General features: G+C 35.0%; 47 protein-coding genes (2 of these 47 only partly in view). 19 read left to right on the top strand and 28 right to left on the bottom strand.

Features of this window, described 5'->3' with window-relative positions:
• Positions 1 to 380: the 3' portion of a hypothetical protein gene (locus N4T20_RS03160; protein ID WP_260671669.1), read on the top strand. 40 nt of this gene lie to the left of the window's left edge; 380 of the gene's 420 nt are visible here — the last part of the coding sequence; its start codon lies beyond the left edge, outside the window; its stop codon occupies positions 378 to 380.
• A 792-nt stretch (positions 381 to 1,172) separates the two neighbouring features.
• Here N4T20_RS03160 and rpoN read toward each other — a convergent pair.
• The 3 genes from rpoN to N4T20_RS03145 form a co-directional block, all read right to left on the bottom strand.
• Complete coding sequence (gene rpoN, locus N4T20_RS03155) at positions 1,173 to 2,633, bottom strand: RNA polymerase factor sigma-54 (RefSeq protein ID WP_260671668.1); 1,461 nt, start codon at positions 2,631 to 2,633, stop codon at positions 1,173 to 1,175.
• A 148-nt stretch (positions 2,634 to 2,781) separates the two neighbouring features.
• Complete coding sequence (gene asnS / locus N4T20_RS03150) at positions 2,782 to 4,227, bottom strand: asparagine--tRNA ligase (RefSeq protein ID WP_260671667.1); 1,446 nt, start codon at positions 4,225 to 4,227, stop codon at positions 2,782 to 2,784.
• Between the two features lie 200 nt (positions 4,228 to 4,427).
• Positions 4,428 to 6,794 carry an efflux RND transporter permease subunit gene (locus tag N4T20_RS03145; protein ID WP_260671666.1) on the bottom strand — a complete coding sequence of 789 codons (2,367 nt, stop codon included), beginning with the start codon at positions 6,792 to 6,794 and terminating at the stop codon, positions 4,428 to 4,430.
• A gap of 286 nt (positions 6,795 to 7,080) precedes the next feature.
• Here N4T20_RS03145 and N4T20_RS03140 point away from each other — a divergent pair, with 286 nt between their 5' ends.
• The 3 genes from N4T20_RS03140 (at position 7,081) to N4T20_RS03130 (ending at position 10,999) form a co-directional block, all read left to right on the top strand.
• The gene (locus N4T20_RS03140; RefSeq protein ID WP_129746558.1) at positions 7,081 to 7,842 is read left to right on the top strand and encodes a sensor histidine kinase; all 762 of its coding nucleotides are present in this window, start codon (positions 7,081 to 7,083) and stop codon (positions 7,840 to 7,842) included.
• Positions 7,805 to 8,524, top strand: a complete 720-nt coding sequence (locus tag N4T20_RS03135) for a LytTR family DNA-binding domain-containing protein (protein WP_260671665.1) — start codon at positions 7,805 to 7,807, stop codon at positions 8,522 to 8,524. Before N4T20_RS03140 ends, N4T20_RS03135 begins: the two co-directional genes overlap by 38 nt.
• Positions 8,525 to 8,728: 204 nt before the next feature.
• Positions 8,729 to 10,999 carry a cation:proton antiporter gene (locus N4T20_RS03130; RefSeq protein WP_260671664.1) on the top strand — a complete coding sequence of 757 codons (2,271 nt, stop codon included), beginning with the start codon at positions 8,729 to 8,731 and terminating at the stop codon, positions 10,997 to 10,999.
• A 418-nt stretch (positions 11,000 to 11,417) separates the two neighbouring features.
• On the opposite strand, the gene N4T20_RS03125 is transcribed toward N4T20_RS03130, so the two are convergent.
• The 3 genes from N4T20_RS03125 to pyrH form a co-directional block, all read right to left on the bottom strand.
• Positions 11,418 to 13,913, bottom strand: coding sequence for a DUF5686 and carboxypeptidase regulatory-like domain-containing protein (locus N4T20_RS03125; RefSeq protein WP_260671663.1), 2,496 nt, complete (start codon positions 13,911 to 13,913; stop codon positions 11,418 to 11,420).
• A 120-nt stretch (positions 13,914 to 14,033) separates the two neighbouring features.
• Complete coding sequence (gene frr / locus N4T20_RS03120) at positions 14,034 to 14,597, bottom strand: ribosome recycling factor (protein ID WP_111425131.1); 564 nt, start codon at positions 14,595 to 14,597, stop codon at positions 14,034 to 14,036.
• A gap of 182 nt (positions 14,598 to 14,779) precedes the next feature.
• Entirely contained in the window at positions 14,780 to 15,487 is a 708-nt protein-coding gene (gene pyrH / locus N4T20_RS03115) for a UMP kinase (protein ID WP_008465141.1), read from the bottom strand.
• Positions 15,488 to 15,682: 195 nt separating this feature from the next.
• Here pyrH and N4T20_RS03110 point away from each other — a divergent pair, with 195 nt between their 5' ends.
• The gene (locus N4T20_RS03110; RefSeq protein ID WP_260671662.1) at positions 15,683 to 16,300 is read left to right on the top strand and encodes a thioredoxin family protein; all 618 of its coding nucleotides are present in this window, start codon (positions 15,683 to 15,685) and stop codon (positions 16,298 to 16,300) included.
• Positions 16,301 to 16,642: 342 nt separating this feature from the next.
• On the opposite strand, the gene N4T20_RS03105 is transcribed toward N4T20_RS03110, so the two are convergent.
• From N4T20_RS03105 to N4T20_RS03070, 8 genes are all read right to left on the bottom strand, one after another.
• Positions 16,643 to 17,206, bottom strand: a complete 564-nt coding sequence (locus tag N4T20_RS03105) for a hypothetical protein (RefSeq protein ID WP_260671661.1) — start codon at positions 17,204 to 17,206, stop codon at positions 16,643 to 16,645.
• Between the two features lie 8 nt (positions 17,207 to 17,214).
• Entirely contained in the window at positions 17,215 to 17,910 is a 696-nt protein-coding gene (gene truB, locus N4T20_RS03100; RefSeq protein WP_260671660.1) for a tRNA pseudouridine(55) synthase TruB, read from the bottom strand.
• Positions 17,910 to 18,707, bottom strand: a complete 798-nt coding sequence (locus N4T20_RS03095) for an undecaprenyl-diphosphate phosphatase (RefSeq protein ID WP_260671659.1) — start codon at positions 18,705 to 18,707, stop codon at positions 17,910 to 17,912. Before N4T20_RS03095 ends, truB begins: the two co-directional genes overlap by 1 nt.
• A gap of 88 nt (positions 18,708 to 18,795) precedes the next feature.
• Entirely contained in the window at positions 18,796 to 19,053 is a 258-nt protein-coding gene (locus tag N4T20_RS03090) for a DUF3098 domain-containing protein (protein WP_260671658.1), read from the bottom strand.
• An 83-nt stretch (positions 19,054 to 19,136) separates the two neighbouring features.
• Positions 19,137 to 20,012: an ABC transporter permease gene (locus tag N4T20_RS03085; protein ID WP_260671657.1), complete on the bottom strand. Its 876-nt coding sequence runs from the start codon at positions 20,010 to 20,012 to the stop codon at positions 19,137 to 19,139.
• Positions 20,013 to 20,486: 474 nt separating this feature from the next.
• Positions 20,487 to 21,083: a molybdopterin-dependent oxidoreductase gene (locus N4T20_RS03080; RefSeq protein WP_260671656.1), complete on the bottom strand. Its 597-nt coding sequence runs from the start codon at positions 21,081 to 21,083 to the stop codon at positions 20,487 to 20,489.
• Positions 21,084 to 21,088: 5 nt separating this feature from the next.
• Positions 21,089 to 23,644, bottom strand: a complete 2,556-nt coding sequence (locus tag N4T20_RS03075) for a TonB-dependent receptor (protein ID WP_260671655.1) — start codon at positions 23,642 to 23,644, stop codon at positions 21,089 to 21,091.
• A gap of 228 nt (positions 23,645 to 23,872) precedes the next feature.
• Positions 23,873 to 24,220 carry a winged helix-turn-helix domain-containing protein gene (locus N4T20_RS03070; RefSeq protein WP_260671654.1) on the bottom strand — a complete coding sequence of 116 codons (348 nt, stop codon included), beginning with the start codon at positions 24,218 to 24,220 and terminating at the stop codon, positions 23,873 to 23,875.
• 275 nt (positions 24,221 to 24,495) lie between these two features.
• Between N4T20_RS03070 and leuS the strand changes: the two genes are divergently transcribed.
• The 4 genes from leuS to N4T20_RS03050 all read left to right on the top strand — a co-directional run bounded on the left by leuS (position 24,496) and on the right by N4T20_RS03050 (position 30,061).
• Complete coding sequence (gene leuS, locus N4T20_RS03065) at positions 24,496 to 27,411, top strand: leucine--tRNA ligase (RefSeq protein WP_260671653.1); 2,916 nt, start codon at positions 24,496 to 24,498, stop codon at positions 27,409 to 27,411.
• 743 nt (positions 27,412 to 28,154) lie between these two features.
• Positions 28,155 to 29,003: an alpha/beta fold hydrolase gene (locus N4T20_RS03060; protein ID WP_260671652.1), complete on the top strand. Its 849-nt coding sequence runs from the start codon at positions 28,155 to 28,157 to the stop codon at positions 29,001 to 29,003.
• 1 nt (position 29,004) lies between these two features.
• Positions 29,005 to 29,478, top strand: coding sequence for an RNA polymerase sigma factor (locus N4T20_RS03055; protein WP_260671651.1), 474 nt, complete (start codon positions 29,005 to 29,007; stop codon positions 29,476 to 29,478).
• Complete coding sequence (locus N4T20_RS03050) at positions 29,465 to 30,061, top strand: hypothetical protein (RefSeq protein ID WP_260671650.1); 597 nt, start codon at positions 29,465 to 29,467, stop codon at positions 30,059 to 30,061. The genes N4T20_RS03055 and N4T20_RS03050 overlap by 14 nt, the downstream gene beginning before the upstream one ends.
• A gap of 74 nt (positions 30,062 to 30,135) precedes the next feature.
• On the opposite strand, the gene N4T20_RS03045 is transcribed toward N4T20_RS03050, so the two are convergent.
• The gene (locus tag N4T20_RS03045) at positions 30,136 to 30,537 is read right to left on the bottom strand and encodes an MmpS family transport accessory protein (RefSeq protein WP_260671649.1); all 402 of its coding nucleotides are present in this window, start codon (positions 30,535 to 30,537) and stop codon (positions 30,136 to 30,138) included.
• Positions 30,538 to 30,704: 167 nt separating this feature from the next.
• On the opposite strand from N4T20_RS03045, the gene N4T20_RS03040 reads away from it, so the two are divergent.
• The 3 genes from N4T20_RS03040 to N4T20_RS03030 all read left to right on the top strand — a co-directional run bounded on the left by N4T20_RS03040 (position 30,705) and on the right by N4T20_RS03030 (position 34,125).
• A complete protein-coding gene (locus tag N4T20_RS03040) occupies positions 30,705 to 32,717 on the top strand; it encodes a sensor histidine kinase (protein WP_260671648.1) in 2,013 nt (670 codons plus the stop codon).
• Complete coding sequence (locus tag N4T20_RS03035) at positions 32,707 to 33,336, top strand: response regulator (protein ID WP_260671647.1); 630 nt, start codon at positions 32,707 to 32,709, stop codon at positions 33,334 to 33,336. The genes N4T20_RS03040 and N4T20_RS03035 overlap by 11 nt, the downstream gene beginning before the upstream one ends.
• Before the next feature lie 102 nt (positions 33,337 to 33,438).
• Positions 33,439 to 34,125, top strand: a complete 687-nt coding sequence (locus N4T20_RS03030; protein WP_260671646.1) for a zinc metallopeptidase — start codon at positions 33,439 to 33,441, stop codon at positions 34,123 to 34,125.
• 205 nt (positions 34,126 to 34,330) lie between these two features.
• Here N4T20_RS03030 and N4T20_RS03025 read toward each other — a convergent pair whose 3' ends face one another.
• The 3 genes from N4T20_RS03025 to N4T20_RS03015 form a co-directional block, all read right to left on the bottom strand.
• Complete coding sequence (locus N4T20_RS03025) at positions 34,331 to 34,801, bottom strand: Lrp/AsnC family transcriptional regulator (protein WP_008465121.1); 471 nt, start codon at positions 34,799 to 34,801, stop codon at positions 34,331 to 34,333.
• Positions 34,802 to 35,271: 470 nt separating this feature from the next.
• On the bottom strand, positions 35,272 to 36,021 hold the full coding sequence (locus N4T20_RS03020) for a uroporphyrinogen-III synthase (protein ID WP_260671645.1): 750 nt from the start codon (positions 36,019 to 36,021) through the stop codon (positions 35,272 to 35,274).
• A gap of 14 nt (positions 36,022 to 36,035) precedes the next feature.
• Complete coding sequence (locus N4T20_RS03015) at positions 36,036 to 36,704, bottom strand: DUF4271 domain-containing protein (protein ID WP_260671644.1); 669 nt, start codon at positions 36,702 to 36,704, stop codon at positions 36,036 to 36,038.
• A 106-nt stretch (positions 36,705 to 36,810) separates the two neighbouring features.
• On the opposite strand from N4T20_RS03015, the gene N4T20_RS03010 reads away from it, so the two are divergent.
• The 3 genes from N4T20_RS03010 to N4T20_RS03000 are packed head-to-tail and all read left to right on the top strand — an operon-like array spanning position 36,811 to position 39,367.
• Positions 36,811 to 37,536 carry a polyprenol monophosphomannose synthase gene (locus tag N4T20_RS03010; protein WP_066033429.1) on the top strand — a complete coding sequence of 242 codons (726 nt, stop codon included), beginning with the start codon at positions 36,811 to 36,813 and terminating at the stop codon, positions 37,534 to 37,536.
• 10 nt (positions 37,537 to 37,546) lie between these two features.
• The gene (locus N4T20_RS03005; RefSeq protein ID WP_260671643.1) at positions 37,547 to 38,887 is read left to right on the top strand and encodes a dihydroorotase; all 1,341 of its coding nucleotides are present in this window, start codon (positions 37,547 to 37,549) and stop codon (positions 38,885 to 38,887) included.
• Between the two features lie 9 nt (positions 38,888 to 38,896).
• A complete protein-coding gene (locus tag N4T20_RS03000; RefSeq protein WP_260671642.1) occupies positions 38,897 to 39,367 on the top strand; it encodes a DUF4296 domain-containing protein in 471 nt (156 codons plus the stop codon).
• Here N4T20_RS03000 and N4T20_RS02995 read toward each other — a convergent pair whose 3' ends face one another.
• On the bottom strand, positions 39,368 to 40,369 hold the full coding sequence (locus tag N4T20_RS02995; RefSeq protein ID WP_260671641.1) for an NAD-dependent epimerase/dehydratase family protein: 1,002 nt from the start codon (positions 40,367 to 40,369) through the stop codon (positions 39,368 to 39,370). It lies immediately after the preceding gene.
• A gap of 232 nt (positions 40,370 to 40,601) precedes the next feature.
• Here N4T20_RS02995 and tyrS point away from each other — a divergent pair, with 232 nt between their 5' ends.
• Positions 40,602 to 41,897, top strand: coding sequence for a tyrosine--tRNA ligase (tyrS, locus tag N4T20_RS02990; RefSeq protein ID WP_260671640.1), 1,296 nt, complete (start codon positions 40,602 to 40,604; stop codon positions 41,895 to 41,897).
• 114 nt (positions 41,898 to 42,011) lie between these two features.
• On the opposite strand, the gene N4T20_RS02985 is transcribed toward tyrS, so the two are convergent.
• From N4T20_RS02985 to N4T20_RS02960, 6 genes are all read right to left on the bottom strand, one after another.
• Entirely contained in the window at positions 42,012 to 42,935 is a 924-nt protein-coding gene (locus N4T20_RS02985) for an IS3 family transposase (protein WP_260673091.1), read from the bottom strand.
• On the bottom strand, positions 42,845 to 43,378 hold the full coding sequence (locus N4T20_RS02980; RefSeq protein ID WP_260671639.1) for a helix-turn-helix domain-containing protein: 534 nt from the start codon (positions 43,376 to 43,378) through the stop codon (positions 42,845 to 42,847). The genes N4T20_RS02985 and N4T20_RS02980 overlap by 91 nt, the downstream gene beginning before the upstream one ends.
• 196 nt (positions 43,379 to 43,574) lie before the next feature.
• Entirely contained in the window at positions 43,575 to 44,555 is a 981-nt protein-coding gene (locus N4T20_RS02975) for an acyl transferase (RefSeq protein ID WP_260673090.1), read from the bottom strand.
• A 146-nt stretch (positions 44,556 to 44,701) separates the two neighbouring features.
• The gene (locus N4T20_RS02970; RefSeq protein ID WP_260671638.1) at positions 44,702 to 45,040 is read right to left on the bottom strand and encodes a T9SS type A sorting domain-containing protein; all 339 of its coding nucleotides are present in this window, start codon (positions 45,038 to 45,040) and stop codon (positions 44,702 to 44,704) included.
• A 107-nt stretch (positions 45,041 to 45,147) separates the two neighbouring features.
• Positions 45,148 to 46,332 (bottom strand): hypothetical protein, encoded by a 1,185-nt coding sequence (locus tag N4T20_RS02965; RefSeq protein ID WP_260671637.1) that lies wholly within the window; start codon positions 46,330 to 46,332, stop codon positions 45,148 to 45,150.
• Between the two features lie 244 nt (positions 46,333 to 46,576).
• On the bottom strand, positions 46,577 to 49,333 hold the full coding sequence (locus N4T20_RS02960; protein WP_260671636.1) for a TonB-dependent receptor: 2,757 nt from the start codon (positions 49,331 to 49,333) through the stop codon (positions 46,577 to 46,579).
• A gap of 243 nt (positions 49,334 to 49,576) precedes the next feature.
• Between N4T20_RS02960 and N4T20_RS02955 the strand changes: the two genes are divergently transcribed.
• From N4T20_RS02955 to N4T20_RS02945, 3 genes are all read left to right on the top strand, one after another.
• Positions 49,577 to 50,260: a response regulator transcription factor gene (locus N4T20_RS02955; protein WP_008465097.1), complete on the top strand. Its 684-nt coding sequence runs from the start codon at positions 49,577 to 49,579 to the stop codon at positions 50,258 to 50,260.
• A 224-nt stretch (positions 50,261 to 50,484) separates the two neighbouring features.
• Entirely contained in the window at positions 50,485 to 51,564 is a 1,080-nt protein-coding gene (locus tag N4T20_RS02950; RefSeq protein WP_260671635.1) for a sensor histidine kinase, read from the top strand.
• 169 nt (positions 51,565 to 51,733) lie between these two features.
• Positions 51,734 to 53,044 carry an OprO/OprP family phosphate-selective porin gene (locus N4T20_RS02945; protein WP_260671634.1) on the top strand — a complete coding sequence of 437 codons (1,311 nt, stop codon included), beginning with the start codon at positions 51,734 to 51,736 and terminating at the stop codon, positions 53,042 to 53,044.
• 113 nt (positions 53,045 to 53,157) lie between these two features.
• Here the strand turns inward: N4T20_RS02945 and N4T20_RS02940 are convergent, their stop codons facing one another.
• The 3 genes from N4T20_RS02940 to N4T20_RS02930 all read right to left on the bottom strand — a co-directional run.
• A complete protein-coding gene (locus N4T20_RS02940; RefSeq protein WP_260671633.1) occupies positions 53,158 to 54,237 on the bottom strand; it encodes a glycosyltransferase in 1,080 nt (359 codons plus the stop codon).
• A gap of 461 nt (positions 54,238 to 54,698) precedes the next feature.
• On the bottom strand, positions 54,699 to 55,274 hold the full coding sequence (locus N4T20_RS02935; RefSeq protein WP_260671632.1) for a hypothetical protein: 576 nt from the start codon (positions 55,272 to 55,274) through the stop codon (positions 54,699 to 54,701).
• Between the two features lie 63 nt (positions 55,275 to 55,337).
• Positions 55,338 to 57,671, bottom strand: partial view of a hypothetical protein gene (locus N4T20_RS02930; RefSeq protein WP_260671631.1) — the 3' portion only. The gene runs 1,101 nt beyond the window's last position; only the last 2,334 of its 3,435 coding nucleotides appear in the window; the start codon falls outside the window, past its right edge; it ends in the stop codon at positions 55,338 to 55,340.

Genomic DNA, 57,671 nt, shown 5'->3' with positions numbered 1-57,671 from the left:
TTGCTGTTGCTTTTGTAGTTTATTTTCAATTTTACCTAGACAAAAAAGAAGATCAGGTAAATACTGAAGTAGTAGAATTAATCGCAAAATATAATAAGAGTTGTCCTTTAAATATTCAAGAAGGCATTCGTTTAGACAGTGTAAGTCTGCATGAAGAAAGGATGGTTCAGTATAATTTGACTTTATTGAATGTTGCAAAAGAAACTGCTGAGGTAAATGTAATTCAGGAAGAAATTAAGAAAAGTCTTTTAAGCACAGCAAAAGCAAATCCAGGACTTCAAGTTTTTAGAGATAACGATTATACGTTGAATTATAGTTATAGCGATAAAAAGAAAGTTTTCTTGTTCGATGTAAAAATACAGCCAGATCAGTATAAATAAAGGTTTGCTGAAAACAATTGTCAGAGGTGGCTTCGACTTCGCTCAGCCTGACAAAATATAAACTCTCGTAGAATTAAAATAATCATAAACAAAACCCGACAGTGCCGAATTTTCAGTACTGGCGGGTTTGTCTTTTTTGGAAACGATTGTTAGGCTGAGTCGGCTTCGACTTCGCTCAGCTGACAAAATATAAATATCTAGTACGATTAAATAATCATAAACAAAACCCGACAGTGCCGAATTTTCAGTACTGGCGGGTTTGTCTTTTTTGGAAACGACTGTCACGTTGAGTCGGTTTCGACTTCGCTCAGCCTGACAAAATATAAAGATCTGGTACGATTAAATAATCCTAAACAAAACCCGACAATACCGAATTTTCAGTACTGGCGGGGTTGTCTTTTTGGAAACGATTGTCAGGCTGAGTCGGCTTCGACTTCGCTCAGCCTGACAAAATATAAATATCTAGTACGATTAAATAATCCTAAACAAAACCCGACAGTGCCGAATTTTCAGTACTGGCGGGGTTGTCTTTTTGGAAACGATTGTCGCGTTGAGTCGGTTTCGACTTCGCTCAGCCTGACAAAATATAAAGATCTAGTACGATTAAATAATCATAAACAAAACCCGACAGTACCGAATTCTCGGTATAAAACCTGTCGGGTTTTCTTTTGAAAACGATTGTCAGGCTGAGCGGAGTCGAAGCCCATTCACAAAACAAAACCCGATAGTTTTTAGCACTATCGGGTCTATTGTTTTAAATGAACTTATATTTCTTATAGGTTTTTAAAAACCTTAGATTTTCTTTCTCATTCTTGCGACTGGAATATCCAATTGTTCGCGGTATTTGGCAATTGTTCTTCTGGCAATCGGGTAGCCTTTTTCTTTTAAGATTTCTGCCAGCTGATCGTCTGGAAGGGGTTTTCTCTTATCTTCTTCTTCAATTGTGTTTTGAAGGATTTTTTTGATTTCAAGAGTAGAAACATCTTCTCCTTGATCATTTTTCATAGCTTCAGAGAAAAATTCTTTGATCAGTTTTGTGCCGTATGGAGTTTCAACATATTTGCTGTTTGCAACACGCGAAATCGTCGAAATATCTAAACCAACCATGTCTGCAATGTCTTTCAAGATCATTGGTTTTAGTTTGGTTTCATCTCCGTCTAAGAAATATTCTTCCTGATAATGCATAATCGCATTCATAGTCACAAAAAGAGTTTCCTGACGCTGTCTGATCGCATCGATAAACCATTTGGCAGAATCCAGTTTTTGTTTGATAAACTGAACCGCATCTTTCTGCGCAGTCGATTTATCGCGAGATTCCTTGTACGTCTGCATCATTTCCTGATAATCTTTAGAAACGTGCAGAGAAGGGGCATTTCTTCCGTTTAAAGTCAGTTCCAGTTCGCCGTCTACAATTCTGATCGCAAAATCGGGAACAATATTCTCGGTGACTTTATTATTTCCAGCAAAAGAACCGCCCGGTTTTGGATTTAGCCTTTCGATTTCGTGAATTGCTTTTTTCAGCTGTTCATTTGATATGCTATATTTCTGTAAAAGTTTATCGTAATGTTTCTTTGTAAATGCATCAAACTGATTTTCGATAATATCGATTGCTAAATCAACATATTCAGTTGGTGTTTTGTGTTTTAGCTGCAATAATAAGCATTCCTGCAAATCACGTGCGCCAACTCCCGAGGGTTCAAGTTCATGGATTACCGTCAGCATTTTTTCAACCATTGCTTCATCAGTGTAAATTCCCTGAGTAAAAGCCATATCGTCTACAATGTCTGGAATGCTTCTGCGGATGTAACCCATATCATCGATGCTTCCTACTAAGAACTCAGCAATTTCACGTTCTTCATCATTCAGAATAAAAGTATTCAGCTGATTGATTAAATCCTGATGAAAACTGATTGGAGCTGCAAAAGGCGTTTCGCGTTCTTCGTCGTCGCTGTAATTGTTTACCTGAGTTTTGTAATCAGGCGTATCGTCATCGCTTAGATATTCGTCAATGTTAATGTCGTCTGCTTCGATTCTGTCAGATTCTGCATCATCATAATCGTCGTAGTCGTCATTAGCATATTCATCAGCTTCGTATTCGTCTTCTTTCCCAGCTTCAAGAGCCGGATTTTCGTTCATTTCTTCCAATAAACGTTGTTCAAAAGCTTGCGTAGGCAATTGAATTAACTTCATCAGCTGAATTTGCTGTGGAGATAATTTTTGGGATAATTTTAAATTTAAAAATTGCTTTAGCATTTGTTTTTGTTAAAAGTTACAAGTTTCAAGTTTCAGGTTGCAGAACTTGCCGCAACTTGAAACTTGAAACCTGAAACAAATATTATTATTTTAGTTCAAGCTCCAATAACTTGAAACTTGAAACCTGAAACTTTTTAAACTAAATAGATTAAAACTCAGCACTACCCGGAGTTCTTGGGAAAGGAATTACGTCTCTAATGTTTGTCATTCCTGTTACAAACAATACCAAACGTTCAAATCCTAAACCAAAACCTGCGTGTGTTGCAGAACCAAATCTTCTGGTGTCTAAGTACCAGTATAATTCTTCTTTGTCAATTCCAAGTTTTTCCATTTTTTCAACCAAAACATCGTAACGCTCTTCTCTTTCAGAACCGCCAACGATTTCTCCGATTCCTGGGAAAAGAATGTCCATCGCACGAACTGTTTCTCTTCCTGGTTCTGTGTTGTCGTTCAAACGCATATAAAACGCTTTGATGTTTGCTGGGTAATCGTATAAAATTACCGGACATTTGAAATGTTTTTCTACTAAATAACGCTCGTGTTCTGACTGTAAATCAGCTCCCCACTCGTTGATTAAGTATTGGAATTTCTTCTTTTTATTTGGAGTTGAATCTCTTAAAATGTCAATGGCCTCAGTATACGAAACACGTTTGAAGTTGTTGTCTAAAACGAAGTTCAATTTTTCTAATAAAGCCATTTCGCTTCTTTCTGCCTGTGGTTTCGATTTCTCTTCTTCCAAAAGTCTTCCTTCTAAGAATTTCAAATCGTCTTTACAGTTGTCTAAAGCATATTTAATTACATACTGAATAAAATCTTCAGCCAAATCCATGTTGTCGTCCAAGTCGTTGAAAGCAACTTCTGGTTCGATCATCCAGAATTCTGCCAAGTGGCGAGAAGTGTTAGAATTTTCTGCTCTAAATGTTGGTCCAAAAGTATAAATCTGACCCAAAGCCATTGCAAAAGTTTCACCTTCTAACTGTCCAGAAACGGTTAAGTTGGTATGTTTTCCAAAGAAATCTTTTTTGAAATCGATGTTTCCTTCTTCATTTTTAGGAAGATTGTCTAATGGCAATGAAGTAACTTGAAACATTTCTCCCGCACCTTCAGCATCTGCTCCAGTAATAATTGGCGTGTTTACATAAACAAAACCTTTGTCCTGAAAATATTTGTGAACCGCATAAGACAATACCGAACGCACACGCATAATCGCACCAAAAGCATTTGTACGTACGCGCAAGTGAGCGTTTTCACGCAAAAACTCTAAAGAGTGTTTTTTAGGCTGCATTGGGAATTTCTCAGCATCAGAGTCTCCAAGAATTTCAAGTTTGTTTACCTGAATTTCATATTTCTGACCTGCACCTTTACTTTCAACCAAAGTTCCAATTACAGAAACCGCAGCTCCCGTCGTGATTCTTTTTAAAGTCTCTTCTGGTGTATTTTCAAAATCAACAACACATTGAATATTATTAATTGTAGAACCGTCATTTAAAGCGATGAACTGATTATTTCTAAAAGTTCTCACCCAACCTTTTGCATTCACTTCCTGTAACGTCGTCGTACTGTTTAATAAGTCTCTAACTTTTGTGTGTTTCATTTTTATATATAATTGATATTAAATAATATTCGTTTTGAACAACTGCAAATATAATCGATAATAATTAATTTTTGAAGCTGTTTCCTGCTCCTTTTGTTATTCTGGTAATTGTTCGTGTAAATTTATAAGCCACGAATTCACGAATTATTTGTTTTTTATTCGTGAATTCGTGGCGAATACATTTAAGGATATGAAAAAAATTACTTATCCAAATTCTCCAATTCCTCTTTCCTTGTTTTCTTTTTCTCGAAAGTTAAAACCAATGACGGTAAAACTACCAAGTTAGCAAACATTGCAAAAACCAAAGTACAAGAAATTAATCCTCCTAAAGCAATTGTACCGCTGAAGCTTGATAAAGTGAAAGTCGCAAAACCTAAAATCAAAACTACCGAAGTATAGAATGTGCTTACTCCAGTTTCTCTCAAGGCACTGAAAACAGATTTCTTCACTTTTCCTTTGTTTTGCATCAGATCGTGTTTGTATTTTGCCATAAACTGAATCGCATTATCAACCGAGATTCCGAAAGCGATACTAAATACTAGAATCGTTGATGGTTTTAACGGAATGCCGAAATAACCCATTAATCCCGAAGTGATGCAAAGCGGTAAAATATTCGTAATCAAAGAAGCCGCTACCATTTTGAACGAACGGAATAAATATAGCATCAAAATTGCAATAGTCAGAATCGCAAATAATAATGACTCGATTAAGTTGTGCGCCAAATACGTTGTTCCTTTTTGGAAAACCAATGCTTTTCCAGTAATCGTAACTTCGTAACGGTCTTTCGGGAAAATTTCATCAATTTTTTTGCGCAATTTTCCTTCTACTTTCGCCATTTCATCTGTCCCAATATCTTTCATGAAAGTCGTAATTCTGGCATATTGTCCAGTCGAATCAACGTAAGCTTTCATTAAATTTTCTTTGCTGTTTTTGGTTGCATTTTTAGCATAGCCCAAAATAAATGTCTGTTCCTGAGAAGTCGGCAATTGATAATATTCAGGGTTTCCGTTGTAGAAAGCCTGTTTGGCATATTTAACCAAATTTACAACCGAAACAGGTTTTGCCAATTCTGGAATTTCAGAAATGGTGTTCTGCAATTCGTCCATTTTACGGATTGTAGAAGGCTTCATAACACCTTTTTTCTTTTTGGTGTCAATCATGATTTCAAGAGGCATTACACCGTTGAATTCTTTTTCGTAAAATAAAATATCTTTAAAGAAAGAAGCGCTTTTCGGCATTTCGCCAATCAAACTTCCAGACACTTTCATCTGTCTTACTCCGTTTAAACTCACAAGAAATAGAACAGCATAAATGCAATAAACAATTGTCTTTTTGCCTTTAACGATAGTGGTAACTGTATTTAAAAGTGTCGAAATGTACGTTTTGTCTAAGTGGTATAAGTGTTTTGCTTTTGGCAACGGCATGAAACTGTAAATAATCGGCACGATAAAAAGTGTCAAAGTATAAACAGAAAGCACATTGATTGAAGTTACTAATCCGAACTCAAAAAGCAATTCGTTTCCTGTAATCATCAAAGTTGCAAAACCAATCGCAGCTGTTAAATTGGTCATCAAAGTCGAAGAACCGATTTTTGAAATCACACGCTGTAAAGCTTTTGCCTGATTGTTGTGCAGTTTAATTTCCTGCTGGTATTTATTAATCAGGAAAATACAGTTTGTAATTCCGATTACGATAATCAGCGGTGGAATAATTGCTGTTAAAATCGTGATTTTATAGCCAAATAATCCAAGCGTTCCAAATGACCAAGTTACGCCGACAATTAAGATGCAGATCGAAATAAAAGTGGCTCTGAATGAACGGAAGAAGAAAAAGAAAATCAAAGAAACGGTCAATAGAGACGCTCCAATGAAAAGTCCAATCTCACCTTTCATATTATCCGCATTAATCGTACGGATGTATGGCATTCCAGAAACTTTAAGATCGATTCCAGTTGTTTTTTCGAATTTATCGATTTTCGGAACTAAATCATTTAAGATAAAAGTCTTTCTTTCTGCCGTATTTACAAGTGCTTTGTTCATGTAGATGGCAGAACGAACGCTTCCACTTTCTTTGTTAAACAGCAGGCCTTCGTAAAAAGGAAGATTGTGAAATAAATCGTACTGAACGCTTTTTAAATAATTGGCATCGAGTGCTTTACTTTCTTCAATAAATGGCGCTAAAACAAATTTTTGATTTACGGTATCTTTTTCAAGCTTCTTTAAGTCATTCAAAGAAATCACCAAATCAACTTCTTTCGCTTTTTTCAGACCGTTCATTAATTCGGTCCAAGCTGCATAATTTTTTGGCGTAAAAAATTTAGGGTCTTTAAAACCAATGACAATAAGGTTTCCTTCCTCTCCAAATTTGTCTAAGAATTTTTGATAATCTTTATTTGCAATATGATCTTTCGGAAGCAAGTTGGCCTCGGTATAAGTCATAGAAAGATTCTTCCACTGATAACCAAAGAAAATAGTTAAAGCAGAAAGTATAACCAGAATCGTAATTCTGTTTTTAAGTATGATTCGGGCCAATTTTTCCCAAAATCCAACTTGGACAGTGTTTTTCATAAAATCTTTAAAAATGGATGCAAATGTAGTGAAAAGTGCTCGAAATCATAAATATTCCGTTCTATTTTACTTAACGTTAACACAAATTTGAAAGTGCCATTATGCCGATAATTTGCCTGTTTTTACATCTAAACCACAAGGTTTTCTCATATTTGCAAATAATTTTGATTTTAAGAAAATTAAAATGAGGCTGCTCTCTTTATAAAAAAGTCTCACCTCGATTCGATAGATTAGAGCAGATTCAGTAATTTTATTCAGGAGTTTGTCCATTAAATGTAAACAGCCAATGCAGGAAAACAATACAACAACTTTTATCTTTTTGGCAATTCTATTGCTCTTAATCGTGATCATTTGTTTTATGGTGTATCAATTAATGCAAACCAAAAAAGCAAAAGAAGATGCAGAGAAAAGTTTTTATGCCTTAGAATCAAAAGTCAATGATTTGCAATTGGAGAATTTGGAGTCAAAACTGAATCCGCATTTGTTTAAGAACATTCTCAACTCGATTCAGTCGCACGCGTATCAGACGTATTTTGCTCTGGATAAATTAGCAAATGTTTTGGATTACATTCTGTACGAAAGCAAAAAGAAGTTTGTAACGGCCAAAGAAGAAATTGATTTTGCGATGAATCTAATCGAAATCAATAAAATTAAAATCAGTCCGTTATTCGAACTCAAAGTCAAAACCAATATCAATCAGGAAGATAAATTGTATGATCAGCCTTTGCTGGCGCCTTTAATTTCGATTGATTTAATTGAAAATGCTTTTAAACATGCCGATCTGCAAAGTGCCGATGCTTTTATTTCGGTAGTTTTTGAGTTTAAAAACAATGCTTTTTTTATGACAGTTTCCAATAAAATCTCAGATAAAAAAGTATTGAAAAAAGAACGAAGCGGTTTTGGCCATGCTACGCTCGAACATCGTCTTCGCATTATTTATAAGAATAATTTTAAACTCGATAAGTTTATAGAAAATGATGTCTATATTGCGCATCTAAAAATTGATTTACTTGAATACAAAACTGAAATGCTTGCTTCTGGACGATGAAATTCCGGGATTAACCTACCTTAAAATGCTTTGCGAACAAATTCCAGAATTGGAAATCGTAAAAACATTTAATAATCCTGAAAAGCTGCTGTCTGATATTCCTGATTTGGATTTTGATCTACTGATTTCGGATATTGAAATGCCTGGAATTGATGGATTGCATCTGGCAGAAAAACTGCAGGACAAATTGGTTATTTTTTGTACGGCATACAAAGAATATGCTGCCGAAGCGTTTAATATTGATGCGGTAGATTACATTACGAAACCTGTAAAATTGGAACGTCTGCAAAAAGCGATCGCAAAAGCTTTTGAACGTTTTGAAAAATCGAATTCAGATAAAAAATTCATTCAGCTTAATACAGACAAAGGAAAAACGCTGCTGTATTTTAATAAAATCCAATATATAAAAACTGCAGCGAGCGATAGCCGCGACAAAACGGTTCTGCTTGCCGATGGAAGTTTTTTGAATTTGAAAAATGTAAAATTCGATACGCTTTTAAAAGAACTGCCCGATGCCGATTTCTGCCGAATAAACAAAAAAGAAATTGTAGCCGTAAAAGCAATAAAATTCTTTAATCATAATGAAATTGTGCTTCATCATTTGGAAGAAACTAATAAAAATACCGCTTTAATTTTAAGCGAAACCTATCGTTCCGATTTTTTGAAAAAAGTAAAATTATAGTCATTGATTTTCTGTGATCCTGAGCGAAATCGAAGCTCGATGAAGAATGTCTAGCCTTCGATTTCGCTCAGGATGACAATCATTTTTATAACTTATTACAAAGTTTTTCCGACTTGTTACATACATTGAAAATTAGCTGGAAATTTCCTTTTTCACTTAAAACTCAGTTCTGATATTTGCTGCAATAAATCAAAAGCACGAGTTATGAATAACATTAAGAACTCTATATTCTATGTGACAATTATTGGCGGTTTTACGGCGCTGATATATTGGGTAATCTCAAAAGGTGTTGCACTAGAAGCAGGACGAAATATTGTCAAGAAACAAATTGAAAGCAATCACTGGAAAGATTTTCTTCATTCTATGGTCGAAAATCTGCAGCATCCGTTAGCTATTTTATTGGCGCAGATCGTTACCATTATTTTAGTAGCCCGTTTGTTTGGATGGTTTTTTAGAAAAATAGGGCAGCCGTCTGTAATTGGTGAAATGATTGCCGGAATTGTATTGGGGCCTTCTTTGGTCGGAATGTATTTTCCAGAGTTTTCAGCAGCTTTGTTTCCAAAAGAATCTTTGGGCAATTTACAGTTCTTAAGCCAGATTGGTTTAATCCTTTTCATGTTTGTAATCGGGATGGAGCTGGATTTGAAAGTGCTGAAAAATAAAGCGCACGATGCCGTTGTAATTAGCCACGCGAGTATTGTGATTCCGTTTGCTTTAGGTTTGTCGCTAGCTTATTTTATTTACGAAACATACGCTCCAATGGGAGTGGAGTTTTCTTCTTTTGGCTTGTTTATGGGTATTGCCATGAGTATCACAGCTTTTCCTGTTTTGGCCAGAATTGTTCAAGAGCGCGGTATGCAGAAAACTAAGCTTGGAACTATTGCTATTACTTGTGCCGCTGCAGACGATATTACCGCTTGGTGTATTTTGGCAGTTGTTATCGCCATTGTAAAGGCGGGCTCGCTTTCGAGTTCATTGTATGTAATTGGAATGGCAATTTTGTATGTAATTATCATGCTGAAAATTGTTCGTCCGTTCTTAAAAAGAGTAGGAGACTTAAATGCCACACGCGAAAGTTTGAACAAGCCTGTTGTGGCCATTTTCTTCATTACGCTTTTAATATCTTCTTATGCATCAGAATTAATTGGAATTCATGCTTTGTTTGGAGCTTTCTTGGCTGGAGCAATTATGCCAGAAAACAACAAATTCAGAAACATATTTATTGAAAAGGTTGAAGACGTTTCGATTATTGTTTTATTGCCGCTGTTTTTCGTGTTTACAGGTTTGCGCACGCAGATCGGATTATTGAATGATCCAGAATTATGGAAAATTACCGGTTTGATTATTTTGGTTGCCGTAGTTGGTAAATTCTTCGGAAGCGCTTTGGCTGCAAAATTTATGGGCCAAAATTGGAAAGACAGTTTATCCATCGGTGCTTTAATGAACACAAGAGGTTTAATGGAATTGGTGGTTCTGAATATTGGTTACGATCTTGGAGTATTATCAGCAGAGATTTTTACCATGATGGTAATTATGGCTTTGATCACGACTTTTATGACTGGGCCTGCATTAGATTTTATTGGGTTTGTTTTTAAAGATAAAGCTACAGCTGTTCCAGAAGAAATTGGAACCAAAAGCAAGTATAAAATTCTGCTTTCGTTCTCTACTCCAGAAAAAGGTAAAAAGCTACTGCAAATGGCGAACAGTTTAGTTAAAAAACAAGGAGATAATTCTATTGTAACAGCAATGCATTTGTCTTTAAGCACAGAAGTGCATTCTTTTGACATTAAAGAACACGAACGCAAAATGCTAGTTCCTGTAATTGAGGAATCACAGCGTTTGAATCAGAATGTGGTGAGTTTGTTTAAAGTTTCGAATGATATTGATTCGGATATTATTGATACTGCCAACCAAGGAGAATATGATCTGCTGCTGATTGGTTTAGGGCAATCTATTTTTGACGGAACGCTGCTTGGAAAAATTCTTGGTTTTACGACCAGAATTGTAAATCCAGATCGTTTGATCGATAAGTTTACAGGAAAAGAAGGCCTATTTGAAAATTCTCCATTTGATGAAAGAACTCGACATATTATTGCTAAAGCAAAAATGCCAGTTGGAATTTTCATCGAAAAAAATCTAGAAGAAGTCAATCAAGTTTTTATACCTGTTTTTAGCAAAGAAGATGCTTTTTTAATTGATTATGCTAAAAAGCTAATTAATAACAACGGTTCTCAAATTACAGTTTTAGATGCTGGTGGAGAAGTGAAAAATACGAGAGAAATTCAAGAAACCATTCGTTCTATTGAGCAGATTGCCCCAAATCACATCATGATTATGAACGACAGAATATTGAAGAAAGAGTTTTTAGAAAGCCAAGATTTGATGATTATCAGTCTGGATAGCTGGAAAAAACTTATAGAATCTCAAAGTATTTGGTTAAATAATTCTCCATCAGTTTTGATTCTTAAACCATAAAAATTTGAAATTTTAAGATTTTAATCCCAAATTCCAATAATCAATTGGAGTTTGGGATTTTTTATTTCGTTCCAATATTCTGTAGAGACGCACCGCAGTGCGTCTAACCCATGATGATATTCGTTGCGTAGACGCACTGCGGTGCGTCTCTACAGATATACGTTGTGTTAATTTTGCGTTCAAATTGGAATTTGGTCCTGAAGCTTTGGGATTAAATTCCAATTTTACTTATTGGGGTTTGTTTTTTTTAGCCACGAATTCACGAATTTTAATGATTTTTTTACGCAGTACTTGTCCAACAAATTGCACAAATTTACCAAGATTAACCTAGCGACAATTCGTGAAATTCATCGATAAAGTTTTCGCAAGTGTAAGTAGATAAATTTGTGAATTCGTGGCGAAAAAATGAATTTTAAAGTTATAGCCCCAAATCAAGAACATAAGAAATCTTAACCGCGATATTGTCTTCAAATCTCAATAATTGGTTTGGACCATATCTATAAAATCCGCCTAAACCAAAACCTTTAAAGATTTTGTTCAATTCTATTCCCGATTCAAAATACCCTTTATCAAGCGTTTTGTATGCTGGGCCAACGTGCTGTTCGGGATTTTCCATGCTTCCCCATGCCATTCTGGTAACTAAAACCAATGATGGACGAACTTTTTTCATGATTGTAATTCGGTCAAAACCATGTTTAATTTGAAACATCAGATATTGGCTAGAGAAGAACTCGTTAAAATACATCGTTTCAAAAGCATTTCTTCCCGCAAAAGTGATACGCTGTACAACAGTTTCTTTAGTTAAGTTATTCGGAGCTGTATTGTACAAATGCGTAATAGGAACATCTCCCATTGCCAAGCCTCCCTGCAACAGTAAACTTGTTTTCTGGCGGTTTAGGTACTGTTTTTCGTATTCGGCTTTAAAATCTATTTTGCTAAAGGTAAAATCATTTTCAAGAACACTTGGCAGAGATTGTGTGTACTGGAAAGTAAATCTCGGAAATTTTTTATCGCTTTCGGTTCTTCCCGTCGGAGTCTGCATATAATTGCTGAAAGGCGCCCAAACAATAGAAAGCATTGCTGTTGTCATGATATAATTGGAGTACAATTTTCCGTTGAGATTAAAAAGATAATCAAATTTTGGCTCGATGTAATTTCTCGAAAATTCTAAAACAGCTTCGGTTTTCGGAATAAATTTGGTTTGGACATTGGCGCGCCATCCAATATATTCATAAAAAGTGCTGATGTTTATCGGGCGCGGATCGTAAATTTTAAAAACGCGTTTGTCAACAGAAAAAACAGTACTCGCAATTTCTCGCACATCGTCGGTGTAATAGCCATTAAACCAAGTGTTGGTGTGTTTGTCTAATAAAACGCCGCCACCGATGCTGTATTTAAAAACACCGTCTTTTGTTCCATAAGCGCCATAGCCTTCCACACGGAAAAATTTGGACAAACGGTCATTTGTAATGCCGCCTATGCCAAGACGAAAACCTTCATAGTTGTTGTAGCTTATAATCTTTTTTAAATCCAAATCGACTGGGCCAATAGGATAAAAGCCATTAATGATCTTTCGGCCAATTCCTAAGCGTTTTTCAATCCTGTTTCGAACAGATAGGCTGTCGAGCAGCAAATATGTTTTTTGGCTTTTTAGATCAAGATTTTCTTTTCGGTAAGCTTCCCAGAAACTTTCTGGTTTTTTGGCCGCATCGTCTTTAATTTCGATATAAAGCGAAGGGTTTTTTATTGGCGCGTCGGTGTTCACGCGAACATCAAAACTATTGCTTTCTGAAAGCAGATATGTAAAATCTGAAGCCGCTTTTTTTCTGCGTTCTGAATTCTCTTCAACATCTCCGTCAAATTGAATTGTACCGCCTAAAATGCGAATATCGTCGTCATTTTTTCCTTTTACGATTTTAAAAGTGGTATTGCTCTGAAACCAGATTTTCTCTTTCGGAATATATTCAAACTCATGAATGCCGCTGATGTCCAGTACGCCTTTAATTCGCATTACCGCTTTCGCGACAGCATAATTTTCTTTATCGATGTATAAAACCCCTTCGAGTCCAGAAGCTCTGTGTTTTGATTTGTTTTTAAAATAAATCATATACGTATCGCGGCCTCTTATGCTGACTGTGTCTAACAGTTTATAGTTATAGCTTGAAGGAGCGTTTTTAGAAATCGGATTTTCGTACTTGGTTTCGAATAATTCGTAATTAGAATCGTAAATAGAAATAGATTGAAGATTAAAAGCCAGAACTTCATAAATAGGCTGTTTAAAACCAGCGATTTTGGTGCCCAGAACAGTTTCTTTTAATTTATTATTCCCAAACTGATATTGAGAAACTTTTTCAGTCTGAAATAAGTGCTGTTTGCTTACAATTTCTTTAAACTTATAATCGGAAGAATCGATGTTAATGGTCTTTTTGTTTAAATCTTTGTATGCAGCAGAAGTGTCAATGCGGCCGTCGATCGAATCTGGATTGGCGGTTACGATAAGCTTGTTGTAGGTTTTGTATTCAAAATTATTGAGTTTCTTTTGAGGATCGTTTATCGATTTATTGGCAATAACCTTTTTTATTATAGTTAAGGCAGGGTTTTCATTAGAAACAACAACTTCTTTTAAGTCATCGGCTTGTTGTTGCAGTGCTACCGAATAAAACGTTTTGTTATTAATTAAAGCAATCGTTTTGGTTTGAAAACCAATATAAGAAACTTTAAGCGATGCGGCGGTGGCGCTAATTTTAAAAATAAATTTACCGTCAACATCTGTAATAGTGTTATTGTTTTCTGAGGTCGTGATGGTGGCAAACGGAAGAGGTTTGTTGTTTGAATCGGTCACGATTCCGTTTATTTGAATTTGCGCCTGAAGAGTAAGCGTAAAAAACAAAGTCAAAAAACAAAATAGCTTCATACAGAATGATATAGTTTCAAAAACGAAAGGAAATTAATTTTCGTATGCAAAAATAGCAATAAAAAAATCCGTCTGATGCAATAAACCAGACGGATTTTTATTTTTATAATCAAATCTTACTTATACTTTCATGATTTCAGCTTCTTTCGCAGCCAATAATTCATCGATTTTTTTGATGTAAGCGTTTGTTAAGTTCTGAACTTCTTCTTCTGCAGATTTACAGATGTCTTCTGAAGTTCCCTCTTTTTCTAATTTTTTAATGTCAGTATTCGCATCTTTACGAGAATTACGAATACCAATTTTAGCATCTTCAGCTTCAGATTTTGCTTGTTTTGCCAAATCGCGACGGCGCTCTTCTGTCAACGGTGGTACGCTGATGATCACCATATCACCATTATTCATCGGGTTAAAGCCAATGTTGGCAATTAAGATTGCTTTTTCAATTGCTTGCAGCATATTTTTTTCAAATGGCTGTAATGTAATTGTTCTAGCATCTGGAACGCTGATTTTAGATACTTGAGAAAGCGGTGTAGCAGAACCGTAATAATCTACAAAAACACCTCCAAGCATTGCTGGAGAAGCTTTTCCTGCACGAATATTAAGAAATTCTTTTTCTAAGTGCGCAATAGTACCATTCATTGATTCCTCAGTACTTTCTAAAATAAAGTCTATTTCTTCAGTCATTTTGTTTAGATTTTTTGTCCCGAAATTTCAGGATAGAAGATTACATTTTTAAATGCTAAAAATAATTTCTTCTAATTTACTAACTAATATTATTTTGTTTTTTGATTGCCTTAATGATTGCCAAGAATTTAGAAAATCTATTTAATCCATCCCCAAAATTTGGGATTAACAATCTAAGCACTCTATATATTTACAACAGTTCCGATGTTTTCGCCTTCGCAGATTTTCAAAAGGTTTCCGATTTTATTCATATCAAAAACAACGATTGGCAATTTGTTTTCTTGGCTTAATGTAAATGCAGTAGTATCCATTACATTTAATCCTTTCTTGATTACATCGTCAAACGAAATAAAATCAAATTTTACCGCAGAAGCATTTTTTTCTGGATCAGAATCATAAACGCCATCAACACGAGTTCCTTTTAGGATAACATCAGCATTGATTTCGATACCTCTTAAAACTGCAGCGGTATCAGTTGTAAAATATGGATTTCCAGTTCCAGCACCAAAGATTACGATTCGTCCTTTTTCAAGGTGACGGTCAGCTCTTCTTTTAATGTATGGTTCTGCAATAGATTCCATTTTTAAAGCCGTTTGCAGACGTGTTTTCATTCCTTTATCTTCAAGAGCGCCTTGCAAAGCCATTCCGTTAATAACAGTTGCAAGCATTCCCATATAATCTCCTTGCACTCTGTCCATTCCTGAGCTTGCCCCGGCAACGCCTCTAAAAATATTTCCTCCTCCAATAACAATAGCAATTTCTACTCCTTTGTCGTGAATCTGCTTGATTTCATCTGCATATTCGCCTAATCTTTTCGGGTCAATACCGTATTGTAAATCACCCATTAGGGCTTCGCCGCTAAGTTTAAGAAGAATTCTTTTATATTTCATGTGTGTGTTGCGTTAATTTGTGCAAATATAGACATATTCTGATTTTTAAAAATAATGTTTGCAAAAAATTAATTCTTGCTGCAATTTTAGATTTAAAATCTACTTAGGTATCAATTAATTTGAAATGTGACAAATGTCATTTTCTCAGTGTTTCGAAAATTTGTATTTTTATTGTAACCTAAAAACTAGACAAATATGAAAAGCATTGTAGCCAAAGCATTGTTCAATAGCCATTCTTATGCTGAATACAGAAAAATAGTAACCGATTTATTGACTGAAGGAAAATCAACAGGGAATGAACAGTCTGAAAGTCTTACCAATTATTCTAAATTGAATGAGGCTAGAATGAATAGACTGGAAAAAACGATCACCATTTCAGAATCGATTTCAGAAAAACTTCAAAACTTAGATAATCATTATATCTGGCTGGTGCTTTCAGAGGGCTGGTGCGGAGATGCGGCGCAGATATTGCCAATTTTAAACAAAATGGCTTTGGCTTCTCATAAAAAGATCGATTTAAGAATTGCATTTCGCGATGAAAATGACGATTTGATGAGCCACTATTTGACCAACGGCGGAAGAGCAATTCCAAAAGTAATCGTGATTTGTAAAGAAGCTGGAATTGTACGAGCCGATTGGGGACCAAGACCAAAAGGAGCAACCGAATTAATGGAAAAACATAAAAGGGAAGTTGGCGCTATCGATGAAAAAATAAAAACAGATCTCCAGTTATGGTATTTGGCAGATAAAGGAATTTCTGTTCAGGAAGAATTAGTCGAAATTATGGAAAATATCAAGTATAATCGCCTTTAATCGGATTAATGTGTTGATAAACAGGTGATTTGTTAATAAAATTATCTTAAAGTCTTTTTGACTTCAATAGTATTTTGTAACTTAGTAAAACTAATCCCACTTCTATTATAGCTTTCAGATTTACTCTTTTTATTGGTGTTTATTTAATATTTAACAATTAAAAAGTACACTATTATGAAAAAGTTATTCGAAAGATTTTATGATTTCTTTTCTACATTTTTATTTGGAGGGAAGAATGTGCCTCACTATTAATTTGAGATGAGTATGAAACAGCATTACTTGTTTTAGGAGCTTGGCACATTACTTTCAAATTTTGTAATGTGCTTTTTTTGTGCTAAATACTCAGTTTGTTTCTGATGATGAATAATAAAAGAAATCCTGAAGAGTTATTCCAAAAGAAATCATGCCAATGCTTTTTTGATTGTGAAGCGGAAAATCATAATCACAGACTTCTGCAAAAATTATAAAATCATCTGAGCCAATTCCGAGCTTTATTTTTTTGTATTCTCCATTCAAATTGCCGCGTCCTATGGCAAAACCTTTTCCATAACCAGCCTGTAGCATAACTCGGGTTTCTGGGCCTACTTTTGGACTGAAACCAAGATTTAAAAATACTGGAACAGCAACAAGTTTGTCATCCCATTTATAGTCAATACCACTGTGAATGCCTAATGTCAGCCATTTTTTATAATGAACTCCGTAGCCAATTTTTGAACCCAAACCATTTGGGACAAGAAAAGCATTTGAGGATGTTGAGTCTGGGCCAGAATAGGAATCGTCTGTGTTTTGGTTTCCGGTTATAGAAACAGCAAAGTCAAATTGTGCGTATGTGAATTTAGTTGCCTGACTATGTATAAATGAATTAAAAAAGGTAATAAATGCAATAGTCAGTAAAATTCTCTTCATACAAGGTTTTATTTTTTCAGGAGTTCTTCTTCAAATAAAGTAATATCAATTGCATTTTTTACATCGTAATCGCCAATTTTTGTTCGGCGTAAAACGGTTAGATGCGAACCAGAATTCATAGCTTTTCCATAATCGTAAGCAAGAGAACGAATGTAAGTTCCTTTGGAACAAACTACTCTAAAATCTACTTCTGGAAGAGCAATTCTAGTAATTTCAAATTCGTGTATAGTAGTTTTTCTGCTCTCAATTTCTATAGATTCTCCTGCGCGCGCGTGTTCGTACAAACGAACGCCATCTTTTTTTATGGCAGAGAAAATTGGCGGTTTTTGGTCGATTTCTCCTAAGAACTGTTTTACCGTTTCGTAAATCAGAGCTTCATCAATATGTTCTGTTGGAAAAGTCTGGTCGATTTCGGTTTCCAGATCGTACGATGGAGTAGTGGCTCCGATATAAAATGTTCCCGTATATTCTTTTGCCTGACCTTGAAGTTCAGAAATTTTTTTGGTGAACTTTCCTGTGCAGATTAATAAAAGGCCTGTTGCCAGAGGATCTAAAGTTCCTGCATGGCCAATTTTGAACTTTTTAGGAAGTCCGACTTTATTAATTAAAAGGTATTTTAGTTTGTTGACAGCTTGAAATGAGCTCCATTTTAAAGGTTTGTCAATCAATAAAACCTGCCCTTCTAAATATTCTTCGGGTGTCATTATATTATAGTAAGCGGATGAATGAAAAAGTGAATCAATAATAAAATGATTCCAGCGATGATTCGGTAATAACCAAAAACCTTAAATCCGTTTTTAGTCAAAAATCCGATGAAAGTTTTTATAGCTAATAATGCTACAATAAAAGCAACAATATTACCGATAACAAGCATATTGATTTGATCATGAGACAACTCAAAACCTGCTTTGTAGTAGTCATAACATTTTTTTGCAGTTGCGCCCAACATTGTAGGAACCGCTAAGAAAAATGAAAATTCTGCAGCAGAAGTTCTAGTCAGTTTTTGAGCCATACCCCCAACAATACTTGCGCCGCTTCGAGAGACTCCAGGAATCATGGCAAGACATTGAAACAAACCAATTTTGAAAGCTTTGGCATATGTAATTTCAGTCGAAACTTCCGGATCATTTGGTTTGTTAAACCATTCATCTACTTTTAATAAAATTAGACCTCCAATTAAAAGCGAAATTGCAACTGTAACCGGGTTTTCTAATAAACTGTCAATAAAATCACTTAAAAGCAAGCCTAAAATAGCGGCAGGAATAAAAGCAACTAAAAGTTTAAAATAGAAATCTAAAGTTTGGAAGAAACGTTTGAAGTACAATATTACAACTGAAAGGATCGCGCCAAGCTGAATTACAATGGTAAAAAGTTTAGTGAAATCGTCGTGAGCGATTCCGAAAAAAGAAGAAGCAATAATCATATGTCCTGTTGAAGAAACAGGTAAAAATTCTGTTATTCCTTCAATAATGGCAAGAACGATAGCTTGTAATGTATTCATTTAGTATTTTAGATTTCAGATTTTAGACTTCAGATTGTCACCCTGAGCGAAGTCGAAGGGCATTCCAATTGGAAATCTATAAATCTAATTATTTAGATTTTTTGAAGATAGAATAAATCGTGATTCCAAAACCGATTAAAACAGTTGTTGGCGCTAAACGAATACGTCTAAAGTTAAAAATGTCTTCATTAAAAACATTTGGGTCTTTACTTCCTCCGCCCGACATTAATATAAATCCAAGTGCTATAACCGCAATTCCGATTAATAAGATTTTGTAATTAATGGCGTCAAAAAGGAATTCCTGTTTTTGAACTTGCTGTTCTTCTTTATTGTTGTTGTTTTTCATTTTTATGTGTTTGTCAGCCTGAGCGAAGTCGAAGGCTTTTTTTTAAAATCTAAAATCTGCAATCTAAAATCTGCAATCTAAAATTAATAAAGATCGTCAGTTCTTAAATTCAAGAAACGCTGTGTTGCAAAATGCGTGCTTACCCAAGTAATTAAAACTCCTAATCCGAAAACGGCAACTAAAACCAAACCAGTTAAAAGTTTGTCTTCTAGAATTCCTAAACCAGGGAAATTAGTGTCTACATATAATAAAAGTGCAATCAAAGCAATAATGGCAAGACCCGCACCCAGCATTCCAAGTTTTACGCTTCTCATTACAAAAGGTTTACGGATAAAGGCTTTTGTAGCTCCAACCATCTGCATGGTTTTAATAATAAAACGATTGGAATGTATAGACAAACGAAGCGAACTATTGATTAATAAAACTGCAATTACGGTCAAGAAACCGCTGATGATCAAAATCCACATACTAACTTTTCTGATGTTGTCATTTACAAGATTTACCAATTGTTTGTCGTAAACAATATCTGAAATCATAGCATTTTTACGAAGGTTGCTTTCGATCTTAACGATGCTGTCCCTTTCTACATAGTCAGCTTTTAAGTGAATGTCGTATGAATTCAATAACGGATTTTCTCCCAAAAAGGTTAAGAAATCTTCTCCGATAATATCAGTGTGTTCCTTTGCTGCTCTTTCTTTGGTTACATAAACAAAAGATTTAGCAAAAGGAGCTCTTTTAAGTTCTGTGTTAAATGCTTTGATAATACTATCGTTAGCTTCATTTTTGAAGAAAACTGTCATGGCGATTTTTTCTTTAAAATCGTCTGCCAATTGTTTAGAATTTATAATGAATAATCCCAGTACTCCCAAAAGGAATAAAACCAAGAATACACTTAATACTACCGAAAAATAAGAGGAAATTAACCTGCGTTTTTGAAATTTATCAAAGTTAGAACTCATAGTTTGCTTAAATTATGTGGTAAAAATAATAAACAATTTCTTTATTTAAAGTTAATAACAAACTTTTATACTTAAAAGTACGATTTAAATCTTGAATAAAAGTTTTTATTTTACCGCAAAGCTCTAAATGAAAAATTAACGGCAAAGAACGCAAAGTAAAAATATAGCCACAGATTAAAAGATTAAAAATGATTTTTAAATCTGTAGCAAGAAAAAGCAAAGCTTTGTATTTTAAACATATTGTATTTTAAATATAGCCCGTGGTTTCAACCACGGGTACACAATCAGGATCGCAATGATTATTTTGTGATTTTCAATTGCAACGTAAAAAATAAATAAGTCTCCCGTGGTTGAAACCACGGGCTATGTTTGACAAAAAGATGAAAAAACTATATTGAAAGTTTACTAAATGCAAAGTTTGCAAAGCTTTGCAAAAAAAAACTTAGAATCTTAGCATCTCAATAACTCAGAACCTTAATCAACTTTATAAACTTCGATGCTTTTCAGCCAATATATGTGACGCGGACCAGTTCTAATATCATTTTTGCAAATGGCAATCATTTCTCCATTTTTGATTGGTTTTCCGTTTTCTTCAAAAAGAATAAATGCATTATTACCCGTTGGATTATTGAAAACTTCTGCCCACGAGAAAGTTGCTCTGTAATCATCTGAAGCTCTTTCGACAATATAAAAATTTCGGTCTTTATGATCAGCTTGCTTGATTTTGGCTTTTTCTAAAATATCTTTCAGAAGGACTCCTTTACAGGCTTTAACTTCTCGTTTGACTTCTCCATTTTTTCCAGTTATTTTAAGATTATCAATTGCAATAACTTTCATTTTTTTAAGAGAATCTACAGTTAGTCTTAACGGAAATTCAACATCGCCTTTTACTTCAATGTAATGGTTGACTAATTTTAAACTGTCTTCAGCAGTTAATGTTGCGTGTTCATGCTTTTTAGTTTCCGAAGTTTTTTCAATTGAAACTGTTTCCTCTTTGTCTTTTTTAGAAGAATTGCACATTGAACAAGAAAATGCGATGAAGAAAATAAGAAGGTAATTTTTTGTTTTCATAGGATTTAGAATTTGTTAGTTTCCCAAACCAAAGACAGATAATACAATCCGCCAATTGATGGTCCGCCAAGAATAGAAGTGTAGGGTTTATTCAATATATTGGTTCCGCCCAATTTTGCCGAAATGCCTTTTTTGAAAGCATAATTTACTTGAGCGTCCATTGACCAATATGCGGGAACAGTCCCGCTCACGAGGAAAGAAACATAATCAAAATTGTTTTGGTAGCGTGCTGTTACGCTTGCGCCAAGATTTTTCCAAATGTTTTGAGCAATCAGCGTTCCGTTTACATTGAATTCTGGGGTGTTGAAACCGTCTTCCAAGCCGTCTTTATCGTCTGTTCGGTCTAGTTTGGTATAAGTAAGATTGGTTAAAGCGCTGAAAGTATTGTCAAAACGATATTTTAAGCCTAAACTCCCTCCGTAATTGTAAATTTTACTTTTTGAATTGGTCCAAAGTCTATAGCGGTTTTGAGTGTTTTTTGAATATAAAGCAGTCGGAATCAAGTTTGGATCTGAAGTATTTGGAATGCTCGCTTCAACTTGGGCAATGAAATTTTTATAAGAGTTGTAATAGAAATCGGCATCTATAAAAAGGTTTCTATTTAACGCCATTCCTCTAAAACCAACTTCAAACGATTTTACAAATTCAGGTTCCAGATACGTGTACGGGTTTTTCTGAATCGTATTTTTATTTTTTTCGATGGCTTGCGCCTGGGTCAAACCATTTGTATTGACGTCTGTGTTTACCTGCGATTGAAATCTATCAATAGAAGCTTTTGTGTAAGAGTTCTCAAAAATGCCGTCTGACATGATTCTCAAACCGCCAACACGTTTTACCCCGCCAGAATTTACATTAGAAAATCCTTCGAAAATGCTCGGAAAGCGATAGCCGTTTTGGTAAGACGCCCTAAAATTCAGACTTTCTTTTGGCGAATAAACTGCTGTAAACTGAGGGGTGAACTTGGCATCAAAATAATCGGCTTTGTCCGTTCTGATGGTGGCGCCTAACCTTAATTTGTCTGCGAAAAAATCTTTTGCCAATTGCGTAAAAGCACCCGTTTTTTGGTACGTCAGATTTTCATCGGCATGAACCGGATTGATAAAATAGTTTCCGTCTGGAACAATAATGTAATTTCTGTAATCGACACCGCTTAACAGTTTAGCATCAATTTTTTCGAAGAAAGAAACAAAAGCTTTGTCCCAATTGATTAACCCTTCGCCATGAACTAAAGTCGATTTTACGCGCAAAGCCGCCCCGATATCCCAATTATTAATGTCGATTAGCTCTTTTTTCTTTTCTTCGTAAGCGTCTGTTCCGGGTAAAAATCTTCCTTGATCGGTTTTGGTTCGAGCCATTCTGTGCGCATCGGCAACGCTTGCTCCGCCTGCCACGGCATTTTTATAGGCTGCACTGTAATCTGCAAACCATTTGTCATCAGATTTATAAGCGCGATCCATGTTTTCTGCCAAAGAACGCATATTGTACGAGTCGCCAGTATTTTCAGTTGTAGCATAAGCTTTCACCTGAAAAATAGGCGTATGATAATCGGCAGAAAATTGATTTAAAGTATAATTGTCTAATCTAAATCTATTCGAACGCTGGTAAATAGTATTGATCAGAGCAGTTTTGTAAGTCAAAGCCAGTTCATGATCTTTTTTCGGGCGAAAATACAGACCGAAATCTGCTTTGTAATTTTTGATTTCATAATCTGAAATATCAGTTTCTCGATAACCCGTTCTGGCTACAACATAATTTTTACCATTTAAGTTTAAGGTTTTTCGGTTTGCCGATTCATTTCCGTAACCGTTTACTTCGTCGTAGGCCGGATTATCAGCTCCAAATAAATTGGTCGAAGCGTTGGCGTTTGGGGCAAGATCTGTTCGGTCATCGGCAACCCAATCTGTTCCTCCAGTTGCAGACGCATTTATTTTAAAAGCCAATTTGTCATTGAAAGCTTTGGCAAGCCTTAAATTAAACTGCGAATATACTTTCGGTGAAAACCGATCAATATTTCCAACATGATTTACGCCTGTAAGCTGCTGTACAGCGATTCCTTGATACTCGAACGGATTTTTGGTCTGAATATTGGCTAACCCATTAATGGCGTTCATTCCGTAAAGAGCGGCAGCAGTTCCAGGAATAATTTCGATTTTATCAATATCAAGATCATTTGCGCCCAAAGCATTTGCAATTGGAGCGCCCAAATGCGGTGCCTGATTATCGATTCCGTCCACCAATTGTGCAAATCTAACGTTGGTCGAGTTGGCAAAACCTCTCGTATTTATGACTTTAAACCCCAAACTTGGCGTAATAATCTGAACGCCTTTTACATTTTCTAGCGCCTCATAAATGCTTGGCGACCCCATTATTTTGGCTTCCGCCGATTTTAACTGCTCAATGCTTATTGGCGAATGCATTAATTTTTCAGAACGTCTTGAGGCAGTAATGACAATTTCATTTAGTTCTTCTTTTTTTATGCTGTCCTGTGTTTTTGAATTTTGAACTTGAGAAAAACTTTTTAGGCTTATAAAAACATAAAGTAAATACAGTTTTTGGTTCATGGTTTTTAGTTCTTGTTTTCAGTATGTTTTAAAATGAATACTGAATATTAAAAAAATAGTTTTTGGGTTAAACGTTTTTTTAAACGCATAGAAACATAGATTTTTTCTTCGGAAAGATTTGAAAAAGAAACTAGTTTCTAAAACATAGATTTAGCTATGTGCATTGAAATAAGTGAAACGCCTTTTTTCGTCACGAAAGCTATGTTTCTATGTGTTTAATATTTGTTTTTAAAATTTTAAATTTTGAGTTTCTTTTTGAGCAAAATCTTTGATTCGTTTTTCGACTTCATAAAAAACAGCAATGGCTCTTTCTCCTGCATCAGTCAATCGAGCCCCGCCGCCGCCTTTTCCTCCAAGAAGCTTTTCAACCAACGGAGATTTGGCACGCTGGTTCATTTCTTCTACCAATTGCCACGCTTGGCGGTAAGCCATTTTCATTTCTTTTGCCGCATTAGTAATCGAACCCGTTTTCCTGATATTTTCAAGAAGCCAGATCTTTCCAATTCCTAAAAAAGCGCCTTCAGCTTCTTCAATCCAAACACGGACTTCTATCGAATATTTTTTGTCCTTACTCATTTTGTTTTTCTAATGACTTTGTAAAAATAATGATTAATTAGTAAAAATATTCTTCCTTTCTGTTTAAGAAATTAATTTATAAAAAAATAAATTAACTACGTATTTCAAACACAAACATAAGTATTTTTACGTAATTAAAAATAAGTAATTTGTTATTTTATTTGTTTGTCAATGAAATAGCTTTGGTACAATGCGCAATAAATGTAAATTTGCGGCTAAATTAATTTAGTGAAAAGCTTAGAACCTTAGTAACTTAGAATCTTAGTCACTTAGAAATGAAGTACAATCCAAACGAAATTGAAGCCAAATGGCAAAAATATTGGGCAGAAAATCAAACTTTTGCAGCAAAAAACAACTCTGAAAAACCTAAACATTATGTACTCGATATGTTTCCTTATCCATCTGGAGCAGGACTGCACGTTGGGCATCCGCTGGGTTACATAGCTTCAGACGTGTATTCTCGTTTTAAGAGACATCAAGGTTTCAATGTTTTGCATCCGATGGGATACGATAGTTTCGGATTGCCAGCTGAGCAGTATGCAATTCAAACAGGGCAGCGTCCAGAAGATACAACACGCGTGAACATTGACGGTGGGGTTGATAAAGAAGGAAAACAAATCGCTGGTTACAGAAAACAGTTAGATAAAATCGGATTTTCATTTGATTGGTCACGTGAAGTTCGTACCTCAAATCCAGATTACTACAAACATACGCAGTGGATTTTTATCCAATTGTTTAATTCTTGGTATTGCAGAAAACAAGGAAAAGCATTTGATATTTCGGAATTGGTAACCGTTTTTGAAGAAAGCGGAAATGCTTTAGTTGAGGCAGTTTGCGATGATAACGTGGCAATTTTTACTGCTGATGAATGGAACTCTTATTCTGAGGAACGAAAAGAAAAAATCTTGTTGCAATACAGAATGACTTATTTGGCAGAAACCGAAGTAAACTGGTGCCCAGGCTTAGGAACGGTTTTGGCAAATGATGAAATTGTAAACGGAGTTTCAGAACGCGGAGGCTTTCCTGTTATAAGAAAAAAAATGACACAATGGAGTATGCGAATTTCTGCTTATGCCGAACGCTTGCTTGAAGGTCTAAATGATATTGATTGGAGCGAATCTATCAAAGAATCTCAAAGAAACTGGATTGGGAAATCTGTTGGTGCTTTAGTTAAGTTTCAAGTTTCAAGTTTCAAGTCTGAGGTTGATGCGCAAAGTGATGCAACTTTAAACGTGAAACCTGAAACAAATTTTATTGAAGTTTTCACAACGAGACCTGATACTATTTTTGGAGTAACTTTTATGACTTTGGCACCAGAACACGATTTGGTTGCTAAAATTACAACTGCGGAACAAAAAGCTGCGGTTGAAGCCTATATCGAAAAAACAGCAAAACGTTCTGAGCGTGAGCGTATGGCCGATGTAAAAACCATTTCTGGTGTATTTACAGGGGCTTATGCTGAGCATCCATTTACAAAAGAACCAATTCCGGTTTGGATTGGTGATTATGTTTTGGCAGGTTACGGAACTGGTGCTGTAATGGCAGTTCCTTGCGGAGACGAAAGAGATTATGCCTTTGCTAATTTCTTTAAAGGTCAAAACGGGATGCAGGAAATCAAAAATATTTTCGCAAATGTTGACATTTCTGAAGCTGCTTACGGATCAAAAGACAACGTTGAAATCGCAAATTCTGATTTCTTAAACGGATTAAATTATAAAGAAGGAACTAAAAAGGCGATTGCCAAATTAGAAGAAATCGGGCAAGGAAAAGGTAAAACAAATTACCGTTTGCGTGATGCGGTTTTCTCTCGTCAGCGTTATTGGGGTGAGCCATTCCCAGTTTATTATGTGAATGGATTGCCTAAAATGATCGACACGCAGCATTTGCCAATTATTCTTCCAGAAGTGGAGAAATATTTGCCAACCGAAGACGGATTGCCGCCATTAGGAAACGCTGCAGTTTGGGCTTGGGACACCAACCAAAATAAAGTTGTTAATACTGATTTAGTGGATAATGTTTCAATTTTTCCTTTAGAATTAAACACAATGCCAGGTTGGGCAGGAAGTTCATGGTACTGGATGCGTTATATGGATGCGCACAACGAAAATGAATTTGCTAGCAAAGAAGCCTTAGCATATTGGGAAAATGTAGATTTATATATTGGAGGAAGCGAACACGCAACAGGCCACTTATTGTATTCTCGTTTCTGGAACAAATTCTTAAAAGACAAAGGTTTTGCTCCAACCGAAGAGCCATTCAAAAAACTGATTAATCAGGGGATGATTTTGGGTACGACGGCTTATGTTTACAGATTGGAAGGCACAAATACTTTTGTTTCTAAAAATAAAATCGAAGGCCAGAATGTACAGCCAATTCGCGTTGATGTTCATTTCGTTAATTCTTCAGACGAATTAAATATCGAAAAGTTCAAAGCTTGGAGAGAAGATTTCAATACCGCAGAATTTATTTTAGATGAAAACGGAAAATACATTGTAGGTCGTGAAGTAGAAAAAATGTCTAAATCATACTACAATGTGGTAACTCCAGATGATATTTGCGCTGAATACGGTGCTGATACATTGCGTTTATACGAAATGTTCTTAGGGCCATTAGAGCAGGCAAAACCTTGGAATACAGCCGGAATCTCGGGAGTTTTTGGTTTTCTTAAAAAATTATGGAGATTGTATTTTGATGAAAATGGTTTAATCGTAAACAACGACGAACCAACAAAAGACAACTTGAAATCATTGCATAAAACAATCAAAAAAGTAGCAGAAGATATCGAGAATTTCTCATTCAATACTTCGGTTTCTCAGTTCATGATTTGTGTAAACGAATTGTCTTCTCAAAACTGTCATTCAAGAGCGATTTTAGAGCCGTTAGCCATTTTGGTTTCGCCGTATGCGCCTCATATTGCTGAAGAATTATGGTCGAAATTAGGGCATACAACTTCAATTTCAGAAGTAGCGTTCCCAGTTTTTGAAGAAAAACATTTGGTTGAAACTAATAAAGAATATCCAGTTTCTTTCAACGGAAAAATGCGTTTCACGATTGAGTTGCCTTTGGATTTAACCAAAGAACAAATCGAAGAAATTGTAATGAAAGACGAAAGAACACAAAAACACTTAGACGGAAAAACTCCAAATAAAGTGATTATTGTTCCTGGAAAAATCATCAACCTAGTCGGTTAATTATTTTAAAATTTCAATATTAAAAATTCCAAATTCCAATTTTACGATTGGGGTTTGGGATTTTTTTTTGTGCTTTTTTTTCACCACGAATTGCACTAATTTACGCTAATTTTTTATTGTCGAAAACCCATAGTTTGTCACCCTGAGCGAAGTCGAAGGGCTTTTTGTCGTGTAAAGCGTTGACTTCTCTCAGAGGGACAATATTGAGTATTTTTCGCCACGAATTGCACTAATTTGCACTAATTTTTTATTGTTGAAAACCCATAGTTTGTCACCCTGAGCGAAGTCGAAGGGCTTTTTGTTGTGTAAAGTCTTGAACTTCGCTCAGACGGACAATACTGAGTTTTTCTCGCCACGAATTGCACGAATTTGCACTAATTTTTTATTATTGAAAACCCATAGTTTGTCACCCTGAGCGAAGTCGAAGGGCTTTTTGTTGTGTAAAGTCTTGAACTTCGCTCAGACGGAGAATACTGAGTTTTTCTCGCCACGAATTCACGAATTATTTTGAAAATCTTTGAGGATAAAAATTTGTGAATTCGTGGCAGAAAATTACCCGAATCAGTTTGGAATTTGAAATTTTAGTATTGGAATTTTCCCCGTAAACATTGAGATTTTTAAATTTCTCATTAAAAATTTAAAAACTTTTGTAACATTTTAATAGTTGCTGTATCAAAAGCATGGATCCGATTTAATTAACAATTTATTGCTATTAGAATTTTAACAACTTAAAACTATTAAAAATGAAAAAGTATATCATCTTAATTATCGCATTCTTATTCTCAGCATTATGTCTAAATGTTTTCGGACAGACAAAACAATTTCCATTTGAAGTTTTAAAAACTGGAAACGGAGATCAATCTATTATATTTATTCCTGGCTTTGCTTCATCTGGAGATGTTTGGAATGAGACTAAAGCGGCATTTGAAAAAGATTTTACGTGTTACACGCTTACAATGGCTGGTTTTGCTGGAAGAAAGGCCCAGCCAAATGCTTCATTTGAAAACTGGAAAAACGGAATTGCCAATTATATCAAAGAAAATAATATTGAAAAACCAATCTTAATTGGCCATAGTATGGGAGGCGGACTTGCGCTTGCCATTGCAGCTGACTATCCGGATTTGATCAGTAAAATTGTGGTCGTGGATGCGTTGCCTTGTTTAGCAGCTTTGAGCGATCCTGCTTTTAAATCAAAAGAAAATAATGACTGTTCTGCAACTGTAAATCAAATGACGGGAATGACCAATGATCAGTTTTATGATATGCAGAAAAAAACGATGCCAAGACTTTTGGCTGATGCGTCTAAGCTAGATATGGTGGTAGATTGGAGTGTAAAATCGGACCGAACCACTTTTGGGCAAATGTATTGTGATTTTTTCAATGTCGATTTAAGAGAAAAAATCGCACAGATTAAATGTCCGTCATTAATTTTATTAGAATCTTATTTTATAAATTTAAAACCAGCAATTGAAGGTCAGTATAAAAATTTAAAAACAGCTAATTTTCAGTACGCCACAAATGGTCTGCACTTTATTATGTACGATGACACAGCTTGGTACATGGGGCAGTTGAACAATTTTATAAAAGCTTAAAATGAAATTCGAAGAAATATATAAAACTTATTGGGACAGAATTTTTAGACTTTGCATGGGTTTCGTAAACGATTATGATGCCGCACAAGATTTGGCTCAGGAAACTTTTATAATTGTCTGGCAGAAACTGGAATCTTTTAGAAACGAATCGTCTATTGGAACCTGGATTTTTAGAATCGCTTCTAATAATTGTCTAAGGCAGATTGAAAAACAGAAACGTTTTCCAAAATCGGAACTTCCCGCTCATCTTTCAGAAGAAAAACAACAATCAATAGAACCTCAAATACAGTTTTTGTACAAATGTATTGCGGAGCTTCCAGAAACCGATCGTATCATAATTTCGTTAGAGTTAGAAGATATCAAACAAAACGAAATTGCAAAAATCGTCGGACTTTCTGAAGCCAATGTTAGGGTGAAAATTCATAGAATTAAAGAAAAACTGACTCAAAAATTTAAAGAAAATGGACAACGATAATAATATAGATTTTAGAGATTTATGGAAAAAACAGCCCGTAAGTCAGCCCGACATTCAAGATTTACTGGCAAGGGTAAGTAAATTCAAAAAAACAGCTCTGCGCAGTTTATGGATCAGCAATATTTTGCTTTGCGCAACAACCGCATTTATAATTTTTGTTTGGATCTACTATCAGCCGCAGTTTATTTCAACAAAAATCGGTATTGTTCTAGTGATTTTTGCTATGGCAATGTATCTTCTGGTGTATAACAGATTATTGGGGAGCTACAAGAATATAGATGATACAGCAACAAATCAGGAGTATCTTCAAAAATTGATTTTGATAAAAAAGAAGCAGCAGTTTTTACAGACTAAAATGATGAGTCTTTACTTTTTGCTTCTAACAGCCGGAATTTGTTTGTATATGTACGAGTACGCAAGCAGAATGAGTGCCTTTGGAGCAGGTTTAACCTACGGAATCACTTTGCTGTGGATGCTGTTTAACTGGTTTTACATTCGCCCAAAACAAATTAAAAAACAGCAGGAAAAAATTAATAGTCTGATTGGAAAATTTGAAGAAGTCAATAATCAATTAGAGTTATAAAAAAGAAAAGCTTTGCATTGACGCAAAGCTTTTTCTTTTACCAAAAACAAAAATCCAAAATTTTAAAGTAAGATTTATCTGGGAAAAATATATGTTTTAGGATGTACAACAATGATCCCATCACTGTCTGCTTTTCCTGTTAACTCAGAAACTACTTTTCCTCCCACATAAATTTTAGCTGTAACAGTCTGTCCAGCAACTCCTCCATAACCTCCAGTGTGTACTAACGCGCCATCAGAATCTGCATTAGCAGTAAATTCTTTTGTCCAAGGTAATGAAGCTACATCTTCAATAAGTGGTGCACCACTTTTTTCCATATAGGTTACATCAAGTTTGCCAGTATAATTTCCAGTAATTTCATATTTTACATCTCTTGATGCTGGAGCAGAGTTATTATCGTCATTATCACTGCTGCAAGAAACTGCTGTAAAAGCAAGAGTCATTACGATTGCTAAGGTTTTCAAAATTGATTTCATAATATATTTTTTAATTAATAATCTGATTCATAACAAAATTAGACCCTTACTTACGGGACAGCAATACCTGATAAAATGTATTTTTTACTACCTGATATCAGGTAAAAACGGGCATTTTTTTTTCGAAAGTCATTCAGCTTTAATAACTTTGAGTAAATGCCACATTTATGAAGAAACTCTACGCCTTTTTATTTTTTTTATTTTTCACTGCAATTTCCAATTCACAAGTAATTCTTTCGCTAGATGATGATACTGTTTATATTGACAGTATTGTTAAAATCACCAAAAACACAAAATCAGACAGTGTCAAAAGTTTGAATAGTTTTAGACTTTCAAAACTGTTTTTAATGGCTCAGGATGCAAAAAAATCTAAAGAGTATCTTGAACAAGCCAATAAGCTAAAAGTGAAATTTCCTTTTCTAAGAGATGCTTCCATTTATTATAACGCCTACAGTTTTATAGAAAAAGGCGATTTGGACGGTTTTGAAAAAACTTTGCTCGATGCCAATGCCAAACTCAAAAAATATCGAAATAAAGAAGCTTATAAACTTCGCGCGGTGATACTTCAGAATTATGGCATTATGCAGCAACGCAAGAATAATGAAAATGCTTATATGAAATTGCTGGTAAATGAAGCGATTCCGATTGCTAAAAAAAGCGGTGATTACGAATTAATAAGCGCATTAAATAAAGCAGTCGCGATTATTTTTATGAATAATGATGAACGTGAGAAGGCGGCCGAATATCTCGATCAAGCACAGAAATACATCGAAAGTGCCACAAAAAAATCGGCAACCTTAGCAGAGTCTAAAATGGAAACCTATATTATAAATGCAGAAAATCTGGTGGAACTTAAACATTTCTATGACGCCAAAGAAATTCTGGATAAGGCATATGCGACTTTAGAAAAATATCCGACATCAAACTTAAATGATTCTTATTTTTATTCGGAAGGAATTTATTATGCCAAACAAAATAAGCACAAAGAGGCATTGGTGAGTTTTGAAAAAGGAATCAAATCGGCAGAAAGCCATCACAATACTATTGCAGTAAACAGATTGAAATTTGCAGAATATGAAGTGCTTTTTAAACTCAAAAATTATGAGAAAGCCAAAAGCAATCTGGAATATCTTATAGAAAAAACACCTTTTATTGTCGATAAAAAGAATTATTACAAAGAGCTGTCAAAAGTGTATAATGCGACAAAAGAATATCCGAAAGCTTATTATTATTCGAATAAATATAATGTGATAAACGATAGCCTTAACGATGCTAAGCTGAGAAGTGAAATTGTTGAGCTTGAAGCAAAATATAAAAAAGCAGAAAGCGAAAAGAAAATCGGTCTGTTGCAGTCTGAAAATGAAAAAGCAGTTTTGCAGGTTAATAATAATCGTTTGAATATGATGCTTTTTGCCGTGCTTTCATTTGTTTTGTTTCTGACGGTTTTGTTTTTGTGGAGCTGGAACAATTATCAGAAAAAAATAAGTTTTCAGAAAGAAGTTAACCACAAACAAGAGCTCGAAGCATTAGAAAATCAGCAGAAATTATCCATTTCAAATGCTTTGATTGAAGGCGAGGAAATAGAAAGAAAAAGAATCGCAAGAGATCTTCATGACGGACTAGGGAGTATGCTTTCTGGGCTTAAAATGCATTTGAATCTCGCCGATCGTGAGAATCAAGAAAACACGGCTAACATTAATGGCTTATTAAACGATTCAATTAAAGAGCTCCGCAATATTTCGCAGAACTTGATGCCAGAAAGTTTAGTGAAACTCGGGCTAGAACACGCGCTTAGAGATTTATGCGTTTCGCATTCAACAGCCGAAACCACAATTGAATTTCAGTATTTGAATAAAAAAACAGCTTTGCCGCAGCATTTTAAGATTATGATTTTCAGGATTATTCAAGAGCTTCTCAATAACGCTTTAAAATATGCCAAAGCTTCGCAGATTCTAGTTTCCTGTTCGCAGAACAAAGACGTGTTTTTTATCACTGTAGAAGATAACGGAATTGGTTTCAATGTAGAATACGCAGAAAAAAGAGATGGAATGGGCTTGAGAAACATTAAAAACCGTGTAGCCTTCTTGAATGGAAAACTAGAAATTGATTCTGTTATTGGAAAAGGAACTTCGACTTATATCGAAATAAAATGCAACCCAAATCATAATTATGAAGTATAAAACAATAATAGTAGACGACCATCCGATTGTGATTTCAGGAATTTCAGGCTTGCTTTCGGATTTGGAGAATATAGAAATTGTAGAAAAATTCGAATCTGGAATTGCACTTCTAGATTATATCGAAGACCATAAAGTCGATTTGATTTTAATGGATATTTTCCTGCCGGTAATAAATGGAGTTGATTTATGTAAAACAATCAAGCAAAAGCATCCCAAAATTGTAATTATTGGTATGAGCAGCCAGTCAGAGAGAAGTTTGGTCATGCAGTTTATTCAGAATGGTGGAAACGGCTATATTCTTAAAAATGCTTCCTTTGATGAGTTTAAAGAATGTATTTACAAAGCAATTGACGGTGAAATTGTTTTTAGTGAAGAGGTAAAAACCATAATTAGCCAGCCATTATCTGAAGATTTAGAAAGAATTCCAGGCTTGAGCCGAAGAGAACGTGATATTGCATTATTGCTTTCGCAAGGAAAATCTACCCAAGAAATTGCCGATGATTTATTTTTGAGTTTTCTAACCGTTCAAACGCATCGACGCAATATTCTTCAAAAATATAAAATGAAAAATGTGGCAGAATTAATTGCTTTTCTGCTCAAAAACAATATGCTGAATTAAGTCAAAAGTGGTAAAAATAATGTCAAAATGGCATTTTGTTAAAATGGTTCGCAATTTGAGGTTTGTTTTGTAAATTTAAAAATCAATCTAAAAACAGAAAAAATGGGATCAGGATATTTAATTATTGCTGGAGCTATAATGTTGTTCAGCTGGCTGGTAAGCTCGCAGCTGAAGAGTAAATTTGAATTGTATTCGAAGCTGCAATTAAGAAACGGAATGAGCGGCCGTGAAATCGCAGAAAAAATGCTTGCCGATAACGGAATTACAGATGTTCGCGTTATCTCAACGCCAGGTCAGTTAACAGATCATTATAATCCATCAGATAAAACAGTAAATTTAAGCGAAGCAGTTTACAACCATCGCAACGCAGCCGCAGCCGCAGTTGCAGCGCACGAATGCGGTCACGCAGTGCAGCACGCAATTGGTTACGAATGGCTGACAATGCGTTCTAAGCTCGTTCCAATTGTAAGCGTTGCTTCCAATTACGTGCAATGGATTTTGATAGCAGGAATTCTAATGATTAAAGTTTTTCCTGGATTACTATTGATTGGAATTATCATTTTTGCCGCAACAACTTTGTTTTCCATCATTACACTCCCGGTAGAGTACGATGCTAGTAACCGTGCTTTGGCTTGGTTAGAGAACAAACATATGCTAACGCAAGAAGAACAGGCAGGAGCAAAAGACGCTTTAAAATGGGCAGCAAGAACTTATGTAGTAGCGGCAATTGGTTCGATTGCAACGTTGCTGTACTATATATCAATCTATTCTGGAAGTAGAAGGAACTAATTTTATAATTGAGATAATTAGTCAATTAGATAATTTATAACAAACCCGACAGGTTTTTAAAGCCTGCCGGGTTTCGTTTTTTTACTAAGTTTGTCTGGCTGAGCGAAGTCGAAGCTCTTATAGGTAATTAAGTCCTTCAACTCCGATCAGGGTGACAGCTAGCGAAAAATTATCAAATTATCAAAATTGACACATTATCTAATTTCTAAAGCTGTATCTGCCTGTCAATCTGCTGATCTAGCGAGATGAAAGTTTCAGTTCTGGAAACGCCTTCTATGGCTTGAATTTTTGTATTGAGAAGCTGCATTAAATGTTCGTTGTCCCGACAGATGATTTTAATCAAAACGGACCAGTTTCCTGTTGTGTAATGGCATTCTAAAACCTCTGGAATTTTTCTGAGTTCTTTTACGGCTTCAGAGTTTCTGGAAGCTTTGTCCAAATAAACGCCAACAAACGCCATTGTGTTGTAGCCCAAAACTTTTGGGTTGACAGTAAATTTAGATCCAGAAATAACGCCAGATTGCTCCAGTTTTTTTAATCTCTGGTGAATTGCGGCTCCTGAGATTCCTATTTTGTTAGCTATCTGTAAAATTGGTTTTCGGGCATCGTCCATGAGATAGCGAAGAATTTCCTTGTCGATTCCGTCAATTTCAATTAATAGAGAGTTGATTTTCATAACTTATAATTTGAAACTATTTTTGTGATTTGGGTTATCAATAGAAATCAAATGTAGTCAAAATGATGTAGAAATGGAAAATCTAATTTTTGAAATCTCAAATTACAAATCTCAAATTCCAGTCCAAATCAAAATATAGCCCGTGGTTTCAACCACGGGAAACGCGTTTAAGAAATTCATTCTAAAAAGAAAATTTCAATTTTTGCAATTCTAAATTCCAATCTAAATCAAAACATAGCCCGTGGTTTCAACCACGGGAAATGCGTTTAAGAAATTCATTCTAAAAAGAAAATTTCAGTTTTTGAAATTCCAAATTCCAATCTAAATCAAAACATAGCCCGTGGTTTCAACCACGGGAAACGTATCGAAGGAGCTCTAAAAACAAAAATTCCAAATCTCAAGCGGTTAACTTGAAATTTGGAATTTGGAATTTTATCCCGAGACTTCGGAATTGTATGTTTTAAAAAAGGTTATTTTCCTTTGTTGGCTTCTGCTACGTATTTTTCTAAAGCCATTGTCATAGAAGGCGTTTCAGGAGTAGGAGCAAGAATATCAACTCTTAAACCATGATCTAAAGCTTCTTTTTGCGTTGTGCTTCCGAATACTGCAATTCTGGTGTTGTTTTGTTTAAAATCTGGGAAATTTTTAAACAATGATTTAATTCCTGTTGGGCTGAAAAAAGCTAAAACGTCATAATAAACATCAGCTAAATCAGATAAATCACTCATTACAGTTCTATAGAAAATAGCTTGTGCCCAATCTACTTTTAGACTGTTTAATGTAACAGGAGCATCTGCATTTAATTGGTCAGATGCAGGAAGTAAGAACTTCTCGTCTTTGTACTTCTTAATCAGCGGAGATAAATCTGCAAAATCTTTTGCTCCAACGTAAATCTTACGTTTTCTGTACACAACATACTTTTGAAGGTAAAACGCAACGGCCTCAGATTGACAAAAATACTTCAATCCTTCAGGAACTTTGTAACGCATTTCATCAGCCACTCTAAAAAAATGATCTACAGCATTTCGACTTGTTAAAATGATCGCAGTGTAATGATTAAGATCGATTTTTTGTAATCGAATCTCTTTTGCGCTAACCCCTTCTACATGAATAAATGGTCTGAAATCAATTTTTATTTTGTGTTTTTGTTGGAGCTCAAAGTAAGGAGAATTCTCCACTTTAGGTTCAGGCTGTGACACCAAAATTGTTTTCACTTTCATATTATAAATATTTTCTAAGCACTCCCTTTTGTTATCCAATAATAGAGAAAATAATAAGGGGCTATTTCAAGAGCGCAAAGATACAAAATAAAATAAAATAACTTACCGATTATTACGTTTTGATATGTTTTAATTGAAATAAAGTACGAGTATACGCTAATACACAGCGAAATGCCTATGATTGCTAGCGGAATAATCTGCGGAATATTGTCATAATAAAATAAAACCGCATTAATTGGAAGGATTAAAACCCCAATATAAGTCCTGTACGTTACTTTCTGTAAATTAAAAAGCTCTACAAATTCATCAATATTGAAAGAAGTCGCAACAATTTTCTCAATCAAATATTTTCCTAAAATGAAATAAAGCAGAAAAGTGGCAATCTGGATAAAGAGAACCCAATCTGTTTTTGAAGCGTGGCCAAAAACATTCATCGTAAGCAGAATAAAAAAAGCAAACGATACAATCTGCACAAAAAATAAACCGACCGTAAAGCTGTTTTTCATGTGACTGTTGTCCCGATAAATTTTGGCATATTTATCAGAAAAAATAAGTTTACTAAATTCACTAAATCTAGTTTCGTAAGCAGATTTTGTCATGGCAACAACGGCAAAGGTCAGCACAAATAAAAGCGTCGCCCAGTCTTTGTTTTCAATAATCCGAGGATGAAGTTGTTCAATCATAGCGATACAAAATTAGTAATTTTTTGATGCAATACTTTTATTATATATTTATTATGAATCAAATGCTATAAAAAGTTTACTTTTGCGGTGAAATTACCGAGAAAAAATGAATGATAGCATTGTCATAATTCCCACATATAACGAAATTGAAAACGTAGAAAGTATAGTTAGAGCTGTACTTTCGCAGCATAAATCTTTTCATCTGCTGATTATCGATGATAATTCTCCAGATCACACGGCAAAAAAAGTCATTGCATTGCAGGAAGAATATCCAGGAAAACTTTTTTTGGAGCAGAGAACTAAAAAATCAGGTTTGGGAACTGCATATGTTCATGGCTTTAAATGGGCTTTGGAACGCGATTATCAGTTTATTTTTGAAATGGATGCCGATTTTTCGCATAATCCAAACGATTTAGAAAAATTGTATGATGCCTGCCATTTTGGTGGGGCAGATCTTGCTATTGGTTCTCGTTATGTAAAAGGTGTAAATGTAGTCAACTGGCCTCTAAGCCGAGTTTTGATGTCTTACTTTGCATCTGTTTATGTAAAATTTATCACCGGAATGAAAATTCACGATGCCACTGCGGGTTTTGTATGCTACAAAAGAGAAGTTTTGGAGAAAATCAATTTAAATAAAATAAAGTTTGTCGGATACGCGTTTCAAATTGAGATGAAGTACAGAACTTACTGCGCCAAATTTCAAATTACCGAAGTCCCAATTATTTTTACCGATAGAACAAAAGGAGTTTCTAAAATGAGCAATGCTATTATTAAAGAAGCTATTCTTGGAGTGATTTCGCTTAGATTAAGAAAATTAGTCAATTCATTATAAACCAACCGAAATGAACAGGATTTTAATAAAAAATGCCAAAATTGTAAACGAAGGGACAATTTTTGAAGGTGATGTTTTAATTGAAAACGATTTGATTGTTGAAATTGCAGACAGCATTTCATTAAAGACATCAGATTGTATCGTAATCGACGCTGAAGGAAACTATTTGATGCCAGGCGCGATAGACGATCAAGTGCATTTTAGAGAGCCGGGATTAACGCATAAAGGAGATATAGAATCAGAATCGCGTGCGGCTGTTGCCGGCGGAATTACTTCTTTTATCGAACAGCCCAATACGGTTCCGAATGCGGTTACTCAAGAAATATTAGAAGATAAATATCAAATTGCTTCTCAAAAATCATTTGCGAATTATTCGTTTATGATGGGAGCAACAAACGATAATTTGGAAGAAGTTTTAAAAACAAATCCAAAGAATGTTGCGGGAATTAAAATTTTCTTAGGCTCGTCTACAGGAAATATGCTGGTGGATAATGAAGCGGTTTTAGAAAAAATATTCTCAAGCACGCCAATGCTGATAGCAGTTCACTGCGAAGACGAAACTACGATTAAAAATAATCTGGCCGCTTTTAAGGAACAGTACGGAGACGACGTGCCAGTAACGGCGCATAACCTGATAAGAAGTGCCGAAGCTTGTTACATTTCTTCTTCAAAAGCAGTGGCTTTGGCAAAAAGAACTGGAGCAAGGCTGCATATTTTCCATCTTTCAACTGCAAAGGAAATGGAATTGTTTACCAATAAAATTCCGTTAGAAGAGAAAAAAATCACTGCTGAGGTTTGTGTACATCATCTTTGGTTTACAGATGAAGATTATAAAACTAAAGGAAATTTCATTAAATGGAATCCGGCTGTTAAAACTGCTGATGACCGTGCAGAACTTTGGAAAGCTTTGAACGACGGAAGAATTGATGTAATCGCGACAGATCACGCGCCTCATACGAAAGAAGAAAAGCAACAGTCGTATCTGAATGCGCCTTCTGGAGGCCCGTTGGTGCAGCACGCCGTTGTAGCAATGTTTGAAGCGCATCACCAAGGAAAAATTAGTGTGGAGAAAATCGTGGAGAAAATGTGCCACAATCCAGCTAAACTTTTCAAAATAGAAAAAAGAGGATTCATCAGAGAGGGTTACCATGCCGATTTGGTAATCGTTAATCCAAGTTTGCCTTGGAGCGTGAAGCCAGAAAATATTTTATACAAATGCGGATGGTCTCCGTTTGAAGGTTATACATTCAAATCTAGAATCACGCATACTTTTGTAAACGGAGAATTGGTTTACAATAATTTTAAAGTAAAAGATACCAGAGCAGGTAAAAGATTATTGTTTGATAGATAAAAAACAGCTATGAAGAATTTTATAGTCATACTATTGGTTTTGTTTCTTTCTGTAAGCTGCAAAAAAGAGGTTGTAAAACAGCCTGCAAAGCTTATTGAGAAAGAGAAAATGATTGATATTATGTATGATTTATCTCTTTTGGAAGCAATGAGATATCAGAAGCCATTGTCTTTGGATTCAATAGACAACAATCCGACAAGGTTTGTTTTGAAAAAATATAAAGTAGACAGTCTTCAGTTTGCGCAGAGCAATATCTATTATGCTTCGGATTACGAAAGTTATAAAGATATGTTTGATGCAGTAAATAAAAGGATTTCTGTAAATCAGCGAGCAGCAGATTCTTTAGCTAAAATTGATGAAAAGAAAGCGGCTAAGGAAGCAAAAAATAAGGCTAAAACGGCTTCAAAAGATTCTGTTCAAAAACCAGCTCCAAAAATTAATATCGATTCTATAAGAGAGGCTCACAGAAATAGGAAATAACTATAGTTTTGAGCTGTCGTTAATATATTGATGAATATCTGTAAAAACCGTTCCTAGAGCGGTTTTTATTTTTTCGTTGCTATATAGGTTTTTTGAATACGAAGCTTTTGCTGTTGCTTTTGTAATGCTTCTTTTTCTAAAAAATAAAGTCGAAAATATTCCGTCGGCAATCCACAATGCATTCATAAAAAAAGGAGAGGCATGAATGTGCGGTCTTTTTACTTTTAAAACATCAGAAACAGTGTTTAAAAGGTCTTTAAAAATGATATTGTCAGAAATGAGCGTAAAACGTTCGTTTTTTATTTCGCTTTTCATCAGTTCATAAGTAGTTTTTGCAACATCATCAACAGAGATGAAACCAGTGCTCCCAAGTGTATAGAACGGAAGCCCCTTGGCTACTTTTCGATAAATTTCACTGCTGCCTTCGTCGAAAATATCCATCATTTTCGGCGGACCCAAAATTACTCCCGGATTTACGATAATGACATTTAAGCCTTCCTGCTGTGCGCGCCATACTTCCATTTCGGCACCGTATTTAGAAATGGCATAATCGCTGTGCGGTTTCTCAGGATTCCAGTCTGTTTCTTCGGTAATGTGTGTTTCATGAGGTGCAATATCTCCCAAAGCGGCTATAGAACTGATGTAGCAAAATTTTTCTACCTCTTTGGCAATGGAAAAATTGACCATATTGGCAGTTCCTTCGATATTGGTTTTTCTAAGGTTTTCTTCGTCTTTTGGATCAAACGAAATAACTGCTGCGCAGTGATACACTTGTTTGATGTCGATAAAAGCGGTTTCAAGTGAAGGAACGTCCAGAATATCGGCTTCGAGCCAATTGATTTTTTCAAACAGATCTGTTTTTTTATACAAGTCAAAAACCGATTTTGTCTTCTGAATATTTTTTTCGGTTCTGTAAATTGCCCGAACATTTTCTCCACTCTCAATTAAATGAAGCAATAAATGTGCACCTACTAAACCAGTTCCTCCAGTTACTAATATCATGTTGTAAAGATAAGTTTTTGCTTTTAAGGTGCAAAGTTGCAAAGGGACAAAGTTGCAAAGGTTTTTTTTCTTTTGCCACGAAGGCGCTAAGGCGCGAAATTTTTGCTTTTTGTTGTGAAGGCTTAGTGTAAACTTTATAGAAGTAAAAAACTTTGCGCCTTAGTGTCTTAGTGGCAGACTTTTTTGTCATTGCCATTGACATTGATTACATTTGCGCAAATTATTTAAAAAAATGAAGAATCTAGTTGAAGAATTAAAATGGCGCGGGTTATACCATGATAGTATGCCTGGAACGGAAGAACAATTGCTAAAAGAAGCTACCACTGCCTATATCGGTTTTGATCCAACGGCAGATTCACTGCACATCGGAAGTATGGTTCAGATTATTTTATTGGTTCACCTAAAGAATTTCGGGCATAGACCGATTGCTTTAGTAGGTGGAGCAACAGGAATGATCGGTGATCCTTCTGGTAAATCTGATGAAAGAAACTTGCTTGACGAAGAGGCTTTGGCTAAAAACGTAGCTGGAATCAAAAGCGTTTTGTCTCGTTTCTTAGATTTTAATTCAACCGAAGCCAATGCGCCACTAATGGTGAATAACTACGATTGGATGAAAGAATTCTCTTTTATCGATTTTGCACGTGAAGTTGGAAAAAGAATCACCGTAAATTATATGATGGCTAAAGATTCTGTAAAAAAGAGATTTAGCGGAGAAGGTGAAGGAATGTCTTTTACAGAATTTACATATCAATTAATTCAAGGTTACGATTTCTATCATTTATATAAAAACAACAACTGTATTCTGCAAATGGGAGGTTCTGACCAATGGGGTAATATTACTACTGGTACAGAATTAGTGCGCAGAATGGGAGGTGAGAATGCTAAAGCTTATGCCTTAACAACGCCTCTTATTACAAAAGCGGACGGATCTAAATTTGGAAAGTCTGAAGGTGGAAACGTTTGGCTAGATGCGGACAAGACTTCTGTATACAAATTCTACCAATTTTGGGTAAACACGACCGATGTTGATGCTGAGAAATACATTAAAATCTTTACTTTCTTAGATAAAGATACTATTGAAGCTTTAATTGAAGAGCACAAAACGGCTCCGCATTTAAGAGTTTTACAAAAGAAATTAGCAGAAGAAATTACTGTTTTTGTTCATAATAGAGAAGAATTGGAAAAAGCAATTCAGGCTTCAAATATTTTGTTTGGAAATTCAACTGCAGAAGATTTGAAAAAATTGGATGAAGCTACTTTTTTAGAAGTTTTTGACGGAGTTCCGCAAGCTGAAATCGCAAAAGCTGATTTAGAAAACGGATTGGATATTATTACAGTTTTAAACGAAAAAACGGGTTTCTTTAAATCAAACGGAGAGGCGAGAAGAGCTCTAACGGCTAACTCAATTTCTGTAAATAGAGAAAAAATAAAAGAAGATTTTGTTTTAACGGCAAATGATTTAATCAATAATCAATTCGTTTTATTGCAAAGCGGAAAGAAGAATTATTTTGTGATTCGTGTTGTTTAAAAGTTTAACTTTTTAATCGGTTTATTGTTTAATCGATCATTAAAACTTTTACCTAAATATATAAATCCCAATGTTCAAAATAGACTGCACCCAAAAGTTTAGACGAATTTATAATTAAATTTGATAATAATGAGCTCGATATTGTATCGGGCTCATTCCTTTTAGATTAAGTTTGATTCTTTCGTTATTATAATATTTTATATATTCTTCGATCTCTTTTTTTAATTGATTTACAGAGATGTATTTCTTAAGATAAAAGAGCTCTGATTTTAAAATTCCAAAGAAATTTTCGATCACTGCATTATCTAGGCAATTTCCTTTTCTGGACATACTTTGTTTGATTCCTTTCTCTTTAAGCAGCGATTGATACTTTTTCATTTGGTACTGCCAACCCTGATCTGAGTGCAATATCAGATTTGTATTTTTGGGTATCCTTCTAAAAGACTTTTTAAGCATGGCTGTTATTTGTTCAAAATGCGGCCTTTCAGATAATTCATAACTTATAATTTCTCCATTAAATAAATCAATAATCGGAGAAAGGTATAATTTGCTACCCGATACATTAAATTCCGTTATGTCAGTTGCCCATTTCTCATTAGGCCTGCAGGCCTTAAAGTTGCGCTGAAGCAAATTAGGAGCTATTTTTCCCTGGTCTCCTTTGTATGATTTGTATTTTTTGACGCGGATTAAACTTTTCAGTCCTAAAGCCTTCATCAATCTCAGTATTGTTTTATGATTAATTAAGATTCCTTTTTGTTTGATTAACAAAGTAATGCGCCTGTAGCCTAACCGCCCTTTGTGATGATTATAAATATCTTTGATTAACTGCTTTATTTCTTGATATTTATCTATTGCCTGCTTCTTTTTTTCATAGTAATAATAAGTGCTTCTAACCATGTCCATACAATTTAGCAAAACATCTAAATCGTATTTATGCCTTAATTCCATTATGGTTTGAGCCTTTTGTTTTGTTTGGCTTGTTCGGCTTGAACTAAGGCATTGAACTTTTTTAAAATTTCGTTCTCTGCTCGTAAATATTCCAGTTCCTTTAAAAGTTCTTCTTCTCGAGTTAAGGGCTGGTTTGTTTTGCGTGGTTTTCTTTTAAAATTCATAGCTGGAGTTCTGCCTTTGGGTTTAAGCTTCAAACCTTTTAAACCATCTCTTTTATATTCTTGCTGCCAACTAAGTATTGTGGATTTTGCAGGAATATTGAATGCTAAACAGGCTTTGCCCAAAGATAAGGCCTTATTGTCAATAGAATGCAATACTTTTAACTTAAAATTTAAGCTGTATTTTGTATTTCTTGATTTTGGAAGCAGTCCTTCACTGCCAAATTTCATATAGAAACTAATCCATCTTTTTAGGCTGGTGTTGGATATGTCATACTTTGAAGCAGTGGGCTCTAATCCTTTGTGATTTTTTAAAACTTCTTCTACACAGTGAAGTTTAAATTCATAATTGTACTTGACTTTTCTTTCCATAAAAATGCCCCCATATAGTGTCTAACTTTTTGGGGGCAGTTCAAAAAGAATATTGGGATTTTTTTTATAGAAGAAAATCATTCCGTAGGAATGTCTCGTTGGTAGAATTGAAAATGGGTTGGTAATTATATGTTCCGCAGGAACGTTTGATTAGAGCAGTGAATTATCGATTAAATGATTAACCAAATTAACAATTTTAAAGAACCATCAAATTACACCCACGAATATCAGAATTATCAAAACGTCCCAATACTTCAAAAGAGTTGTTGGGATTTTTTTTGCCTAAATCTTGCGTCGCGATAAAAGAGCATGAATTGATATTGGCCAAATCGATCACATTAATTCCGCCTGTTTTTCCATCTTTTACATACGTTAAAGCATCTTCTGGATCGCGAACTAAAATATGCATCCAAGAAGGGCATTCAAAAACACCTTCGCCAAGAGAATAAGCTTGCGCTAAAAGTTCAGTCATTCCGTATTCTGAATGAATGGATGAAACGCCAAAGCCTTTGCATAAAATGTCGTGCAATTCCTCGCGAATCATTTCTTTGCGTTTCCCTTTCATTCCTCCAGTTTCCATAATAATGGTATTTTGAAGATTGAATTGGTGCTTTTCGATCAAATCTAACAAAGCATACGTAACCCCAATTAAAATTACATTTTGGCCTGCTTCGTCTAGTTCAAGAAGTTTTTTGATTAGGTCGTCGTGGTTGTGCAAATAAAACCCGCTTTCAGGCTGATTAGAGAGTTTTATTAGGTCTTCGACCATATAAATTAATGAAGAGCCTTCACGCTCTAAATAAGACGGTAAAAGGGCTAAAACAACATAATCTTCGATGTTGCCGTAAAATTGTGAAAACCCTTTGCGGTAACTTTCTTCGTATAGAGAAACATCGGTTACTAGATGTCTGCTGGTAATCATTCCGGTTGTGCCGCTGCTGGTAAAAGTTACCTGTGCAGGATCGGTGTTGGAAACAACATCATGGCTTTTGAAAAACTGAATGGGTAAAAAAGGAATCTGCTGCAGTGATTTTACCTGCTGCGGATTTACTTTTAAAAAATCACAGAAATCGCGATAGACTTTGTTGTTTTCGTGCTGAAAACGAAACACTTTTAGTGCTATTTTTTCAAATTGTTTCTGACTCGAAATGGTAAATATATCGCTGGCTGTAATCAAAACTTTTTTTTGCAAAGATATTGATTTTTGGTGTTCAGTGCTCAGTTTTTTGTCTCGCGATTCAGTGTTCAGTTTAAAAAGTCTGAACACTACAAGCTGGATACTGAATACAAAAAAAAGCTCCCAATTTAGGAGCTTTCTATATTTTATCTTATAATGAGTTTTCGTGTTGCCGATGCGTTCTGTTCGCTTATTTTGATGATGTAAACACCTGGCGGTAAGTCTGAAACACTTAGTTCTCTTGAAACCAAATGTGCCTGTAATACTTTTTTGCCTAAGATGTCAAACACAATAATTTCTTTCTCCAAATCGTTTTTAGATGAGATATAGACTTTTCCGTTTGTCACTGGATTAGGATACAAGCTAAGACCCTCAATAGAAGTAGATTCCTGAGGTTTTGGTAATTGCTTGCTGTCCTGCGCCGAAACGCTTACAGTAAAGAAAAATGCCAATAAGAAAGTAATATAAAAGTAGTTTTTTGCCATCGCGTGTATTTGATTAGTGTAAATATACAAAAAAAATTACAAAAATGACGCCAAAAAAAAACATCCTAAATATTTAGGATGTTTTTAACATTATGTTTTCGAAGAGATTAGAAACCTACTGTCCATCCAGCAGCCCATGTTGGTTGAGCAACACCAGCTCCTGCTCCAGTTGCAGTAGCAGATTCTACAGACACTGCAGATACGTCAGCAGCTGTACCGTCTGTTTTCTTTCCTTTAGTTTTTGTAGGTACATCAGCAACATAAAGTATGTTTGTAACTTTTAAAGCTGATGGTACGAAAGCGATAGTTTCATCGTTTTCAACATCGATACCAGTTTTCCATCCGCTTAAAACTACGTTAGAAACTTGACCTTTAGTACCTCTTCTGAATTTGATACCTTGGTTTTCAGTGTATACAGTTGCATCTGCAGCACTTCCAGGTCCAATAAGAGTCATGTTAGTGATAGTTGGGTTAGCGATTGGAGTATTAGCGTATCCTAATTCGAAGTTATCAGCTTCAATTCCTCTGTTTCCTTTTCCGAAAGCTAATTTACCGTACCAGTTAGTGTTTGTTCCAGACCATCCTTCAGTCCAGTCAAATTGATCATCTTCGTTACCGATAGCAACTAAGTTAGAAGTATTTACAGTTCCACCGAAGAATTCGAATCCGTCATCAGAACCGTGGAAAGCTTGTACGTTTTCAACAACTGTACCTGAACCAACTCCGAAGAAAGAAAGTGCGTTGAATTCTTTTTCAGTGTTGAAAGCAGCTCCAGCATACTCGATTCTTAAGAATCTAATTACTCCAGAGTTATCGTTAGCAACAGTTCCACCGTAAGTTAAGTCAGCAACCTCAGATTGAGCTGTTCCTGTTCCGCCAGATGTACGGTTGATAGGAGCTTTTCCGCAAATTACTAATCCACCCCAGTCTCCAGCAGCTTTAGTAGCTAAACCAGATGTCATGATAACAGGTTTTGCAGCTGTACCATTTACGTTAATTTTAGCTCCTTGTGCGATTGCGATATAAGCAGATGTTCCTCCAACTCCTTGAATTACTGTTCCAGCAGGAATAGTAAGTGTAGCGCCAGAGTTAACTTGAAGTTTTCCTGTTAGTTTGTAAGTTGTTCCTGCATCAAGAACTACTTCTCCGTCAGTGATAGTACCTTTGAAATCATTTGCATTTACTACAAATGAAGATGCTGGTTTTTTGTTGTCGTCACTACTAGAGCAGCTTGTAAATAAACTTGCAGATAAAGTAACAATTCCAATTAATTTTACAATTGAGTTTTTCATAATTGTGTTGATAATTTTTGTGTTTAATTTCTTGAGGCAAAGATGGTTTAGAAATCTTTTTTAGATGTTAAGAAACTATGATTGTTAGTTTAATAAAAACTGTATTTAATATTAAGAGAATGTTAGGTTTGTAAAGCGAAATTAAACTTGTTTTTGGATGTCAAGAACCTTAAGGGTTTGCGTTATAAACAGAAAAAGGTCAGCTGTTAAACTGACCTCTTCTTTATATTGGATTTTTATTTTTTTAGAATGTGTAATTAAGTTTGAAGCTTAATCCTAATCCTTTTTTGTATGATAAAACATTTACGTCTCCAGAAGCATTTTCTTGTACTCTGTTGATTCTTGGATCAAGAATGTTTTTTACAACCAAATCTAATCCTAAGTTTTTGTTTAATTTAGATTTAGCGATAAAATCTAATGAACCAAAAGCTTTGTCAACCAAGTCACCTCTTCCGTTTGTTCCAATAGCATTAATACGGTCTGAGAAGTAGCTATATGCAATAGTTGTGTTTAAGCTTTTATCATTTTCCCATTCTGCTAAGTAAGAAAGGTCTGCATTTAGCAATAAATCTGAAGCTCCTGTAAACTGGCTTTTTGTGTTTGTAAATACAACTTGGTAATCTGTCTCTCTGTCAACTTTGTCAGCATTTAACTCTTGGCTTGTATGTAAGTAAGAAGCGTTAATACCAGCAGATAATTTTTTTGTATTTACTTCGTCAAAATTGAAAAGCATTTTACGGTATTCTACTTCAGCTCCTGCTACATAACCATAATCTCCAGTGTTGATGTATGAGATATCATTTGAAGAAGAAGCAATCGTAACTTCGTTCATTGGGTTAACAATGTATTTTCCAAAAGCAGTAAATGAAATTAATTCGTCGCTTGTAGGGAACATTTCCCATTTAATATCTAAGTTGTAATCGTCAGACTCGTATAAGTAAGGGTTACCTACTTTTACTTGTAAAACTTCTTCGTAAACAAATAATGCTCTTTCTTTAAATTGAGGCAAAGTATATGTTTTGCTAAAACCGAAACGCAAATTTTGTTTTTCGTTCAATTCATATTTCATTGTTAAACTTGGCAAGAAAGCTACTTTGCTTAATTCGTCACTTCCGACATCACCTAACTGTGTATTCCAGTCTACATTTTGCACAATAGATTCTGCACGTAAACCTAAAACAGCTGTAAATTTCGGGTTGAATTTGTATTCTGTATTTAAGTAACCTCCAAAGATAGTTTGTTTACCATCGTATGTTTGAGGATCTAAAGCGTTTGATACTTGAGAGTTTCCTCTAAAAGTAGAAATATTGAAATATCCGTTGTTTAAGTTAGTTTCGTTATAAAACAAATCTAGATTATTTGGATCAACAATTGTGTTTGTATAACCTGGCTGCGATAAGAAGTTGAATTGAGAAGCTTCAAAATTTCTGTTTTTAATTCTTCCGCTTGCTCCTAATGTGAATTTTCCTTTGTATTCATCATCAGAATTTTTGTTGAATTTGTAATCTACAGAAAGATTACCTGCTAACTCATCTTCTTTTAGTTTTTGGAAGTACCTGTGGTTATCCGGTCTAGAGATAGAAGATAATACATAACCATTTGGCTCATTTCTAAAAGTGTTTTGAGCTCTATCTGGCATAGAACCATCAATAATGTTGTAAGATGCTCCCCAATTTAATTTAGATCTATCGCTTAATTTATGATCTCCAAGTAATTGGTTAATCCAAAGGCTGTTTTTCTCGTAGTTAAAACGACGAATTAAACCATTTCCGTTGTTTGCAAGATCGACAATGTATCCAGCATATTCTTCTTTAGATTGAGATGATGTATTGATGTAAACTGTATTGAAGCTTACTCTATTGTCTGAGTTAATTTTATAACCAACATTCAATAATCCTGTTGAGTTTGTTTGGTATCCCATGTCAGTGTACGAATAGAAATCTTTGTTTGCCACTCCAGCACCGTTTACTCCTCCTTTTGCAGTTGCGTTACGGATTGAGTTGTACTCATTACTGAAATTTGCAGTAGCAAAGAAGCTTAACTTTCCTCCATCACCAACATTAAAAGATTTTCCTCCTGATATGCCTAACGAACCTGCAATTGGATTTTTGCCATCCATTTGTAAAGTGTTGTAGTTATATTGAGTTAGAGGATTGCTTGGAATTGAAGGATTGTCAAAACCAAAGCTGTTGATGCCTCTTTGTAATTTAAAATCTTTTTCGGCTAATGCGTTTGTGTTTACATTAGAACCCATTTCGATTTTAAAATATCCGTTCCCTTTATAGTCTTTAGAAATAATGTCTACGTTACCTCCAGCAAAATCTCCATATAATTTACTGCTGTAAACTTTGTCTATAGAAACATATTCTAAGATATCTGTAGAGAAAATTTCAAGATTGATGTTTTTCTTTTCCGCATCATTAGACGGAATTGGCAATCCGTTCATTGTTGTAGAATTGTAACGGTCGCCTAAACCTCTTACGAAAATGTTTCCAGAACCTTCTTGTTTTGTAATACCAGTAGTTTTAGAAACAGCTGCGGCTACATCACTAACTCCTTTTCTAGAAAGTTCTTGTGCGCCAATTGATTGTTTAATATCTACAGCATTTTTTTGTTCTAAAAGCAAAGCAGACTCTTTTTGTTTGCTTCCTGCAGATGATTTTACCACTACATCCTTAAGAGTATAGCTTCCAGATGAAAGTCCTTGATTAACTGTTACAGTTTCGTTTGCTTTTACAGCAACTGGAGCTTCTACAGATTCATATCCTAAAAAACTAAAAATTAAAGTGTAATTTCCAGGATTAACGCTTAACGAATATTTTCCGTCCACGTCGGTATTTACGCTAATATTTGTACCTTTAACTAAAACATTAGCAAATGGCAGAGCTGCGTTGTTCATATCTTTGTCAGTCAGAACTCCAGAAATCGTACCTTTGTTTTGCGCGATCGAAATCGTACAGATAAATAATGCAATAAAGAGAAATCTTAAATTGAATTTCATTTTTTTTCAGTGTTGTGTTTGTGTCTTATTATTTTGGTGCAAAGAAAGAACCGCTCTGTGAAGTCCATGTTACCGACTTGTTATGTTTTTGTGTTGTTAAGATTATCAAATTGTTACGAGATTAAATTACGGTTAACACCATTTTTTAAAGGTTCTTTTGTTAGTATATTTACCCTGTGAAATAAGAAATATCGAATGTTTAATGAAGAAGTTTCGATATAAAAATCTCAATTTTTGCTATTTATGAAAAAAACACAAACTAAGATTTTATTAGTTGACGACGAACCAGATATCTTAGAAATCGTTGGCTATAACCTTGCTCAGGAAGGCTATCAGATTGTTACAGCTTCTAATGGAAAAGATGCTATAGCAAAAGCACAGAAAGAGCTGCCAGAATTAATCATTATGGACGTGATGATGGCAGAAATGGACGGAATGGAAGCTTGCGAGCATATTAGAAAAATTCCAGAATTAAATAATGTTATCATAACATTCCTTACAGCAAGAAGCGAAGATTATTCTCAAGTAGCTGGTTTCGACGCAGGTGCCGACGACTATATAACAAAACCTATTAAGCCAAAATTATTGGTGTCTAAAGTAAAGGCGCTGTTAAGAAGATTAAAAGAGCAAGAAGTTGTTACAGATACTTTAAATGTAGGCGGAATCGAAATTAACCGTGAGGAATACAAAATCATAAAAGGCAATGTAGAAATTGCTTTGCCAAGAAAAGAATTCGAATTATTCTATCTATTGGCTTCAAAACCAGGTAAAGTTTTTAAAAGAGACGAAATTCTGGATAAAGTTTGGGGTAACGAAGTTGTGGTTGGAGGAAGAACAATCGATGTTCATATCAGAAAACTGCGCGAAAAAATAGGAGAAGATCTTTTTAAAACCATAAAAGGCGTAGGCTATAAATTTGAAGTTTAGTATTCTGTAAAAATTTGAACCATATAAGTGATATAAGTTCATTTAAATTATAGCCTGCATATTTTCTGTAATCAAAGTGTATCTTTGTCAAAGTTCTAAACTTTGACAAAGATTTACTTTTTTAAGTTCTCACGTAAATTCAATTGATTAGGTTCTGTTTTTAAATGAACTTATATCACTTATATGGTGAAATAAAATAATCTCTAAATGGTTCAATATTTTCAATGAAAATTAATTTTAAGAAAACATACAAGTTTGCTATAAAATCGGCATTGTATATCAGTCTTTTCACAACAGGATTTGTGCTGATATTAATGTCATTATTTTATAAAAATCAATTAAAACATCAAGTTGCGTTTGGAATAATTTTCATTATCGCAGTCTATATTTTCTCTTTTCTGGTTTTGCAATATCGCGTAGAACGATTTATTTACCGAAGAGTAAAAAAAATCTACGATGAGGTATCATTATTAGAATCGACAACATTAATCAATCAGCCGATTAATACCGATATGGAAACGCTTTCGCGTGAGGTGAAAAAGTTTGCTACAGATAAAAAACTCGAAATCGAAATGCTCGAAATTCGTGAGCAATATAGAAGAGAGTTTTTAGGAAACGTTTCGCACGAGCTGAAAACGCCTCTGTTTACTGTTCAAGGCTACGTTTCTACTTTGCTTGATGGCGCCATGGATGATAAAAATATTAGAAAGAAATATTTAAAGCGTGCCGAAAAAGGAGTAGAGCGCCTTATTTATATCGTAGAAGATCTAGACATGATTACCAAATTAGAATCGGGAGATTTGGATTTGAACATGACTGATTTTGATATTGTCGAACTGATCGAGAATGTTTTTGAACTGCTGGAAATGAAAGCAGACAAAAAGAAAATCAAACTGGCCTTTGAAAGTAAAAATGTAAAGTCGGTTATCATTAGGGGAGATCAGGACAGGATTCAGCAGGTGCTCGAAAACTTGATTGTAAACTCTATTAAGTACGGAAAAGAGGGAGGTCTGACAGAAGTTGGAGTTGTCAACCTAACCAAGAAAAAAGTCTTAATTCGCATTAGCGATAATGGAGAAGGGGTTGAAAAACAAAATATTCCGAGACTTTTTGAACGCTTTTACAGAGTGGATAAAAGCGGAACAAGATCTGAAGGAGGTTCTGGATTAGGTTTGGCAATTGTAAAGCATATTATTGAAGCTCATAAAGAGAAAGTTTATGTAGAAAGTGAGTTCGGAATTGGTTCTGAGTTCTCTTTTACGCTTGAAAAAGCAAATAAATCGTCAAAAGCTGAGGTTAAATAAATGTAAGTTCATATGAGCTAAAAGCCCTGAAACAGGGGTGTTTAACAATAAATAAACATACGGATTCTGGCCGTAACATTAAATTTTTATTATAGTAACATCTGGTTAATGATTTCTTAACATAGGTGCTCCATCTTTGCATCCTGAAATTAAGGGAATTACAGAACTAATGATAAAAAGAAAATTATTGGCAGTTTTATTACTGCTGACCTGTGCTGCAAATGCGCAAGAAACGAACAAGCAAGAGCTGAACAAACAGGATGTAAAAAACGAAGTAATGCGTATTTTAGATTCTATAAACAAAGCAAAACTTCCTGATACTAAATCTGGAGGTGGAGTTGAAGAACATTGGTATGATAGAATCTCTCTTCGAGGTTATGCGCAAATTAGATACAATGGTCTGTTTTCTACAAACGATAAAGTTTCTTGCGAGCAATGTGATAGATCTTGGGGAACAACTTCGACAGCTCCAGACGCAAAAGCAAATAACGGACTTTTTATTCGCCGTGCCCGTTTAGTGTTTTCTGGGCAAGTGCACCCAAATGTATTTTTCTATTTTCAGCCCGATTTTGCAAGTTCGCCGTCAAGCGGAATTAATAACTTCGTTCAGATTCGCGACTTGTATTTTGATCTTTCTTTTGATAAGAAAAAAGAATATCGAGTGCGTGTCGGGCAAAGTAAAATTCCGTACGGATTTGAAAATATGCAGTCAAGCTCACAACGTTTGACTTTAGACCGTGCCGATGCCATCAACTCTTCAATTTTGAATGAGCGTGATTTAGGAATATTCTTTTATTGGGCGCCAGCCGAAATCAGAAAACGTTTTGAAATGCTGGTTAAAGACGGTTACAAAGGTTCTGGAGATTTTGGGGTTTTTGCTTTTGGGGTTTACAATGGTCAGATTGCAAACAAATTGGACGGAAACCGAGACTTGAATGTTGTAACCAGAGTAACGTATCCTTTTGTTATTGGAAGCCAGATTATAGAACCAGGAATTCAGGCTTATACTGGTAAATGGGCTTTTACAGGAGAAGTTTCGCCGGGAGTTATTGTTAATGACCCTCAATATGTAAAAGATCAGCGAGTGGGAGCGACTTTTGTTTTGTATCCAAGACCATTCGGAATCCAGACCGAATACAACATCGGGACAGGACCTCGATACAATACGCTGACCAAAACAATTGACCAAACCGATTTGAATGGAGGTTACGTTTTGTTAAACTACAAATGGGATATCAAAAAACAGCATATTTATCCTTTCGCTAAATTCCAATATTATGACGGAGGAAAAAAATACGAAAAAGATGCTAGAAGCTACGTAGTTAGAGATTACCAATTTGGTGTCGAATGGCAGCCAATTAAAGCATTTGAACTTACAGCAGAATATGTAGTGGCAGACCGAACTTTTGAAGATAGCGCACTGCCAATAAACAGACAGCAAGGAAATGTCTTAAGATTGCAGGTACAGTTTAACTTCTAATTAGGACGCAGATAAAACTGATTCTTTTGGAAAATTTCAATTGCCTCTAGCTTTAGCTGGAGGTTTTTTTATAGGAGGAAACACTAAATAAAATCCGTTTCATCAGCGTGCAATTATGCAGTTTTGTCTTCAAAAACAGCAAATAGGGAATCCCAGTCAATATTATTTTCAAATTGGGATAATCCTTTAAACGAGTCCACTTTTGATAAATCCTGAATCGTAAAGTCGTCTTGGATTGCATAGGGCACAAGATTTTCTTCTTGAAGTTTTACTGCTAGATATTCCTGCTCGTATTGTCCCGGCGTCGGAATAAAAAAGGCTTTTTTGCCCAACTTTGCCAAATCCATTACCGTGGTGTAGCCAGAACGGCACAAAACAAACTCACTTTCGTTAAAAGTCTGTTCGAGCTGTTTGGAGTTCATAAAATTATAGTAGGTAACATTTCCAGCCTGCCATTTTTCTTGAGATTTTTCTACTTTTCCTTGTACAAAAACTACTTTTCCAGGATATTTTGCCGCTTCTTTCTGCAGTTTTTCATCCAAGAAAGTGCGCTGCGGTTCGGGACCAGACAATATAATCATCAGATCGTATATCTTTGGAGTATCCTTCTTTTTCATGCGGCTCAACGGACCGATATATTTTAGATTCAGATCATTATTTTTTAAATGGCCTAAATCTCCTGTCAGGTTTATTTTTTCATTCGTGTCTGGAACCCAGCACTGATTGTATTTTTTAATAAAATGCTGATGGCATTTACTGGTAAACCAAGTCGTGTTTCCAGTCATTACATTCAATTGGTGCGTAATAAAAACAGAAGGCACTTTTTTGCTGATCACTCCCAATCTGTTATCCGAGATAATGCCATCAATGCCGTGCTTTTTTACCCAATGATTTACCATCTTTTTTTCATCCAAAATGGCGGTAATCATTTTCGGAAGATTTTTAATCAGCTTCCATTTAAAGTTTTTGCCATTCTTTGCATATTCAATATGATAAGAAGGCAGTTCTAAAGTTTGTATATAAGGAAATTCTTTTCGCAATAAAGCCAGCGCAACTCCGTCAGAAGCAATTATAGGGATGTAATTATTCTCTTGAAGCGCCTTGATAATAGGAATGCAGCGAGTAGCGTGCCCAAGTCCCCAGTTTAATGGAGCCACTAAAATAGTTTTATTCGCAGAATAATCTATACTCATTTTTAACAGTTTTAAAAACGAAGATAGAAAAATATGTTTTTTATGTTATTTCGAAGGTATTACTAAATTATTAACTGTAATTTAAGCTTCTAAGTTTCTGAGATGCTAAGGCTCTAAGATGACAAGGTTTACTACAAACTATGAAGAAGCTTTCTCAAAAGAATAATCACTTTGGGCAAACAGAACATTTATAAAATATTCTATCAGCAAAACCCCAGCGGGGTAAAATATTTATAGAATTTTAATAGGACAAGTCAAAAAGCTCCGGAGGAGCGGCATATATTCGATTATGAAATAAATTTGTCGCTCCTCTGGAGCTTTATATTGTAAAAGATATTTTAGCTATAAATATTCCGCTTCTCCGAAGCTTGCAAAAAACAAGCTGTCCTTTTGAGACAGCTTGTTTTTTTTATTCAAAACTAGTAAATCTTAGAGACTCAGCATCTCAGAAGCTTAGTAGCTTAATCCTGAATATACGTTTTATTGCCATTTTTGTTAATGTAGTATTTACCGCCTCTTGGTCCTGTATATACTTTTTTACCATTGTATTCGCCCGTTACTTTGTCTGGAACTGAAGGAGCTTTTTCGTTAGTTTCCTTTAAAGTTTTTGTAGCCGATTTTTTAGCAGCTGTGGCATCTTTTTTAGCAGCGTCAGCTTTTGCGGTTGTTTTTTTAGCGTCGGCTTTGGTTTTGTCGGCAGAGCTTTTTGCTTTGTCAGCTGTACTTTTTGCTTTATCAGATTCTACAGTAGCTTTTTTTGCATCAGCTTTAGCTTTAGCCGCTTCTTTGTCGGCAGTCTTTTTTGCTGCGTCAGCAGATTCTTTTTTGGCTTTTGTTGAAGCAGATTTTGCGTCATCTGCAGCTTTTTTAGATTTTGTGGCTTCTTTTTTCGCATCAGCCGAAGCTTTGTCTGCACTTGCTTTAGCTTTTTTTGCCGAAGCTTCTGTTTTACTTTTCGTAGTTTTTGCAGTTGTTTCCTGTGCGTAAAAATTAGAAGAAAAAACAACCATTAAACATAATAATACTAATTTTTTCATAAGGCTAAAAGTTTAAATTTCAATTAAAATTAAACAATTTATTGTCATCTTTTTCGCAACACCTTAAAAATATGCGCGAAGTTGGACATTTCCTGTATGAATCGTATTTCCAGTTTCACTTTTTCTGCCCTGATAATTTAAATTAACGTCTAGAAAAGATGTAATGTTCTTTTGCAGAAGTAGTTTCCAAACCAAATTTGATCCCGCTTGGAGTCCTTCGAGCATCTGAAAACCTACTGATGAAAATTCATTTCCATCAAATTTATTTTCATAAAAAGAAAATTCTCCATTAACCGTAACTTTCTTTTCGCCTGCATAAGAAAAAGAAGTTCCGATTCTGTTTTGGTCTAAAGTTTCGAAATTTCCAATCTGGTTTTTCTTGTTTTGAAGTTCGTAAAAGAAATCCAATTTGGTGTTTTTTGAAAACAGATAACTGACTTTTGGCGCCAGCTGAGAACCTTTGATGTCATAATTTTTCTCTGTAAAATCTTTAGAAACCAAATCGGTTTGAATGGTTTTGGCAAAGAAATTAAACAGCCAGCTTTTTTGATATAAATGTGTGTATTGAATTTGATGCGAATAATTCTGTACTTGCTGAGAACCAACAGAAAGAAGGCTTTTGCCTTTGTTGACCAAATAGGAATAGGTAACAGAATGTTTTTGCTTGCCTCGATTGTAAAACAAGCTGTTTCTAAAACTCGAATTCAATCCCAGTATATTTTCTTCTGATGAATCAAACGGATTGAGTTCTAATTTTTCTCCGTCGCTCTTAACCTTTCGATCCATTATAAAAGAGGTCTGGTTGTAAAAATAAGACAGCAGCTTTTTAAATCCTTTTTCATTCTGCCACTGTAACGGATTTAAAGTTAGAGACTGCGAAAATTTATTTTGATTGGTTTTAATATAAATTTGGTTTGGCAAAAAGATCCTCACATAGCGCGCCTGATCCTGATAAACTGCAACTTCAAATTCTTCCAATTCCTGAATTCCGTTGCCGTTATAATCATTCCAAGTATAAACTCCTTGTCCTGTAGGCACTTCTACATAGGTAAACTCTTGCTGTGCGATTGTTCCAGAACTGGTTTCGTAAGCCGTTCCAATCTGTATGAATTGGTTAAAAAAACGATCGTTGTACAACACTCTCGAATTTAATGAAGGTTCGTTCTGTCTCGATTTATTTGTGAAATCCAAATTTCTGTAACTCGCGTAAACTGCTAAATCGGTTGTTTTGTTCTGAATCAATTTGGATTTTAAGTAATATGTCTGCGAATTGTTGACGTGCTGTAGTAATCCGTTTTGCAAACTATCGTTTCGCCTTTGCAGAAAACCGACTTCAACAAAAACTTTGGTGCTGTCGCCGCGTCCTGTAAACACACCATATTCTGAAAATCTTTGGCTTAAAGCCGAAAACTGGCTGGTTGATTTATCTTTTTGCTGATTGTCTTCCAATTGCATAGTTCCTCCAATCCAATTTTTTCCAAAATGATATTTGGTTCGGGTCTGATTTCTGATGAATTTAGAAGTTGAAGCCGTAGCGTCAGAATTTAGGAAGCTTCCGTTGTTTTCGATGGTCCAATTTTTCAATTTGAATAAAGCGTTTGTTGTATGTCTCGCACCCGAATAGCTTTCGCTGAAATCTAGTTTTTCAAACTGATAAGTCAGCAAACCAATATTTGAAGTTTCTTTTTTCGAAAACAGATCAAAATTCAAACCCGTAATCAAAAGGCTCTGATTGCCATAAAGTGTTCCTGTTAAATTCCAATCACGATTAAATTCAATATTATACAAACGTTCGACCGATTTAAAATTCTGCTGCACATATTGATAATTTGCAAAAGCATCCAGATTCCAGCTTCTAGAGAAAAGACGTTTTTTAAGATTGGTTTTAAAAGCAATTCCTTCATTATTGCCATCATCAATTCCAGAAAATAAATTCTGGTCATTATTGCTGACAGCCAATTCAAAATCGACTAAAGTTTTCTCATCTGGATTATATTTCCCTAAAAAAGTTGCCACCTGAAGTTTCATTGGCGCGACAAGCTGTACAATTGGTTCGTAATTTCCTTGAAGAATTCCGTTAACAGGTTCAACATATTGGTAGATTCTTTCGACAGAATTATTGTTTTGAATGATATAATTTCCAGCATTTGCCCCAACTTGGCTAAATCTTACATTGTACAAAACATCGGAAGGATTATTCGAATATTCGTAAACTTCAACCGAATTGACCAGCGTTTTTTTGTACAGAATTTTATTTTCGGCATAAGTATCTTCATAAGCAGAAGGCGCTTTCATGAGATTGACATCATCGCCCGCCTGACTTAAAATCTGAACTTGTTCGGGAGAAAGATTTTGCTGTAGAGGCTGATTTTTCATATCATTCTCAGAATATAAATA

Origin of the sequence: Flavobacterium sp. TR2 (genome assembly GCF_025252405.1) — a bacterium.
Taxonomy (GTDB): Bacteria; Bacteroidota; Bacteroidia; order Flavobacteriales; family Flavobacteriaceae; genus Flavobacterium.
The sequence above is the reverse complement of the archived record's forward strand: the minus strand, read 5'-3'. Positions and strand labels throughout refer to the sequence as shown.

Bases quoted from the DNA above. Each gene is read 5' to 3' on its own strand.
- N4T20_RS02935 (WP_260671632.1), bottom strand. From the start codon at position 55,274: ATGAAAAAATTAGTATTATTATGTTTAATGGTTGTTTTTTCTTCTAAT.
- N4T20_RS03075 (WP_260671655.1), bottom strand. From the start codon at position 23,644: ATGAACCAAAAACTGTATTTACTTTATGTTTTTATAAGCCTAAAAAGT.
- N4T20_RS03145 (WP_260671666.1), bottom strand. From the start codon at position 6,794: ATGAAAAACACTGTCCAAGTTGGATTTTGGGAAAAATTGGCCCGAATC.
- N4T20_RS03030 (WP_260671646.1), top strand. From the start codon at position 33,439: ATGGGATCAGGATATTTAATTATTGCTGGAGCTATAATGTTGTTCAGC.
- tyrS (WP_260671640.1), top strand. From the start codon at position 40,602: ATGAAGAATCTAGTTGAAGAATTAAAATGGCGCGGGTTATACCATGAT.
- N4T20_RS03025 (WP_008465121.1), bottom strand. From the start codon at position 34,801: ATGAAAATCAACTCTCTATTAATTGAAATTGACGGAATCGACAAGGAA.
- asnS (WP_260671667.1), bottom strand. From the start codon at position 4,227: ATGAAACACACAAAAGTTAGAGACTTATTAAACAGTACGACGACGTTA.
- N4T20_RS03000 (WP_260671642.1), top strand. From the start codon at position 38,897: ATGAAGAATTTTATAGTCATACTATTGGTTTTGTTTCTTTCTGTAAGC.
- N4T20_RS03070 (WP_260671654.1), bottom strand. From the start codon at position 24,220: ATGAGTAAGGACAAAAAATATTCGATAGAAGTCCGTGTTTGGATTGAA.
- N4T20_RS03085 (WP_260671657.1), bottom strand. From the start codon at position 20,012: ATGAGTTCTAACTTTGATAAATTTCAAAAACGCAGGTTAATTTCCTCT.
- N4T20_RS03040 (WP_260671648.1), top strand. From the start codon at position 30,705: ATGAAGAAACTCTACGCCTTTTTATTTTTTTTATTTTTCACTGCAATT.
- N4T20_RS03090 (WP_260671658.1), bottom strand. From the start codon at position 19,053: ATGAAAAACAACAACAATAAAGAAGAACAGCAAGTTCAAAAACAGGAA.
- pyrH (WP_008465141.1), bottom strand. From the start codon at position 15,487: ATGAAATATAAAAGAATTCTTCTTAAACTTAGCGGCGAAGCCCTAATG.
- N4T20_RS03020 (WP_260671645.1), bottom strand. From the start codon at position 36,021: ATGAAAGTGAAAACAATTTTGGTGTCACAGCCTGAACCTAAAGTGGAG.
- N4T20_RS03060 (WP_260671652.1), top strand. From the start codon at position 28,155: ATGAAAAAGTATATCATCTTAATTATCGCATTCTTATTCTCAGCATTA.
- truB (WP_260671660.1), bottom strand. From the start codon at position 17,910: ATGACACCCGAAGAATATTTAGAAGGGCAGGTTTTATTGATTGACAAA.
- N4T20_RS03125 (WP_260671663.1), bottom strand. From the start codon at position 13,913: ATGAAGCTATTTTGTTTTTTGACTTTGTTTTTTACGCTTACTCTTCAG.
- N4T20_RS03055 (WP_260671651.1), top strand. From the start codon at position 29,005: ATGAAATTCGAAGAAATATATAAAACTTATTGGGACAGAATTTTTAGA.
- N4T20_RS03095 (WP_260671659.1), bottom strand. From the start codon at position 18,707: ATGAATACATTACAAGCTATCGTTCTTGCCATTATTGAAGGAATAACA.
- N4T20_RS03015 (WP_260671644.1), bottom strand. From the start codon at position 36,704: ATGATTGAACAACTTCATCCTCGGATTATTGAAAACAAAGACTGGGCG.
- N4T20_RS02965 (WP_260671637.1), bottom strand. From the start codon at position 46,332: ATGAAAAACTCAATTGTAAAATTAATTGGAATTGTTACTTTATCTGCA.
- leuS (WP_260671653.1), top strand. From the start codon at position 24,496: ATGAAGTACAATCCAAACGAAATTGAAGCCAAATGGCAAAAATATTGG.
- N4T20_RS02945 (WP_260671634.1), top strand. From the start codon at position 51,734: ATGATAAAAAGAAAATTATTGGCAGTTTTATTACTGCTGACCTGTGCT.
- N4T20_RS03140 (WP_129746558.1), top strand. From the start codon at position 7,081: ATGCAGGAAAACAATACAACAACTTTTATCTTTTTGGCAATTCTATTG.
- N4T20_RS02995 (WP_260671641.1), bottom strand. From the start codon at position 40,369: ATGATATTAGTAACTGGAGGAACTGGTTTAGTAGGTGCACATTTATTG.
- N4T20_RS03005 (WP_260671643.1), top strand. From the start codon at position 37,547: ATGAACAGGATTTTAATAAAAAATGCCAAAATTGTAAACGAAGGGACA.
- N4T20_RS03035 (WP_260671647.1), top strand. From the start codon at position 32,707: ATGAAGTATAAAACAATAATAGTAGACGACCATCCGATTGTGATTTCA.
- N4T20_RS03010 (WP_066033429.1), top strand. From the start codon at position 36,811: ATGAATGATAGCATTGTCATAATTCCCACATATAACGAAATTGAAAAC.
- rpoN (WP_260671668.1), bottom strand. From the start codon at position 2,633: ATGCTAAAGCAATTTTTAAATTTAAAATTATCCCAAAAATTATCTCCA.
- frr (WP_111425131.1), bottom strand. From the start codon at position 14,597: ATGACTGAAGAAATAGACTTTATTTTAGAAAGTACTGAGGAATCAATG.
- N4T20_RS02960 (WP_260671636.1), bottom strand. From the start codon at position 49,333: ATGAAATTCAATTTAAGATTTCTCTTTATTGCATTATTTATCTGTACG.
- N4T20_RS02950 (WP_260671635.1), top strand. From the start codon at position 50,485: ATGAAAATTAATTTTAAGAAAACATACAAGTTTGCTATAAAATCGGCA.
- N4T20_RS03045 (WP_260671649.1), bottom strand. From the start codon at position 30,537: ATGAAATCAATTTTGAAAACCTTAGCAATCGTAATGACTCTTGCTTTT.
- N4T20_RS03130 (WP_260671664.1), top strand. From the start codon at position 8,729: ATGAATAACATTAAGAACTCTATATTCTATGTGACAATTATTGGCGGT.
- N4T20_RS02940 (WP_260671633.1), bottom strand. From the start codon at position 54,237: ATGAGTATAGATTATTCTGCGAATAAAACTATTTTAGTGGCTCCATTA.
- N4T20_RS02970 (WP_260671638.1), bottom strand. From the start codon at position 45,040: ATGGCAAAAAACTACTTTTATATTACTTTCTTATTGGCATTTTTCTTT.
- N4T20_RS03080 (WP_260671656.1), bottom strand. From the start codon at position 21,083: ATGAAAACAAAAAATTACCTTCTTATTTTCTTCATCGCATTTTCTTGT.
- N4T20_RS03110 (WP_260671662.1), top strand. From the start codon at position 15,683: ATGAAAAGCATTGTAGCCAAAGCATTGTTCAATAGCCATTCTTATGCT.
- N4T20_RS02955 (WP_008465097.1), top strand. From the start codon at position 49,577: ATGAAAAAAACACAAACTAAGATTTTATTAGTTGACGACGAACCAGAT.
- N4T20_RS03050 (WP_260671650.1), top strand. From the start codon at position 29,465: ATGGACAACGATAATAATATAGATTTTAGAGATTTATGGAAAAAACAG.
- N4T20_RS03105 (WP_260671661.1), bottom strand. From the start codon at position 17,206: ATGAAGAGAATTTTACTGACTATTGCATTTATTACCTTTTTTAATTCA.
- N4T20_RS02980 (WP_260671639.1), bottom strand. From the start codon at position 43,378: ATGGAAAGAAAAGTCAAGTACAATTATGAATTTAAACTTCACTGTGTA.